Below are 57671 nucleotides of genomic sequence, written 5' to 3'. Positions count from 1 at the left end.
CACCTGACGGAAGTGGCGGTGCTGTTTTCGCTGTTCGTCTGCGGGCTCAAGCTGCGACTGCCGCTCAAGGACAGGAAGTGGCGGGTGGCGTTCGGCCTGGCGGGGCCGGTGATGCTGCTGAGCATTACCGGTGTCTGCCTGTTACTGCACTTTGCCTTCGGCCTGGCGTGGGGGCCGTCATTACTGATCGGCGCGATTCTGGCGCCCACCGATCCGGTACTCGCGTCCCTGGTGCAGGTCAACGATGCCAAGGATGACGACCCGGTACGTTTCGGGCTCTCCGGCGAAGCCGGTCTCAATGACGGCATCGCTTTTCCGTTTGTGATCCTCGGTTTGCTGTTCTTGCAACAAAGCGAGGGTTCGTCCGGTGCCTGGCTGGATGATTGGGCGCTCAAACGTCTGTTATGGGCTGTGCCCGCCGGTTTGCTGATCGGCTACTGCATGGGACGCGGCATCGGACGCCTGACCCTGTCGATGCGCATCCGCAATGCCGACAGCACCCTCTCCCCCAACGATTACCTGACGTTCGCCCTGATTGCGTTGGCCTATGTCGCGGCCGAGGCGGTTCATGGCTACGGCTTTCTCTCGGTGTTCGCCGCCGGTCTGGGCTTGCGTCGGGCCGAGGTCAAGTCAACGGGGCACGCCCAACCGCCGGCCGAACACTTGGTGCAAGCGGTGGTCGGTCATCAGAATGTCGAGCCCGATGCCGCCGTGCATGGCGATGTGGCGAATCTTGAGGAGGGCCAGGTCGCCGCCGGCATCATGATCGGTGACATGCTGTCTTTCGGCGGCCTGGTCGAACGGGCCATGGAAGTGTTTCTGGTGACCCTGCTCGGGGTGGTACTGATCGGGCACTGGGACTGGCGTGCACTGGCGATTTCTTTGGTGCTGTTCTGCGTAATTCGGCCCCTGAGCGTCGCGCTCGTGCCTTGGGGCAGTTTGCTGAACGGCCGGCAACGTCTTTTGATCGGCTGGTTCGGGATTCGCGGTATCGGTAGCTTTTATTATCTGTTCTACGCCTTGAACCACGATCTCCCGCCAGCGGTGGCCGGCCTGTGTACCGACCTGACGCTGTCGGTGGTGGCCTTGAGCATTTTGTTGCACGGCATCAGCACCCAGCCGTTGCTGGCGCGATATGAGCAACACAACCGACGACTCACTTCATCGCCGCAGCGATGATGTCCACCAGGTTTATCTGGGTAAAGGGCTTGGACAGGCGTGGGAGTCTGGCCGCGAAGCCATCCAGGCGTTCGGCATACCCCGTGGCGAGGATGATCGGCAGGTTCGGCATCATGATCTGGATGGCCTGCGCCAACTGCGCGCCATTCATTTGCGGCATGGCCATATCAGTGATGACCAGATCGAAGTGCTGCTCGCTTTCCAGTAACTGCAGCGCCTGGGCAGCCGATTCGGCGATGCTGACATTATGTCCCAGGTCTTCCAGCAACAGGCAGGTGCTGGTCAACACCAGGCTGTCGTCATCGACCACCAGTACATTCAGTCGCTGAACCTGCGGTGCGTCCGGCTCCGTGACCTGTGGCCCGGTCACCGAACCGGCCTTGGCGACCGGCAGCCAGAGTTCGGCGGTGGTGCCTTTGTCCTTCTCGCTTTTGAGCAGGAAGCGCCCGCCCATCTGTTCGATAAAGCCATGCACCATCGACAGACCCAGCCCCGTCCCCTTGCCGACACCTTTGGTGGTGAAAAACGGGTCCATTGCCGAAGACAGGGTAGCGTCATCCATGCCTTCCCCTGTGTCGGTGATGGAGAAGCACACGTAGCGCCCCGCTACCAGGGATGAATGGGGATGGTCCAGGACCACTTCCGTGCGCGTGCCAAGCACGATGGTTCCGCCATTGGGCATCGCATCGCGCGCATTGGTCGCCAGGTTTAGAACCGCCAGCTCAAGCTGATTGACGTCGGCCAGCACCGGCTCGGGTTCTGGCGTAAAGCGGGTTTCGATTTTCACCGTAGGCCCCAGAGAGCTGCGCAGGAGACCGGTGATGCCCTCCACCAGCTTCGGTATTTCGACGGCTTCGGCCTTGAGTTCCTGGCGCCGGGCAAACGCCAGCATGCGCTGGGTCAGGGAGACGCCACGCAAGGCGCCCTGGACGGCGTTGTCCAGCAGACGGGTCATTCTCGGATCGTCTGGCATGCGCTTACGGACGATTTCCAGATTGCCGAGAATCACGGTCAGCAAATTATTGAAGTCGTGGGCAATCCCGCCACTGAGCTGGCCGATGGCCTGCATTTTCTGCGCCTGGAACAGCGCCTCGCGGGTTTGCTCGAGGGCTTGCTGCGCTTGTGCCGCCTCGGTGATATCACGGGTGATCTTGGCGAACCCGAGCAATGTGCCCGTGTCCCCCCAGATCGGGTCCACCACTACATGGGCGAAAAACCGCGTGCCATCCTTGCGCAGGCGCCAGCCCTTGTTTTCGAACCGCCCTTCGCGCACCGCAACGTCCAGGGTGCGCAGCGGCTCGCCGGCTTCGCGATCCTCGGGGGTGTAAAACATGGAAAAGTGCTGGCCAATGACCTCTTCGGGCGTATAACCCTTGATGCGCTGGGCGCCAGGATTCCAGTTGGTCACGCGGCCATCCGGGGCGAGCATGTAGATGGCGTAATCGGTGACGCTTTGCACCAGCAAGCGAAATTGCTGTTCGCTTTGCTTGAGGGTTTCCTCGGCCATTTTGCGGTCGGTCAGGTCGCGGGTGATCTTGGCAAACCCCAGCAACCGGCCCGAGGGATCGCGGATCGGATCGATCACCACATGGGACCAGAAGTGGGTGCCGTCCTTGCGCACACGCCAGCCCTCGCCTTCGAAACGCCCTTCGCGAATCGCCGTGTCCAGCGCCCGTTGCGGCAAACCGGCCTGGCGATCCTCGTCGGTGTAGAACCGCGAGAAATGCTGACCGAGAATCTCGGCCTCCTCATACCCCTTGAACCGCCTGGCACCCGCATTCCAGCTGGTAATGATGCCGTCGGGATCAATCATGTAGATCGCGTAGTCGACCACTGCATCGATCAGCAGACGGAAGCGAGTCTCATCGCTTACGTCCACTTTGGCTCGATCCTCGCTCATTGAATTCTCGCGTCATGCTTGTTTTTCTGGAGTATGCGACAAACTGTCGATTTGAAAAGCCGAAACTTCGGCGCTCACCCGAGCAACCCCGATGCCTCAAGCAAGCGATTTGCCAATCGACCACCAGCGCGGCAGCAATTGCCTGACCTTGCTCTCGCCAAAACGATCATCGATCAGCATCACCACGCCCTGGTCCTGCTGCGTACGGATCACTCGCCCGGCAGCCTGCACCACTTTCTGCACGCCGGGATACAGGTAGGTGTAGTCGTAGCCGGTACCGAAAATCGCGGCCATGCGCCGTTTCAGCTGTTCGTTGACCGGATTGAATTGCGCCAGTCCCAGGGTGGCGATGAACGCGCCGATCAGCCGTGCACCGGGCAAGTCGATGCCTTCGCCGAATGCCCCGCCCAGCACCGCAAAACCGATGCCTTCGCTACCTTCGGTGAACTGATCGAGAAATTGCTGGCGTTGCGCTTCTGCCATGCCCCGGGACTGCGACCACTGCCTGATCCCCGGATGTCGTTCGGCCAGCAACTGCGACACTTGCTGCAAATAATCAAAGCTGCTGAAAAACGCCAGGTAGTTGCCCGGGCGCTGGCTGAACTGGTTGGCGATCAACTCGACAATCGGCGCCACGGACGCCTGGCGATGGACGAACCGGGTGGAAATCCGGCTGACGATGTGAACCTGCAACTGGTCGGCGTCAAATGGCGATTCGACGTCGATGCACACTGTGTTCGCCGGCGTGCCCAGCAGATCGGCGTAATAGTGGCGCGGGCTGAGCGTCGCCGAGAACAGCACGGTGCTGCGTGCAGCCGTCAGGCGCGGCCCGATGAAGCTGGCAGGCACCACGTTGCGCAGGCACAGCTGCGAGCGTTGTCGTTTGCGCTCAAGGTCGCGTTTGCTGATATCGAACAGGAAATGTTCGTCGAAGAGCTCAGCCACACGGCTGAACTGCAACAAGTCGAAGTAAAAACCCTGGAGGGTGCTGTCCAGCCCTTGCGGGTGATCGTTGAGGTAGTCGCCGATGCTGGCACTGCAGGATGACATCGCCTGGAGCAGTTTTTCCGGGGTCTTGTCATAAGCCTGATAGGCGCCCTGCTGCTGATTATGCAGGGCGTTCCATTCGCGATTGACCCGCTGGAGCGGCTTTTTCAACGGCTCGGGAGCGGTTTTTCGTACCGTGTCGAGGGTCGCCTGATCGAGGCTGGCGCTGTACATCTGCCGTGCGCGCTCCACCAGATTGTGGGCCTCGTCCACCAGTACCGCGACGTTCCACTGATTGGCCTGGGCCAACCCGAACAGCAACGCGCTGAAGTCGAAGTAATAGTTGTAATCGGCAATCACCACGTCGACCCAACGGGCCATTTCCTGACTCAGGTAATACGGACATACCCCATGCGCCAGGGCGATCGTGCGCAATGCACTTTGATCCAACAGGTTCAGTTCACTGGCGGCCTGGCGCGCGGCCGGCAAGCGGTCATAGAAACCCTGGGCCAACGGGCAGGATTCGCCATGGCACGCCTTGTCCGGGTACTCGCAGGCCTTGTCCCGGGCAATCATCTCCAGAACGCGCAAGGGCGGAGCATCGGCACTGTCAATGATGACCTGCGCCGCATCCAGAGCCAGTTTGCGCCCCGGGGTCTTCGCCGTGAGAAAGAACACCTTGTCCAGCTGCTGTGGCGCCAGGGCCTTGAACATCGGGAACAGCGTGCCGACGGTCTTGCCGATCCCCGTCGGCGCCTGGGCCATCAGGCAACGGCCGGTGCTGACGGCCTTGAACACCGATTCAGCGAGATGACGCTGCCCGGGTCGAAAATCGACATGGGGAAACGTCAGCGCCTGCGCCGCCCGGTTGCGCCCCTCGCGATGGGCCATTTCCCGCTCGGCCCAGTGCAGGAACCGAGCGCAATGGTCTTCGAAGAATTGCTGCAGCTGCGGGGCGCTGAAAGTCTCGACCAGACAGGTTTCCTTTTCGCTGACGATGTCGAAATACACCAGCGCCAGATTGATCTGCCCAAGCTCAAGTTTGCGGCACATCAGCCACCCGTAGATTTTCGCTTGAGCCCAGTGCAGTTGACGGTGATTGACCGGCTGTTTGCTCAAGTCGCCGCGGTAGGTCTTGACCTCTTCCAGGCAGTTTTGCGCGGGATCGTAGCCATCCGCCCGACCTTTGACCTTCAGATTCTGATAGAAGCCTTCGAGCGCGACCTCGCTCTGATAGCCCTCGCTGCGCCGGGACGCCACCGTGCGATGGCCGACGATGCCTTCCAGCGCGGTCGGAGACGGCGTGAAGCGCAGGTCGAGGTCGCCGACCTTGGCAGTGAACTCACACAGCGCCCGCACCGCGATGCTGTAGCTCAAGCGCCCTGCTCCGCCCATTGCACGTAGCACACGGCAATCGGCATGCAGTGTTCATGGCAGAACTCCAGCCAGCGCAGTTGGTTGTCCTGCAGACGATCCCCCGGGCCTTTGACTTCGATCATGCGGTAGGTTTTTTGCTCAGGCCAGAACTGGATCAGGTCCGGCATGCCGGCGCGGTTGGCCTTGATGTCGAGCAACAGCCGGTTGAACCAGTGCTTGAGGTGCTCGGCCGGCAAGCAGTCCAGGGCTAGCTCCAGCAATTCGTCGCTCAGTACGTTCCAAAAGACGAAGGGCGATTGCACGCCCCATTTTTCGCTATAGCGCCTGCGAATGGTCGACAGATAACGACCGTCGTCCAGTTCCGCCAGGCAGGCTTTGAACAGTTCGGCCCGTCGCTCATGGAAGTCCTCGTTGAGCAAATCCACCGGACCGCGCTGGAACGGGTGGAAAAAGGCTCCCGGCAGCGGCGCGAAAATGGCTGGCCAGCACAACAGGCCGAACAGTGAGTTGATCAGGCTGTTTTCGACGTAATGCACCGGCGCCGACGCTTGCGCCAGGTGCGCCTGAACGTAAAACTCCACCGACATCTCCGGGTCGGTCCGGGGCAATTGCAGCTCCAGGCGCAACATTTCCCGCGCAGACGGACGCTTCACGGGTGGCCCGCCCAGCTTGCGCCGCAGCCGGGGCACCATGCGCAGCAATTGCTGTTGTTCGGCGGCGCTTTGTGGCGATTGTTCGGCCTGGGTGGCGAGGTCCAGGGCCAGTTCATATTTTCCGCAGCGCTCCAGCACGCGGATCAGCCGCTGACGTGAGCCCGGATAGGCGCATTGGCGGTACAACGCCAGCGCCATGGAAAAGTCCGCCATGCGTTCGCAGTGTTGGGCGATCTGGAACAGCAGCTTGTCACGACGTCTTTGCAGCCAGGGATTGGTCAGCGTCAGCCCGTTGATCTGCTCGACCACATCGACCACTGCCTCTCCAGCCTCGAAGTGCTGCTGGCATTGATGAAGGAACATGCAGGCATCCACGTCCTCACGGCTGCGAAGACCCCGGGAATCCGCACAGAACTCGACTTTTTCGTAGGTAAAGATGCCCAGGTCGGCCAACACGAATTCCGACCAGTCCTGATAAAGATTGCCGAAAAACATCAAGCGCAAGCGATCGCACAGGCCCATGATGGTCAAACTGAACAGGCGGTCGTTCAGCGACGGGCACCATTGAGCGAAGCTGCGCGACTCGGGAAATTGCTCGATCAGTGCCGGCAACCAATCGACCTTTTTGCCCTTGGGCTGCTCAATGGCGCTGCCCAGCCAATCAACGATTTCTGCCTTGAGCAGCAGGTCGAACAGCTCCTCGACCGACAACGGCAGCTGTTCATCGACCCAACCCAGTACCACAAGCGGTTCGGCTGCGCTGGCGATGTCACCGATTTCAACGTAATGCAGTTTGCTGCACCTGAAATGAATGCCCTTGCGCATCACCATCCTGACCAGCAACGCCCGGGATTCACGGGGCAAGCCATTGAACGCGTCGATGAACCGTTGCTCCTCGACGCTCAACACATCGGCATAGCGATGCTCAAGCCAATCAAGCACTTGCATGAAGTTGTTCAAGTAATAGAACGGATCGTCGAGGGGGTTTGCGGTCACGGGAAAATGGGCCATGGCGAGCGAGTACTGGTTATGCGTACAGATACCAGCAACGCCCCGCCCGGTGCAATCGGAAAAGGATGGGCGGAGGCGTTGTCAGGAAATTTTTTCCGCAGCGTCGAACTTTCTCCCGATCCGTTGCACCAACCGCGATAGAGGTGCTGTCGAACGCGACAGTCGCTGCGTTCTTTTTGAAGTGTTAGAGGTGGATATGAACATCAAGACTCTGGGTTTTCCCTTGGCAGCAGCGGCTTTTATGATGCTGACCGGGTGCTCCACGCCAACGGTGGTCACCCTGCAGAATGGCACCCAGTATTTGACCAAGGACATGCCGAAAACCAAGACCAAGGACGGCTTCTTCGAGTTCGAGGATATTTCCGGGGCGAAGGTCAAGGTCAAGGCTGATGAAGTGACCACGATTCGCCAGGAAGACTAGAGTCCGCGTTATCGCTCTTCGCGACCAGGCTCGCTCCCACAGGATATGCGCCAACCTTGTCCAGCTCTGGCCAACCGGCGCTATCGCTCCCGCGAACCCTCTCCGATGTGGCAGGTTTCGCACACTGCCTTAAACTGCGATACAGCCCTGTGAACTAAAGACGGGCCTCACGAAATGATCCGGTTGAAACCGATATGAAAATGGTCACGCCCTTTTTGGCCGCTCTCATCGCCGCCAGCGCGTGTGCGACAACGAGCCTTTGTGCGAATGCCGGGACTTATACGGTCATCACAACCAGCTTCGACTGCGCCAGGGCCAGCGCACCTGCCGAGAAGCTCATCTGTCGCGACCCGCAACTCAAGCAGATGGAGATCGAGCTGACGCGCCTTTATCGCCTGGCGCTCACGGACGATCATTCGGTCCCGCGTCCGGACAAGGTCGAGATCGAACAGCGGTTCTGGGTCGACGCCCGCAACCAGTGTGGCGCCGGGGCAGACGCCAAGGCATGCCTGATCCAAAGCTATGCCGAGCGGGCGCACCAGCTTCGCCAGGGTTCGGCCATCGTGCGAACCAAAGACCCAAGCAGACTCACCGATGGCCCGGTCGCCTTTCGTTGCGCCGGGCTCAACGCGTTGGTTGCCGCCACATTCTTTAATGTGCAGCCGCGTGTCGTGTACCTGAAATGGGCAAACGCCTCTGCCACCCTTCTCCAGGTGCCGAATGATTACGCTACCCAATACAACGGCAAGGATTACCGGGGTAACTACAGTTTCTGGCAAACCGGCAACGAGGCTTTGTTACAGATACCGGGCTCGAAGCAAATGAGTTGTACGCTCGAGCCCGTCGGATGATCGCGCAACAGGGCGTCCTGTCCCGATGGCCAGGACGAGCCTGTCAGCTGCCGGTGCGGACTTTGTTCCACACCCGGGTACGGATCCGGTCGATGTTCAATGGCATCGCTTCCAGCGCGAACAATTTCCCCATCATTTCCGGGCTCGGGTAGACCTTGGTGTCATTCTTGATGGCCGGGTCGATCAGGCTGTCTGCCTGTTCGTTGCCATTGGCGTAGTGCACATAGTTACTGATGCCGGCCATCACATCCGGGCGCAGCAGGTAGTTCATGAAGGCGTAACCGGCCTTTTCGTCCGGGGCGTCGGCGGGCATGGCGACCATGTCGAACCAGATCGCGGCGCCTTCCTTGGGAATCGAATAACCAATGTCGATACCATTTTTGGCTTCTTTGGCGCGATTCTCCGCTTGCAGGATGTCGCCAGAGAATCCGACCGCCACGCAGATATCGCCGTTGGCCAGGTCGCTGGTGTACTTGGATGAGTGGAAATAGCTGACATACGGCCGGACTTTCATCAGCAGCGCTTCGGCTTTTTTGTAGTCTTCCGGATTTTTACTGTGGTGCGACAGGCCCAGGTAGTTCAGCGCGGCGGGCAGCAGCTCCGGGCCGTTATCGAGGATGGCCACACCGCACTTCTGCAGTTTTTGCATGTTTTCCGGCTTGAAGATCAGATCCCAGGAATCCACAGGCGCGTTATCCCCCAGCACCGCTTTGACCTTGGCGATGTTGTAGCCGATGCCGGTACTGCCCCACAGGTACGGGAAGCCATGCTCGTTACCCGGATCGTTGGTCTGCAAGGCATTGAGCAGCACCGGATTAAGGTTCTTCCAGTTAGGCAATTGACTCTTGTCGAGTGTCTTCAGTGCCCCGCCTTCGATCTGTCGCGCCATGAAGTGGTTGGACGGGAACACCACGTCGTAACCGGATTTGCCGGTCATCAATTTGCCGTCGAGGGTTTCGTTGCTGTCGTACACGTCGTAGGTGAAGGCGATGCCGGTTTCTTTCTGGAAGTTCTTCGTGGTGTCCGGCGCGATGTAGTCGGACCAGTTGTAGATCTTGACGGTTTCCGCTGCCTGACTGATTGCAGCGGCGAGCATCAGTGGTGCCAGGGTCAGTGTCTTTCGGAACATGGGTCGATTCCTGTGTAGGTCTTTTTTTATTGGAAGGGTTGGCAGGTAATCAAAGATTCAAAAAATCAAAACGTAGCTCTTGCGCACGGTCTCCTGGATATCCCAGATACCGAGGGTGTTGGCCGGCAACATCAGTGCGTCACCGGCTTCTATGTGCAGGGTTTCGCCGTCGTCCGGGGTGAAGGTGCAGCGGCCCTGGATGAAGTGACAGAACTCCTGGGCGACGATCTGCCGCCGCCAGCGACCGGGCGTGCATTCCCAGACGCCGGTTTCGACGCCGTCGTCGCGTTCCACGCTGGAGGTCGACGCCACCGCCACGGGCGTGCCCAATGGCACGGCGACCGGGTTCGACTCTTCCAGCTTCAGGGTTGCGGTGTTCTTGAATTGCGTGATGCTCATGGGAGTACCTGTCGATGAAGCCTATGGATGAAGCGCGCGCCGTTTACTGCATGAAACCTTCCATGAACCCCGCGACCCCGCTGGCGAGTCTGCGCCGCCAGGGTGCGGTGGCCGGGTTGGCCAAGGTCTGGTCTTCGTGAACGAAACTGCGGATGATCGCGTTGTAACCGAGCCAGCGGCACGGCTCGGGCTCCCAGGCCTTCAGCGCGGTAAGCCCGCCCCGGGGAATGACCCACGGCTGGCGAACCAGCTCGGTGTCGCGCTCCAGAATCAGGTCTGCCAGGGTTCGCCCACCCAGGTTGCTCGCACCGACGCCCTCGCCGCCGTAACCGCCGGACAAGGCTATGCCGCTGGCGCGATCACACAGCATGTGCGGCTTGAAACGCCGGGACATGCCCAGATTGCCGCCCCAGCCATGGGTGATCCGCACGTTCTTGAGTTGCGGAAACAGTTCGCCGAACAGATAGCGCCGCAGTTCGATCTCGCTGCGGGTCAAGTCGAAGTCATGGCGCAGCCGGCCGGCAAACTGGTATCCGCCCCGAGCGCCAAAGATCAGCCGATTGTCGGCCGTGCGCTGACCGTAGGTGACCTGACGGCTGCTTTCACCGAAGGCCTGACCGTAACTGAGACCGATCACGTCCCACGTAGCGGCAGACAGCGGTTCGGTGGCGACGATCAGGCTTTGTACCGGCAACTGATAGCGCCCCAACGGCGGCAGCGTAACGGCATAGCCTTCCACCGCCGGCACCACCCAGCGGCTGCGTACTGAGGCTTGCGCCGTGCGCAGGCTGCCAGACTGCCACTGCGTGACCGGGCTGTTTTCGTAGATCCTGACCCCCATGCGCTCGACCGTGCGTGCCAGGCCGCGCGCCAGTTTCGCCGGGTGCAGGGTCGCGACGTGGGGCGCATGGATGCCGCCGTAGGGTTTGGCGATCCGGACCTGCTGTGCAAGCTGTTCCGGGCTGAGCCAGCGGTAATCGTTTTCGTTGAGGCCCTGGCGATAGAGCTTGTCCAGGTACTGGCGCAGACTGGCTTCCTGCTCCGGGTAGCGGGCGGCACAATACAGCGCCCCGCCCTGGCGCATATCACAGTCGATGCCTTCACGTTTCAGGACAATCCGTACTTCTTCGGGGATGTTGTGCAGCAAGTCGTAGGACGCCCGGCGCCGTTCCGGTGAGAGGCCCGCCAGCAGCCGGCCTTCACCCAGCAGATTGCCCATCAGCCAGCCGCCATTACGGCCCGAGGCGCCAAAACCGGCGGTTTGCGCCTCGATGATGGCAATGCTCAGGTCCGGTGCCTGACGCTTGAGGTAGTACGCGGTCCACAGCCCGGTGTACCCGGCACCGATGATCGCCACGTCGATGTCCAGGTCCTGCTCCAGCGCCGGACGTGCCAGCAGCGGCTCGTCGAGTTGGTCCATCCACAAACTGATACTGCGCCATGCCGGCATGCAAGACTCCGCCACTCAAACTTCGATGGCGTTGATCCTAGTGCGCGGGTTCAGTGGCTGTCTTGCGCGCGTGCACGCAAAGAAATTTGCTTGGCGTAGGCCTTGGGCGATTGACCGGTGTGCTGGCGAAAACAGCTGTAGAACGCCGACAGTGAATTGAAGCCGGCGGCGAATGCCAATTCGTCGATGCGTAACGGCGACGCCGCGCTTTCCAGCGCCGCCAGCAGGTGCTGCAGGCGGGCCTGGTTGACGTAGCGATAGAAGCTCTGGCCGAGCACCTGGTTGAGCAGATAGGAAATCTGGTTGCGACTGTACCCGCACTCCTTCGCCACCCGTTGCAGATCGAGCTCAGGATCGAGATAAGGTTGCTGGCGCTGGAAGTACTGTTGCAGGTCGTCAGCCATGAAACTCAATTGGCGTGGCGACAAGCCGAGGCGACTGACCGCCGGGCGTTGCTTACCGTCGGTTTTGCTGGTGGTTTGCTCGTGAACCAGCGAGGCGTACTCGTTGACGCGCCAGATCAGTCCATCGCGCACGGTGATGGCCTCGCTGGCGCGAAACGATACCAGGCCTTCGCCGCCGCGCAGGGTGATGCGGTACTGAATGAATGCCGTGTTGCCATCCAGGCGAATGCGGTCCGAATGCTCCAGCGCTTCATCCGGATCGCGGGGCATGCTGCTGCGTACGTACTCGCGCAGCTCGTCCAGGCCCATGACGCGGTTCTGGAAAAAGTCGCTGTACTGAATCTCGGGGTGATACAACGCCATGACCCCGTCCAAATCCCGGTGTTTCCAGCGCAAGTGATAGCGCATGACCGTCTCGCCCGTGGCCTGGGTTTGCAGCGGACCATCATCCTCGACGTGCATAAAGGTCTCGACGAAAAAAACCGAGCTTGCCCAAGTTTCCCGCCCGCTTCAATGGCTGTCCGGCAGGGGGAACCGCGCTCGAACAGTGACCTGAATCAAAAAAAATGCAGCAATCGCCAAACGGACTGAAAAAAACACATTTTTTTCACATGCGGATGCTACTTTTAAAGTCTGTCACTGGTTGAGCCAATGAAGGCTCTTCCCTCCTAACATGAGCTAAAGGAAGCGCTCGATGAAGAAGGCGGGCAACACATGAATAAAGGGTTCAGCAAGGTCACTTTTCCAAATGCCTGCCAGCTGATGCGCTGGCATTTTCATCCCATGGGTTTCGAGGCGAGCATGGATGCCCCGGGCAGCATGATTGCCCGTCTGTTTGATCGGGCCAGTGGCGAGACCATGATCGCCATTGCCGGCATTCCTTGTGCGACGGTCATGAATGCCGCCGATGTCGAGCGAATAATCGAAGCGGTAGAAGATGAACTTGAAGCGTTCATTCCACCGATGGCGCTCAGAAGTTATGCCTGAGGTCTCTTGATAGTTGAAAGCCCACTTTATGTGGGCTTTTTCATGCCTGACACAAAACCCTGTAGGCGCGAGCTTGCTCGCGATGGACGTCAACGATAACGCGCACTGTCTGGAATAACGCGTTGTCTGGACATTTTTCGCGAGCTAGCTCGCTCCTACAAGTGACTTACGCCGAGGTTTTGGCCTGCCGATGATCAGCAAAGAACGCCTTGCCCTTGCCGATTCGGTCGGACGCCTTGGGCATGTTGGCAGCCTGGGTATCCTGCCCATCGACATACCAGTAGCAATGACTCACCGCCCGGGTGATGCCGACGTAAGCCAGGCGCAGAATTTCGTCCTTTTGCGCGTTATCGTACGGTTCACTGTCACCGGCCTTGCCCAGACCCGCCATGCGGTACACCTGGTTCTTGTAAGGCGAACTGGTCAGGTGCTGACAATCACCGAGCAGGAACACCGCATCAGCCTGCAAGCCCTTGGCACTGTGGTAAGTCAGTTGCTTCAAGCGCCGCGCCTCGTAGGGCAAGCTAGAATCCACATTAACTACAGACTGAATATTCTCTTCTATCAATAACTTATCGCTACTTTTTCGATAAAGCATCAAGATTGAATCGCCCTTTCGGTAGTGCTCAATCAAACGCTTGGCCATGCCCTGGTCGTCACGATCCAGCACGTTGACCGGCAGCAAATCCCTGGGTTCGCCACTGGCCTTGGCCTTTTTGCCGGCAATCGCCGGCGCAGCCCGCACGATGTGCTCGGCGGCGTCGATGATGTGCTGGTGGCTGCGGTAGTTGTCGCTGAGCATGACTTTGGTGGTGCTCGGCGAAGAGAATTCCTTGCTGAACTCCATGAAAAAGCTCGGCGAACTGCCGCGCCACCCGTAAATCGATTGCCAGTCGTCGCCGACGCAAAGCAATGACGAACGCTGGGCTCCGCGTCCCACGTGCATGGCCGGCCCGCGACTGCGGATCTCGGCCAGGCTGGCGCGGATCCAGGAGACGATTTGCGGGGAGACGTCCTGGAATTCGTCGATCATCAGGTGCGATAACGGTCGCAGCAGCTCATCGCTGAGCAGCTTGAGGTTTTCCGGGGAGTGCTCGCTGAACAGGGCAAACATCCGGTTGTAGGTCATGATCGGCGGCTTCTGGTCCAGTAAATGGTCTTCCAGAGCGCGCCAGTACAGGCTCAGGGCCTCGAAGAAAAACCGGTCCGGGTCGTCCTTGGCGAAGCTCATCTGGCTGACGGCGTTCGGTACATCCAGGCCGAGGTTCTCGATAAACCCGGCGGCGGCGACAAAACAATCCAACAGCGGCGCAGACGCAAGTTCGCCCTTGACCTTGTAATCGAAGCCCGGCCCGGCACTGGCATCGCCGGCCAGTGACGCCAAGACACGCTTTGATGACTCGTAACTATCCAGCCATATCAATGGCTTACGACAGAAAGCTTGAAACAGGGTGCGCTTCACTGCCCACTCTGCGCGTACCGTCAGCTTGGCGTTCGGGCGGGTGACCTGCGGGTTTTCCCGTGGATCGAACCCCAGCACCACCCACGCGTCCAGGGACGGAATGTAGCCGTGACTATGGAATGTCGAGCCGTTGATATCGAAGGTCTGGCGGTTCGGCTCAATGCCCTTGATCGGCCAAGCCTTGGCGCGAAACCACAAATCTTCGATCGTGTCGCACAGTTCTTCATCGCGCTTGGCCGCCAGTTCGGTTACGGCCATGCGTTTCTGCACATCCGGGTGATCGCGCTCCAGTTCCTTGAGCTGCAAGGCGTGGCGCGACAATGGCTGGATCAATTCGCGGAAGCGTTCATCGCGGGTGTACAGGGCGTGGTAACAGGCATTGAGCTGCTGGCGCTGGGCGTCGTTGATGCGCAGCTCGAACGGGTTGCTGTCCACCTGTTCATCATCGCCTTGCGCACGAAGGCTGAGGTTTTCGAAAGCTTGCAGACGCTCGAAACCCGGCAGGCTGCGCACCATCGGCAGAATCCGCGAGTGAAAGGTACGCACCAGATCCCGCGCTTCCTTGAAGCTGAGCGCCCGCCCCCAGAGCGCGAAGATCTCGATCAGCTTATTGATGAAATCCTTGCGTGACTCGCGGGTGAAGGTCACCACGGTCATGGAGCTGAGCTCGAATCCCAGATAATGCGTCAACAGCACAATGCGCAGGACCAGCGTCGTCGATTTACCGGCCCCGGCACCGGCGATCACCGAGGTTGAAGGCGTATCGCTGAAAATCATCTTCCACTGGGCGGCGCTGGGTTGCGCATGGGCCGGCAACAGTCGGGCGACATCGGCCTTCATGCGTTTTTTCAACTCGGCGGTCAGCGGCAGGCGCCAGTCGTCGAACAGGTGATCATCGATGTTCGGCGGCCGATGCTCGGTAGAGCGCGAATCGCGAATCAGCAGCACCTGTCGGCCTTCTTCCAACCCTTCGAGCTTGCCTTCCTTGTAGCCGTACTCCACCCCGGCAATGTGCCCGCTGCGGAAACCATCCGCCTGGCCATGCAACCAGGACGCGCGGTGTTGTGCACGCAGGCGCGTCAGGCCGTGGCCGAAAAAACGGGCAGCCAGGCGCTTGAGCAGCGGCATCTCGGCCAGTGGACGAAGTTCAGGCGGAAGATCGGGGGTGTGTTGCGACACGCGGACGGACTCCAGGGTGTGAGGCTGTTGAAGGCTATGGTGTCTGCATTTGCCTTTGAGTTCTAGTGAAATGCTTATGACTCATTGGCTTATACGTTGAAGTGAAAGCTGGATGAGAGTGTTTCGAGATGACTTCACATCAAACAATCCGATAGTTATGAGGCATTTTTTACGCTTTTTATCGATTGTTGGCTGAAGGATGATGCCCGTCATCAACCACCGGTCTCGCTTCATGGCCCAGGCGCCTTGCCCCATGACGAACCTTTCCAGGAGACGATCATGCTTGAACTCAGACCTTTCAACTCGCTCGGTGGCGCACACCACGGCTGGTTGGATGCCCATCACCACTTTTCGTTCGCCGAGTACTACGACCCCCAGCGTATGAACTGGGGCAACCTGCGGGTGTGGAACGACGACGTGATCGCCCCTGGTACCGGTTTCCCGCAACACCCGCATCGGGACATGGAAATCATTACCTATGTGCGTGAAGGCGCCATCAGCCATCAGGACAACCTTGGAAACAAGGGCCGCACCGAAGCGGGTGACGTTCAGGTCATGAGTGCCGGCACCGGCATCGCCCACAGCGAATACAACCTGGAAGCGACGCCGACCAAGATTTTCCAGATCTGGATCATTCCCAACGAATCCGGCCTGGCACCGTCCTGGGGCGCCAAACCCTTCCCCAAAGGCCAGCGCGAAGGTTTTGTGACCCTGGCCAGCGGCAAGTCGGGCGACGATCAAAGCCTGCGCATTCGTGCCGACGCGCGACTGGTGGCGGCGAACCTGAAGGCTGGGGAAACCGCCGAATATCATCTGGACGCTGGCCGTCGTGCGTACCTGGTACCCGCGACCGGTATCATTGAAGTCAATGGCTTGCGTGCACAAGCTCGAGACGGTGTTGCGGTGGCCCAGGAGCAGGTGCTGCGGGTAACGGCGATCGAGGACAGTGAAATCGTGTTGGTGGATCTGGCTTGATCCGGTAAAAGCCGGGCAAAAAAAGGGGCGACCGTGAATGGTCGCCCCTTTTTGTTTGAAATTTTTTCCGCCTGGACTGCCGTCATCGCGGGCAAGCCCGCTCCCACAGGATTGCGCAAAACCTGTGGGAGCGAGGCTTGCCCGCGAAGAGGCCGTCACTTATTTCGCGGAAATCGCGCCATCCACAAGGGTTTGGGCTTCCGCCACCAACTGCTTCAGATGCGCATCACTGACAAAGCTTTCCGCATAGATCTTGTAGATATCCTCGGTACCCGATGGACGCGCCGCGAACCAGCCGTTCTCGGTCATGACCTTCAGGCCGCCAATCGCCTGGTCGTTACCCGGCGCGTGACTGAGGATGCTCTGGATCGCCTCACCCGCCAGTTCGGTCGAGGTGACCTGTGCCGGCGACAGCTTGCTCAGCAGGGCTTTCTGCTCTGGATTGGCCTTGGCGTCGACGCGCACCGAGAACGGTTCGCCCAGCTCATCGGTCAAGGCACGATAGGCCTGGCTTGGGTCACGACCGGTGCGGGCGGTCATTTCGGCTGCCAGCAACGCCGGGATCAGGCCGTCCTTGTCGGTACTCCAGACACCACCGTCCTTGCGCAGGAACGATGCACCGGCGCTTTCCTCGCCACCAAAGCCCAGGGAGCCGTCGAACAGGCCATCGGCAAACCACTTGAAGCCGACAGGCACTTCGTACAGGCGACGACCCAGGCGCTTGGCCACGCGATCGATCAGGCCGCTGCTGACCACGGTTTTGCCCACGGCCGCATCGGCGCGCCAGTGCGGACGGTTCTGGAACAGGTAATCGATAGAGACCGCGAGGTAGTTGTTCGGCGCCAGCAAGCCGCCGGATGGGGTGACAATACCGTGACGGTCGTGATCCGGATCGCAGGCAAACGCCACGTCGAAGCGCTCTTTGAGGCCGATCAGACCTTGCATGGCGTGAGTGGACGACGGGTCCATGCGAATCTGGCCATCCCAGTCGACGGTCATGAAGCGGAAGGTCGAATCAACCTGCTTGTTCACCACGTCCAGATCCAGGCGGTAATGCTCGGCAATCGCCGACCAGTAGCGCACCCCTGCTCCACCCAGTGGATCGACACCCAGACGCAGCTTGGCATCGCGGATCGCATCGAAATCGATCACGTTGATCAGGTCGGCGACGTAGGTGTTCACGTAGTCGTGACGATGGGTGGTGCTGGTCTTCAGCGCCTGCTCGTAGCTGATGCGCTTGACGCCCGCGAGCTTGTTGGCCAGCAGTTCGTTGGCCTTGGCTTCGATCCACTTGGTGATGTGGGTATCGGCCGGGCCACCGTTGGTAGGGTTGTACTTATAGCCACCACTTTGCGGCGGGTTGTGGGACGGCGTAATGACGATGCCGTCGGCCAGGCCCGAAGTGCGCCCGCGGTTATAGCAAAGAATCGCGTGGGAAATGGCCGGCGTTGGCGTGTATTCATCGCCTTCGGCGATCATCACCGTCACGCCGTTGGCGGCCAGCACCTCCAGGGCGCTGGCGCCCGCCGGCGTGGACAGCGCATGAGTGTCGATGCCGACGAACAGCGGACCATCAATGCCCTGGGCTTCGCGATACAGGCAGATCGCCTGACTGATCGCCAGCACATGCCATTCGTTGAAACTCAGGTCGAAGGAGCTGCCTCGGTGCCCGGACGTGCCGAACGCCACGCGCTGGGTCGAGATGGCGGCATCAGGCTGGCCGGTGTAATACGCCGTTACCAGTCGCGGGATGTCGACCAACAATTCTGCCGGTGCCGGTTTACCCGCAAAATGACTGAGTGTCATGCAAAACCTCTGGAATAGAGTGGTTCAGGAATTGGAACGCAGTTTACTGGCAGTTTGACCGCGGCGCGACGTTATCGATCCCGGCTCTGTCCACGCGCAATGTTATAAATCCCGAACAACCCTGCTCAGTCGATCGACTCCCGACGCAACGCATCCCCCAACAAACCCAGTGCGGTAGCCAGGTCGTGATCGCTGCCCACGCCGTGGCTCAAGCGCAGGTGCTGTGTGTGCAGGCCCTGGAGGCTGAACAGCTCTCCCGGCGCGATCACCACCTGATGCTTGAGCAGGCGCTGGAACACCTGGCGTACATCGACCCGTCGTATCGAACGCACCCAGACTGTGGCGCCACCTTCGGGCTCGACGAATTGCAGGGCATCACCCAGTCGCTCGCATAGCAGCTGGATCATCTGCACCTTGCTGTCCTTGAGCCGGCGCCGCAGCATTTGCAAGTGCTGATCGATGCGCCCGTTGCTGTACAGGCGGGCAATGGCTTTCTGGCGAATCGGAGACAGGCGGAAGGCGCGCAGCAGAAACTGCCTTTGCAATGCGGCGCCCAAATGGCGTGAGAGCAGATAGCCGTAGGGGGCCTCCGGGCCGATGATTTTCTCAAACGTGGAAAACACCATCAGCCGTTCCGGGGCCAGCAGATCGCGAAACCGCAGTCCGTCGGGCTCGAAATCAAGCTCACCGTAGCAATCGTTTTCCAGTACCCAACAGTCATGACGCTCCAGCAATTGCGCGACGGCTTGTCGGTTGTCGTCCGGTGCACGGCTGCCACGGGGCATGTTCAACCCGGATGAAACCATCACCAGGCGCACCGACTTGTATTCCAGCAACTCCTTGAGACGCTCATGGTGCAGGCTTCCATTGGCCAGCAAGGGCCACTCGATCACCCGCACACCCGCCGTCTGAAACAGGCGCAGTATCCCCCAATCGCAAGGCGACTCCACCACCACAGCGGCGTCCTTGAGGCACAGCACGGCGATCAGAATTTCCAGCACACCGCGAAGATCCGCCCCGATGTAAACGTCATCGGCATGCCAGCAGCGTATGGGTGAGGTGGTGTAGCGTGCGGCCAGCGCCATGCGTAACTCCAGTTCGCCGCAGGGCTGCGAATTCGGTTGCGGCTGACGCGGATACTGACGCAACAGCTCTCTTTCCAGTAGCAACAACGGACTGTCGATTGGCTGCAACAATGCCGGCTCATCACTGCTCAGCACCAGCATCCCAGGGCGACGAGCGTTGATATAGACGCTTTCGAGCAAATCGTTGCCGCTGTAGAGCGTGCCGATGGACGGTGTCGGCAGCGCGTAATAGCCGGACTTTGCCACCGAATACACCCGCCCTTCTTTCTCCAGCAGCGAGTACGCGTACTGGATGGTCGAGATCGACACATTCAGGCGCTCGGCCAATTGCCGTAAGGAAGGCAGGCGCACATGCTCATCGCTGGCGGTTTCGCCGATCAGGCTGATCAGATAGCGGTACACCGCCTGGTAGGCGAAGTCGGTTTCACGGGGGCCTTTCATGGCAAAGGACCATGGGCGAGACGGGCCGTGTCACGCGGGGCTGTCAATCCTTGCACTTTCAACGACCTGCCAACCCTTCATCCGTCATCGAGGGACTGACCTTGCCCTCGCCGGCTTCGACTTCAATGTCCGGATCATCGGTCGCCGATTCAACGGTCCCGCTTTCATTTACGGGCACGGGTCCCATGCGATAGAGCTTGCCGATAAGACTGACCGGCAAGCCGCTGACGTCAACCATCCATTGCATCACCTGATCCGCAACCGGTTGCCCCTGCATGGCACGGTGCAATTCCGGCATAGCCACCAGCATGCCAGGGTGACATTGGCGCAGAAAACGCTCGAGTGTCGCGGCATTGTCACCAAAAGGCGCAAACAACAGACACACCATTTGCGCCTCGCTTAGCCCTAGACTGCGTTGCACCTCAGCCGCTGCCCGTGTGCGCAGATCCGCCAGCGTCGCTGGATTGCCGAATACCCCCTCCGCCAATTCGCACAAGCGCTCCGGCAGTTGTTTGCGGCGCATCATCACCAGGGTTCGTTGCAGGTATTCGGCGACGCCTGCCTCGTAGCTGCCACCGTGCACGAAGCAGGTCTGCAGCCCTCGCAGGTGTGTCGAAACCGCAAGACTGACGTATTCGTTGTCACTGAGCATTGCCGCCAGTTCGTCTGACTGGAATCCGAGAAACTCGGTGAGCAATGGCCAACGCTCTTCCAGATTACTCACCAGCATGTCGTGGATATCGATAAACGTTGCGCGGCGGCAAGTTTCGAACTGTTCGGCCGGACGCCAGGTTTCCTGGCCATCCTCGGTGTAAAATCGCCGGTAGTCTGCGCTGCCCAGTTCATCGAGCAGCGCGAACAAACCTGCGTAACCCGGCTCATGATGCTCCGAGACCTCAAGTCCAGCCTTGACGGCTGCGCGCTTCAAACCCTCCATGTACTGCTTCTGCCGACGAGGTGTATCGCTGCTCACCAAGGCATCGACGCCATGGTTCCAGCGGGAGATTTGCCCGTAGAACTCACCGGTGGCCAGATAACCGTCGTCCCACACATCAAGCGGTCCGTCCCACACCCGGCGATGTCCCAGCATCAGCAGATTGGTCCGAGTGATTTCGCGCCCGGCCGGGGAAACCGGCACCGTATGGTCAAACGGCAAAACTTCCCGGTTATCAGCCATCAGCACTTCAACCCGTGGATCGTCATAAACGAATAACGCGTTGCAGGTGCGGTGGATGTTTTCAAGGGCCGTCGGGTTACTGCCGTTCAAGCGCAAGGTCGCGACCCGTAATTGAAACGTCGCCGGCGCCCGGCTGGCGATTGTCAGTTGTGCGGCACGCAGCAACGCCAGGGTGTAGCAACAGTCACGGGAGCCGGACTGGATTGCCAGCACCTTGAAGTCGCCTATCTGCTCCATGCCCCCGGCGGCTACGCTCAGGCGTTGAATCAACAACTGCAGTGCCGTACGTTCGGCGCGGGATAAGAAACCCAGCAATCGTTGCAGTACCTGCTGATAGACATAGTTCATCGCTTGGTCATGGATATTGGTCATCTTTATGTACCTGATGCTCTTAAGTTCGATATTGCGTTGCGCGCAAACAACTGCACGCACAGCGCAGTGAATGGCCTGAAATAATGTGATGAGTGGATATATTGCCGAATGCTAACACTGAAATTTTCAGCTCGGCATTTCAGGTTTTGAAAGGGTGCGGACACCCTTGAACACAGGCCAGGAGCTCAAAAGCCCGGCCTGAAGGGCTTGTTGCGTCCACACACGGCGTCCTAGGAAATGCCCTACAGAGTCCCACAGATGTTTAATACAGAAAATAAAGAAAGAAGTTGCCGGCAATAGTTCTGCAACTACAAAAGAGTGCGCTTTATTCTGAACAGACAGCCGTACAGCGCATTGAAAAGTATCGGTTCGATACCCGCCCATGACTCATTCCTTGAGATGAAAGTAATCATTCAATTATCAGGGCTTAGTTGCTGAATAGAAGCTACAGATCGAGCGCAAAAACCAGTTCAGTTGCTCAATGGCCCCTTTGACGGGGCAATGGCCAAACCGACAGGTCAATGAGAAGTCGCGTGCAGGAAAGTGCAAAAAAAAGAGTCCGTGGGGTGCGGACTCTTTTTTTGGGGGATCAGGCCGTTTCGACCTGCAGGGCGACCCGTTCGCGGCAAGGGCATTCGCCCATGTAGCGATGCGCTTCGACAAACTCGGCAAACGGGAAGACCCGAGTCTTGAGCGGCAGCAGAACGCGGTCGGCTGTCAGCTGGTTGATGTCACGCAAGGCACGTTGCAGCGCGACCTGATCCTGGATGATGCCCAGTTCCGGCTTGCCGGTGAAGTTGCCGATGCAGTGCACAAAGAACTGAATGTTCTTCTGGAACGCCGCGCAGGCCGGGAATGGCGTCTGGTTGCCGCCTTGCAGGCCGTACAGGACCAGACTGCCGCGCGGTGCCAGCACATCGCCGAGCAGCGACATCTGCGGTCCGCCCAGACCATCGAACACCACGTCCACGCCGCGATTGTCGGTGATCTTGTTGATCCGCATCAGCAGATCTTCTTCTTCGGTAACGATGACCTTCTCCGCACCCAGCGACAGCAGGTATTCACGCTCCTCCGCCGTCTTGGTCGCGGCAATGACCCGTACACCCAAGGCTTTACCCAGCTGTACGAACGATGGACCGGCGCAGTGGCTGGCGTCGGTGACCAGGGCAAATTGCCCGGGTTTGACCCGTGCCAGATCGACGTAGGCGAAATAGGCGATCAACAGCGGCGTGTAATGCACGCTGGCTTCGATCGGGCTGAGCACGTCCGGGTAGCGAGTCAGCGACGAGCGTGGCAGAACGATCTGCTCGCCGTAGACCGGATAATCGTTCGGACTCTCGGCCGGGAAGCTGGCGACCTTGTCACCGACTGCCAGATCGTCGACACCCTCACCGACGGCGGTGACGATACCGGCCATTTCCTGGCCCAGACCAGAAGGCAGGCGAGCGTGGGAGGAAGCCAGGTTCTGGCGCCAGAGAATGTCGTACCAGCTGATGCCAATGGCTTCGACGCGCACCTGCACTTCACCCGGTGCAGGCATAGCTGCCGCATGCTCTTCGCATTTGAGCACCTCGGCTGGACCAAACTTGTGAAAACGGATCGTGCGGGACATCGCAAACCTCGCCAAATAAACCTCTAATGCCATGAACTCTAGCTGGGCTTTCAACCCAACACTATCAGTGGCTATTAATAGTCGACATGCCTGTCATTGATTCCGCAGCAGCGGCAACATCGTCAAATGTCGTAAGAAACCGAAGCAGCATTTGTAGGAAAACTGAATTACTCGGTGCAGAGTACCAGCCTTTCCCCGTAATATTCCTGCTGGCCATTGTTCTCATATGGCCGCTCACGTCAAGTTTGCTGACTCTGCCAGGACTCCAGATGAATCGTAATGACCTGCGTCGTGTCGACCTGAACCTGTTGATCGTATTCGAAACCCTAATGCACGAACGCAGTGTGACCCGCGCTGCGGAGAAGCTGTTCCTCGGTCAGCCGGCCATCAGTGCGGCGCTCTCGCGCCTGCGTGGCCTGTTCGATGATCCGTTGTTTGTGCGCACCGGCCGCAGCATGGAGCCGTCCGCACGCGCCGTGGAGATCTTCGCCCTGCTCTCTCCGGCACTGGATTCGATCTCCACCGCCGTCAGCCGTGCGGCGGAATTCGACCCGGCCACCAGCACTGCGGTGTTTCGCATCGGGCTGTCGGACGACGTCGAATTCGCCCTGCTGCCGATGCTGCTCAAGCGCCTGCGCGCCGAGTCCCCAGGAATCGTGCTGGTGGTGCGACGGGTCAACTACATCCTGATGCCGGGCTTGCTGGCGTCGGGGGAGATCTCCATCGGCGTCAGCTACACCACCGACCTGCCGGCGAACGCCAAGCGCAAGGTACTGCGCCGCAGCTCGCCCAAACTGCTGCGCGCCGACACCGTGCCGGGGCCGTTGAGCCTGGACGACTTCTGCGCGCGCCCCCATGCGCTGGTGTCATTCGCCGGTGACCTGAGCGGCTTTATAGATGAAGAGTTGGAAAAACTGGGGCGCAAACGTCATGTGGTGCTGGCCGTGCCGCAGTTCAACGGGTTGAGTACGTTGTTGAGCGGAACCGATATCGTTGCCACCGTGCCTGATTACACGGCCGATGCGCTGACGGCGGCAGGTGGTGTGCGGGCGGAGGATCCACCGATGCCGGTGCAAAGCTTTGAGTTGCACATGGCCTGGCGTGGGTCGCAGGATAATGATCCGGGGGAACGTTGGCTCAGGTCGCGCATACAAATGTTCTTCGGGGATCCGGATAGTCTGGCCTGATCCTGATCATGTATCGAGACTGATGGCCTCTTCGCGGGCAAGCCCGCGATAAGAGCCACTCGGTCCCATGCCCGACCTTTACCGCCATGGAAAGACTGAATTTCCATTAACCCCATTGATCAAGTTCCAGCCAAAGGCGCAGGCTAGAGCGCTAACTCGGCTCTCATATCATTCCGAATGATAGTTACCTTCGCCCCATTCGATTCGTGCGATACCAACCCGCCGAGCATCATTCGCCAATCTCAATACATTGGCGGATGCATCCATGGAACAGTCACTCAAACATTTGCGCTTCCCGTTGGCCCTGTTGGCCGTAGTGGTGCTCAGCGCATGCGGCAAGGCGCCGGAAACGGCCGCCACCCTGCCCGCTGCCAAAGTCAGCGTGGCCAAGGTGCTGGAGCAACCGGTGAACGAGTGGGACGAGTTCACCGGGCGCCTTGAAGCACCGGAAACCGTAGAGATCCGTCCACGGGTGTCCGGGCAGATCGATGAAGTGGCTTTCACTGAAGGCGCATTGGTCAAGAAAGGCGACCTGCTGTTCCAGATCGACCCGCGTCCGTTCCAGGCCGAGGTCCGCCGCCTTGAAGCCCTGGTTGCCCAGGCCCGCGCCAATGCCACCCGCAGCGAAAACGAAGCCCAGCGCGGTGAGCGCCTGCGCACCAGCAACGCGATCTCCGCCGAGCTGGCCGATTCGCGTACCAGCGCTGCCCAAGAGGCTCGCGCCGCGGTCGGCGCCCTGCAAGCGCAGCTTGACCTGGCGAAGTTGAACCTGAGCTTTACCCGCGTCACCGCACCAATCAGCGGCCGCGTCAGCCGTGCGGAAATCACCGCCGGCAACCTGGTAACCGCCGACACAACCCCGCTGACCAGCGTGGTGTCCACCGACAAGGTCTACGCCTACTTCGATGCCGACGAGCGTGTGTTCCTCAAGTACACCCAGCTCGCCCGCCAGGGCAAACGCGGCGCCACCACCCCGGTGTACATGGGCCTGTCCAACGAAGACGGCAACCCACACTTGGGCCAGATGAACTTCGTCGACAACCAGGTCAACCCGAAGACCGGCACCATCCGCGGTCGGGCCGTGTTCGACAACAGCGACGGCAGCTACACCCCGGGCCTTTATGCACGCCTGAAGCTGGTGGGCAGCGGCACCTACAACGCCATGCTGATCAACGATGAAGCGGTCGGTACCGACCTGGGCAAGAAATTCGTGCTAGTGATGGATGCCGACAACAAGACCGCCTACCGCGCAGTCGAACTGGGTCCGAAAATCGAAGGCTTGCGTATCGTGCGCAACGGCCTGAACAAGGACGACACCATTATCGTCAAGGGCCTGCAACGGGTACGTCCAGGTTCGCCAGTCACCCCTGAAGTGATCCCGATGGCCAGCGAGCAAACCCTCGCGGCCCTGGCACAACAACGACAAGCGCTGGAAGCCAGCAACCTGCCCCAAGTCGCACCTGCCAAGGTCGCGCCGGGCACGGCTGTGAAACTGGCTGCTGCGAACCCACGCGGTTAAGGGATAACGACTCCGATGAATTTTTCCCAATTCTTCATTACACGGCCGATCTTTGCAGCGGTGCTATCGCTGCTGATCCTGATCGCCGGTTCTATCTCGCTGTTCCAGTTGCCGATCAGCGAATACCCGGAAGTGGTGCCGCCGACCGTGGTGGTGCGCGCCAACTTCCCGGGCGCCAACCCCAAAGTCATCGGTGAAACCGTGGCCGCTCCCCTGGAGCAAGCCATCACCGGCGTCGAGAACATGCTGTACATGTCCTCGCAGTCCACCGCCGACGGCAAGATCACCCTGACCATCACCTTCGCGCTGGGCACTGACCTGGATAACGCACAGGTGCAGGTGCAGAACCGCGTGACCCGGACCGAGCCGAAGCTTCCCGAGGAGGTGACGCGCATCGGTATCACCGTGGACAAGGCTTCTCCCGACCTGACCATGGTCGTGCACTTGACCTCGCCGGACAAACGCTACGACATGCTGTACCTGTCCAACTACGCGATCCTGAACATCAAGGATGAGCTGGCGCGGCTGGGTGGTGTCGGTGATGTACAACTGTTCGGCATGGGCGATTACTCGCTGCGGGTCTGGCTCGATCCGAACAAGACCGCTTCGCGCAACCTGACCGCGACCGATGTGGTCAGTGCGATTCGTGAGCAGAACCGTCAGGTGGCCGCCGGCCAACTGGGTGCGCCCCCGGCCCCGAATGCCCAGAGTTTCCAGCTGTCGATCAACACCCAAGGCCGTCTGGTTTCCGAGGAAGAGTTCGAGAACATCATCATTCGTGCAGGCGACAACGGTGAAATCACTCGCCTGAAAGACATCGCCCGCGTCGAACTGGGCTCCAGCCAATACGCCCTGCGTTCATTGCTGAACAACCAGCCGGCCGTGGCGATCCCGATTTTCCAGCGCCCGGGTTCCAACGCCATCGAAATCTCGAACGAAGTTCGCGGCAAGATGGAAGAGCTGAAGAAGAGCTTCCCCCAAGGCATGGACTACAGCATCGTCTATGACCCGACGATCTTCGTGCGCGGCTCCATCGAAGCGGTGGTTCACACCCTCTTCGAAGCGCTGATCCTCGTGGTGCTAGTGGTGATCCTGTTCCTGCAAACCTGGCGCGCCTCGATCATTCCGTTAGTGGCGGTGCCGGTGTCGCTTATCGGTACGTTTGCCGTGATGCACCTGTTCGGATTTTCGCTCAATGCCCTGTCGTTGTTCGGGCTGGTACTGGCCATTGGTATCGTGGTCGACGATGCGATCGTAGTGGTAGAGAACGTCGAGCGAAACATCGAGCTGGGCCTCGAGCCGATGGACGCCACCAAAAAAGCCATGGGCGAAGTGACAGGTCCCATCATCGCCACAGCGCTGGTGCTCTGCGCGGTGTTCGTGCCGGCGGCATTCATCTCCGGCCTGACTGGACAGTTCTATAAGCAGTTCGCCCTGACCATCGCCATTTCGACGGTGATCTCGGCCTTCAACTCGCTGACCCTGTCGCCTGCACTGGCCGCGGTATTGCTCAAGGGTCATGACAAGCCCAAAGACCGTTTCTCCAGGGTACTCGACAAGATTTTCGGTGGTTGGTTGTTCCGCCCGTTCAACCGCTTCTTTGAAAAAGCCAGCCATGGTTATGTCGGCACCGTGGCGCGCGTGATCCGCAGCAGCGGTATCGCCCTGCTGCTGTACGCAGGCCTGATGGTCCTGACATTCTTTGGTTTCTCCAGCACCCCGACCGGTTTCGTACCCGGCCAGGACAAGCAATACCTGGTGGCGTTCGCACAACTGCCGGATGCGGCGAGCCTGGACCGCACCGAAGACGTGATCAAGCGCATGTCCGACCTGGCCCTGAAACAGCCAGGCGTGGAAAGCGCGGTGGCCTTCCCTGGCCTGTCGATCAACGGTTTCACCAACAGCCCGAACGCCGGCATCGTGTTCGTGACCCTCAAGCCGTTCGACGAGCGCAAGGACCCGAGCATGTCCGCTGGCGCCATCGCCGGTGCCTTGAACGGCCAATACGCCGGGATCCAGGAAGCCTACATGGCGATCTTCCCGCCGCCGCCGGTACAGGGCCTGGGCACCATCGGTGGTTTCCGCCTGCAGATCGAAGACCGGGGCAACCTGGGCTACGACGAGCTGTACAAGCAAACCATGAACGTCATTGCCAAGAGCCATAATGTGCCGGAACTGGCCAACCTGTTCACCAGCTACACGGTGAACGTACCGCAGGTCGATGCCGCCATCGACCGCGAGAAAGCCAAGACCCACGGCGTAGCCGTCAGCGACATCTTCGACACCCTGCAGATCTACCTGGGTTCGCTGTATGCCAACGACTTCAACCGCTTCGGTCGCACCTATCAGGTCAACGTTCAGGCCGAACAGCAGTTCCGCCTCGAATCCGACCAGATCGGCCAGCTCAAAGTGCGTAACAACAAGGGCGAGATGATCCCGCTGGCGACCTTCATCAAGGTCAGCGACACCTCGGGGCCGGACCGCGTGATGCACTACAACGGCTTCATCACTGCTGAAATCAACGGTGCGGCGGCCCCCGGCTACAGCTCCGGCCAGGCCGAAAAAGCCATCGAGAAACTGCTCAAGGAAGAACTGCCCAACGGCATGACTTACGAGTGGACCGACCTGACGTACCAGCAGATCCTGTCCGGCAACACGGCGCTGTTCGTGTTCCCGCTCTGCGTATTGCTGGCGTTCCTGGTACTCGCGGCGCAGTACGAAAGCTGGAGCCTGCCACTGGCGGTGATCCTGATTGTCCCTATGACCCTGCTGTCGGCCATCACCGGTGTGATCGCGTCTGGAGGCGACAACAACATCTTTACCCAGATCGGCTTGATCGTACTGGTGGGGCTTGCGTGCAAGAACGCGATTCTGATCGTCGAGTTTGCCAAGGATAAACAGGAAGAAGGCCTGAACCCGCTGGCAGCGGTGCTGGAAGCTTGCCGCTTGCGTCTGCGGCCGATCCTGATGACCTCCTTCGCGTTCATCATGGGTGTGGTGCCCCTGGTGTTCTCCAGCGGTGCCGGTGCCGAGATGCGTCATGCCATGGGTGTGGCGGTGTTCTCCGGCATGCTCGGGGTGACCTTCTTCGGTCTGCTGCTGACGCCGGTGTTCTATGTACTGATTCGTAACTTTGTCGAGCGCGGTGAAGCGCGTAAAGCCGCCAAAGCGCTGAAACTGCAACCGCAGCCGGAGTCGCACTGATGAGTCTGAAAGCCTTTCTGCCGAGCCTGCTGGTACTGGCGCTGAGCGCCTGTGCCGTCGGCCCGGACTACAAGACCCCAGCCACTGAGCCTGCCAACATCACCACGGCCACCGATGGCGCGGCCGGCCAGAAGAATTTCGACCGCTCGCGTTTCGAAGGCATCTGGTGGCAGCAGTTCGAAGACCCGACCCTCAACCAGTTGGTGACCGAATCGCTCAAGGGCAACCGCGACTTGCGCGTCGCCTTTGCCCGCTGGAAAGCGGCCCGGGCGATTCGCGATGACGTCAGCAATGACGCCATGCCGACCATCACCAGCCGTGCCAGCAGTGATTTGGGCAAGGGGCAGATTCCCGGCCAGACCACGAATCGGGTCAACAGTGAGCGTTACGACCTGGGCCTGGACATGGCGTGGGAGATCGACTTGTTTGGCCGCATCCAGCGCAACCTGGAATCGGCCAACGCGGAACAGCAGGCGTTTGAGGCCGATCTGTACCAACTGCAAGTGACCATGATTGCCGAACTGGTGGATGCCTACGGTCAACTGCGCGGCGCGCAGCTGCGGGAAAAAATCGCCCTGGCCAACCTGAACAACCAGCAGGAGTCGCGCAAGATCACCATCAGCCTGCGCGATGCCGGCGTTGGCGATCAGCTCGATGTCGAGCGTGCCGATGCCCGTCTGGCTTCGGTCGAGGCCAGCGTGCCGCAATTGCAGGCCGAACAGGTTCGACAGAAAAACCGTATCGCCACGCTGTTGGGCCAGCGCCCGGACAAGTTGACCGTGGACCTGAGCCCGAAAGACTTGCCGGCGATTGCCAAGGCCCTGCCGATCGGCGATCCGGGTGAGCTGCTGCAACGCCGTCCGGACATTCTCAGCGCCGAACGCCAACTGGCCTCGGCCACGGCGCGCATCGGCGTGGCCAAGGCCGATCTGTTCCCGCGTGTCAGCCTCAGCGGCTTCCTCGGCTTCACCGCCGGGCGCGGTTCGCAGATCGGCTCTTCGGCGGCCAACGCCTGGGCGCTCGGTCCGAGCATCACTTGGGCGGCCTTCGATCTGGGCAGTGTGCGTGCCCGCCTGCGTGGTGCCGATGCCGATGCCGAAGGCGCCCTGGCGAGTTACGAGCAGCAGGTGTTGCTGGCTCTGGAAGAATCGGAAAACGCCTTCAGCGACTACGGTAAACGCCAACAGCGCCTGATCTCGCTGATTCGTCAGAGTGAATCGAGCCGTTCCGCTGCCGACCTCGCCGAGGTCCGCTACCGCGAAGGCTCCGCCGACTTCCTCGTGCTGCTCGATGCCCAGCGAGAACGCCTGGCGGCCGAAGACACCCAGGCCCAGGCCGAAGTCGATCTGTATCGCGGCATCGTCGCGATCTACAAGGCCCTCGGTGGCGGCTGGCAGCCGGAAACGGTGGCCAGCAAGTAAACCTTTTTTCAACGAGCTCCTTTGGTTGGCCGCAACCAACCAATTCTTTGCCCCGCGCCCCATTCGGTCGCGGGGCTTTTTTTGTGATTTCAGAAAACACCGTGATCCCCTGTGGGAGCGGGCTCGCCCGATGACGGCTTCACATTCAACATTGATATCGGCTGACCCACCGCTGTCGCGGGCAAGCCCGCTCCCACAGGGATCATTGGCGATCTTGGGTATTACGGTTTTCCTGGACGGTCACCGTGGCGGTTGTACCGGCACGCAGTTTATCTTTGCCGGCATAGTCCGCATCGATCTTGATCCGCACCGGCACACGCTGTGCCAGTTTCACCCAGGTGTAACTGGGGTTGATGTTGGCCAGTAAACGCCCGCCCGGCAGGTTTTCCCGGTCGGCGATGGCGAAGGCGATGCTTTGCACGGTGCCGCCGAAACGTTCGCCACTCATCAATTCGATATCGACCCGGTCACCCTCTACGATTCGCGGCAGTTTGGTTTCTTCGAAATAGCCGCTGACATAAAACGAGTCGCTGTCCACCAGCGCCACCAATGGACCGCCCGCCGTCGCGTAGTCGCCCTGGCGGGTCAGCAGATTGGTCACATACCCGCTGACTGGCGATTCGACCCGGGTGCGCTCCAGGTCATGCTCAGCCTCGGCCAAAGCGGCAATGGCCAGTTGCACGTTGGCCTGGGCAAACCCCAGGTTGGCCTGGTTGCGCAGCAAGTCGGCCTGGGCCACCGACACCTCGGTGCTGGATTTCTCCCACTCCTCGCCAGAAATCGCCGAGCGTTCCTTGAGGGTGCGCCGGCGTCGCTCTTCGCTTTGACGCTGCCGCAGCAGCGCCTGGCTGGCGACAATGGCCGCTTCGGATTGTCCCAGCGAAGCTTTGGCCACTTCCACCGAACGCTTGGCATGGTCCACCGCCAGGGCGTAACGCGAGGGATCGATTTCCAGCAGCAACTGGCCCTTCTCCACATGCTGGTTGTCGTGCACACCGAGTTTGACGATGCGTCCGGCGACATCGGCAGACAAAGTCACCACATCGGCTCGCACCCGTGCGTCCCGGGTCCAGGGGGCACGGGTGTAGTGCTCCCAGGCGAACCATCCGAGCACAAAAGCCAGCACCACCACTGCCAGGGTCGTGAGTTGAGCAAGGATCTTCTTCAAGGCATCAGGCTCCCATCACCAGAATCAACGTCGCGCACACGCAGGCGTACAACGCGCCTTCGAACAAGGCTTCATGCCAGACGAATTGCAGCACACCGAGGCGCCGCAGGATCCAGTCCAGCACCAGGAAAATCGGCAAGCCCAGCAGCAACGCCTGGGCAATCGGCGGCAGGTAGACACCGCCTATTTCGAGATCAATGGGCAAGCACCGGTACTCCTTGCGATTGGACGGGTTCAAAGTGACTACGATGGCGTTCCAGGAACGACACCACGATCAACAACGCCACGCGCATGCGAAACACCGACCATAAGTGTTCATGGACGCTGGAGTGCAGTGCATCCAGCTCATCGCCCAAGGCGTGCAGGCTGTCGAGTACGTGATCCACTTCAATGCCAGGTCGACCGGCAATCAGCCGTCCGGTATCCCGAACGGTGTCGAACAACCGGGTTTGGGTTTGCGGACTCAGCAGCACATTGTTCTGCCCCTGCTGTCGGAGCTGGTTCAGGGCGATGCCCAGGACCAGGCAGCCGAGACTGACCTCGAACAGGTCGCGCGATGGCTTGTCCTGAATGGCGGGCAACAATCCCAGCATCATGGTCAGGCGGTCGACCATGCGACTCTCGAAGGCAAACTGGTTTTCATCGGTGGCCGGTACTTTCAGCAAGGCATGGACCTGCTCGCAATTTTCCTGATGTAACCGGCGAATGCGCAGTACAGGCCTGAAAGGGAAGATCAAGGCATACACGCTTAACGCCAACGCAGTCGCGCAGGTGTAGGCGCCGGCGAACTCGAACCACTGAATCGCGGTGTTCTGCCCCAACCCGATGTTTTGCGGCCCCAGCAACAGAAACGTCGACAACCCCAGGCCAATCCCCGTGCCGGTGGTGGGCGGACTGGACAACCCCACCGCGACGCAATACAGCAAGGGCGCCAGTAACAACGCCAACAGCTCGAAACTGCTGATCATCGGCACTAGCGCGAACTGCAGCACCGCCGACACCACCAACGCCAGCCCCAAGCCCCGGGCATAGCTCTGGGCAGCCAGCAGCGGTCGGGGAAACGTCGCCATCAGCGAGCAGAGAATCCCCGCCACGACCATTCCGCTTCGGGCGCCGTCCCAACCGGTTTCGATCCAGATCAGGCCCGCGACCATCAGTGCGCAGTACGCGCGAATGGCGTTCATCGCCGCCAGGGTGAAATCCAGGTGCAACGGGGTGGCTTTACCGCGATACATGCTGCTGGCCTTGCGTCCGCTCTGGATCGCATCGCTCAATTCCAGGATCGTTTCCAGTTGCTGCAGCATTCGCGCCTGTTCCCAGCGCAAAGACCATGACAAGGAGCGCAAGGTGGCTTTCAAGGGCTCGGTCAGTTGCTCCGAGCGATAGGCCAGGGCATCGAAACGCTGCTGCAACGCGGCAAACTGGCGCCGCTGCTCGGCGGACAATGCGCGCCCCTGCCGGGCCAGTTCATCGAGAAAAACCAGCTCCTCGGTCAGCAACTGCTGAATTTCCGCCGGAATCTCGCCTTCCCAGCGTTCGAGCAACAATTCGCGCTGATGACGCAAAGCGGTCAGCCGTGCCGTCAGTAACAACAGTTGATTACCCAGCAATTGCACCAGGTCGTCGGCACTGCGCAAGCGCGGCGCGTCGTAATACAAATGCCGGCGTACCCCCTCCAACGCGCTTATTTGACCCAACAGCTGCATTTGTCGACGGTGGAAGTCCGCTTCGTTTTCCTCGGTGCGAATGACAGCGCTGGCGTGGGTTGCCAGCAGCTTGATCACCTGATCGATTCGGGCGAAGTAATCCTTGGCCACGGCTTCCGGGCGTGCGGTCAGCAGGCTGACGACACAGACACAGGCAACCGCCAGCAGCGTCTCGGTCACGCGGGTCACGGCCAGCAGGAAGGTGCCGTCCTGATCGGGCACCGCCAGCAGCCCCACCACCACCGCCGTATAGCCGCTGAGCACAAACGCCTGGGAACTGGTGTAGCGCAACAAGGTGCCACCGGCGGTACACAGCGCCAGCCACAGGGACAAGGTAATAAGGAAAGGTACCGGTGCCTGGGGGAAAATCGCCATGATCACCACGGCCACGACCGCACCCACCGTGGTGCCGATGACCTGACCAAAACTGCGGGCCAGCGTCATGCCAGCCAGCGGCTGGCTGACGATGACCACGGCCATGATCGACCACTTGGGTTGTTCAAGGTCGAAAATGAAGGCCAGGTACAGCGTCAACAGCCCGGCCGTGATGGTTCTCAAGGCGAACAGCAACACCCCGGGGCCTGGGTGCAGGATTGCCTTGAAATACTGAAGCAACGGTTGCATGGGAAGGCTCGTGGACGGCTATCCAGCAAGCGTAGTCACTACCTGGATGCCTCGACAGGTTTTGGCGTTGACGAAATCGGCGGGCAAACTCAGTGAATCACCGGCAGGTTCACCCGTCGTCAGATCAGGGGCAGCGGCGTCAACGTTTGACTCACAGCCCCTCCTGACCGAAGCTGCTCACTTTGCAAAAGCTTGCCAGCTCCCGGATTCCTGCATGCCCCAGTCCCGCCGCTACCTGCTCATCAGCCTCTGCGCCCTGCTCATCGTCGGCCTTGCGTGGTTTTCCCTGCGCAGTACAACCCCCGTGGTGCCTGAGGCGATCAAGCGCGGCTACAGCGAAGCACTGGCCCAGGCCCGCGCCGGTCAACCCGGCGCTGCGCGGGTGCTTTACCAGCAATTGGCCCGCCCGGACCTTTCGCCCAAGCGGCGCGTCTGGCTGCATGCCGAACTGCCCAACTACCCCAGTTCCGTGGCCTTGAAGCTGGCGGATGCGGACTTGCAACACGAAGCGCCAGAGGTTCGCATTGCAGCGATCAAGAGCATCAGCGGGTTGGTGCCCAGCGGCCAGCGCAGCCTGTTGCTCGGGCCGTTGCTCGATGACAGCGAGCAAAGCGTGCGGCTGGCTGCTGTCAACGCACTGCTGGGGTTGTCGCCGGATGACCTTGGCTTGTACTTCGGCCCGCTGGAACAGGCCATCGATGCCTGGCAACAGGTGCTCAAAAGCGCACCGGAGAGCGCCGACACCCACTACCAGTTGGCTCGCCTGTATTTACACAATGCCGAATTGAAAGAGGCACAACAGGAACTCGACCATACCTTGCGCCTTGCCCCCGACAATCTGCCGGCGCTGGTGATGCAGATCGAAGTACTCGATAGACAGGGGCAAAGTGACGCGGCCCGCCAGCTATTGGCCAAACAGCTGAAGGCGCAGCCTGAATCGGCCTATCTGCAACACGCCTTGGGCCTGTGGTTGCTGCATCACGGTCAAAGCGAATTCGCCCTGCTCGGTCTGTCCAAGGCCGTTGAGCTTGAGCCGGACAACAAGGATTACCGTTATGACCTGGCGACCACGCTGCACGGTGAGCAGGAGCTGGAGGCCGCACAAAAGCAGTTGCAGGAAATCGTCCAGCGCCACCCCAACGATCGCAAGGCCCGGGTATTGTTGATCAATTACTGGAAGGAAAGCGGACAGTTGCAGAACGTGCAGATACTGCTGGCGCAACTGGAACAGCTCAACCCGGACGATCCGGCGCTCCAGCAGGGTCTCTGAATCACAGCTTACTGTGGCGAGGGGATTGATCCCCTCGCCACAGTAAGCTGCGACATTTGGCTTTCACATCTGCACACAAAAGGTTGAACGCTCGTCACGACCAAAGGTCAAGTGAACAGGCTGCACGTTCAGGCACCTGACGCCTGCTGCCTCGCTTCCCCTAGTCATGAGAGGGCATTCTTTGTCTACTGCCAACGAAATGATCAGCGTAAAAGCCGCCACCGGGATCGAAGGTCTGGATGACATACTCGATGGTGGACTGTCCCGTGGCCACGTGTTCCTGCTGGAAGGCGAACCCGGAACCGGCAAGACCACTGTCGCCCTGCACTTTCTGTTGGCCGGAGCCCAGGCTGGCGAGCGCTCGCTTTACATCACCCTGTCCGAAACCGAGCGCGAATTGCGTCAGGGCGCCCGCTCCCATGGTTGGGAGCTGGACCAGAACGTGTCCATTTTCGAACTGACGCCGCCGGAAAGCCTGCTCAATGCCGAACATCAGCAGACGTTGCTGTACTCCTCCGACCTTGAGTTGGGTGAGGCCACCAAACAGATCTTCGAGGTGGTCGAACGGGTCAAACCGACACGGGTGGTCCTCGATAGCCTGTCCGAAATTCGTTTGCTGGCGCAGAGTTCCCTGCGCTATCGCCGGCAGATCCTCGCGATCAAGCACTACTTCGTGCGCTACGACGCCACGGTCCTGCTGCTGGACGACCTGACCACCGAATCCCTCGACAAAACCGTGCACAGCGTGGCCCATGGGGTGATTCGCCTGGAGGAGCTGACTCCCAATTACGGCGCCGAACGCCGACGCATCCGGGTGGTGAAGTATCGGGGCCAGAAGTACCGCGGCGGTTTTCATGACTTCACCATCATGGGCGATGGCGTGCATGTGTTCCCGCGGCTGGTGGCGGCCGAACACCGAGGCGCCTACCTGCGCCAGCAATTGACCAGCGGCATCCGGGAAATGGACACCTTGCTCGGCGGCGGCATCGAGACCGGGTCCAGCACCCTGATCCTCGGCCCGGCCGGTACCGGCAAATCCCTGATTTCGATGATCTTCGCCGCCGCTGCCGTGGCCCGGGGCGAAAAAGCCGCGCTGTTCATTTTCGATGAAGAACTGGGCTTGCTGTTCGAGCGCATGAAGCAATTGGGCATCGACCTGCAGGCGCTGCAAGACACGGGCAATCTGCTAATCGAACAAGTGGACGCCGCCGAACTGTCCCCCGGCGAGTTTTCCCATCGGGTGCGGCGTTGCGTCGACGAGCGCGACATCAAAACCGTGGTGATCGACAGCATTAACGGCTATCAGGCCGCGATGCCGGAAGAAAACGCCCTGGTGCTGCACATGCACGAGTTGCTGCTGTACCTCAACCGCAAGGGCGCCGCGACGTTCATGACCGTCGCCCAGCACGGTCTGGTCGGCGACATGCAGGCACCGGTGGACATTACCTACCTGGCCGACACGGTCATCCTGCTGCGTTACTTCGAAGCGCTGGGCAAGGTGCGCCGGGCCATCTCAATCATCAAAAAGCGCACCGGCAGCCATGAATCGACCATCCGTGAATACCGGATCAGCGCCAAGGGCATGACCATCGGTGAACCGCTGGAAGCTTTCCAAGGCGTACTGCGCGGGGTGCCGACTTACCATGGCGCAAGCATGCCCTTGCTCGGGGATGAGCAGCCGTGATGCTCCAGGAAGCGACGTCCGAGCGCGCGATCATCCTCGCGCCCTTGGGTCGCGACGGCCAGATTGCGCTGATGATGCTCAATGAAGCGGGCTTCGACGGGGTCATCAGCCGGGATCTGCGCGGGCTCTGCAACGAACTGGAGCAAGGCGCAGGCTTGCTGCTGGTGTCTTCGGAAGCTTTGCTGGGTCAGAATCTTGAACCGCTGCTCGGACTGATCGAGCAACAGCCTGCCTGGTCCGACCTGCCGATCGTCTTGCTGACTCACCATGGTGGCCCGGAACAGAACCCGGCCTCGCGTTTCGGCCCGCAACTGGGCAACGTCACGTTCCTTGAGCGCCCTTTTCATCCGGTAACCTTGATCAGCCTGGTGACCACCGCCTTGCGTGGCCGCCGACGACAGTACGAAGCCAGGGATCGGCTGATCGATTTGAGCCAGAGTGAGATGCGCCTGCAAATCACCCTGGAAACCCTGGAGCAGCAGGTCGAGGAACGCACCGCACAGTTGCGTCATAACGAAGAAGTGCTGCGCCAGTCGCAGAAAATGGAAGCGGTCGGGCAACTCACCGGCGGTATCGCCCACGACTTCAACAACATGCTGACCGGTATCATCGGCAGCCTGGAGTTACTGCGTCGGCGTCTGGCCCGGGGGCGCCTTGAAGATCTGGACAACCTGATCGACCTCGGCGTGACCTCCGCCAACCGCGCGGCGGGCCTGACTCATCGCCTGCTGGCGTTTTCTCGCAGACAGTCGCTGGATTCCAAACCCGTGCAGATGAACACCTTGGTGGTGTCCATGGGCGAGCTGTTGCAACGCAGCATCAACGAAAGCATTCGCCTGGACATGCAGCTGAGCGAGCAACTATGGGTGGCCGAGGCCGACCCGAATCAACTGGAAAGCGCCCTGCTCAATCTGGTGATCAACGCCCGGGACGCCATGCCCGATGGTGGCAACCTGGTGGTAAAGACCTCGAACCATTATCTGGATACAGATTTCACCCACCCCCACAGCAATCTTGACCCGGGCGATTACGTGGTACTCAGCGTGACCGACACCGGTTGTGGAATGCCGCAAAGCACCATCAACCGCGCCTTCGACCCTTTTTTCACCACCAAGCCCATCGGCCAGGGCACCGGCTTGGGGTTATCGATGATCTACGGCTTCAGTAAACAGTCGCACGGACACGTGGCCATTCAAAGTGAAGTGGGCAAAGGCACCACGGTGAGCCTGTATCTGCCGCGTTTCGGGGGTGAAGTGCCGCGGGACCTTCCGGTTGAAAGCCCGCATCCTCTGTTTGCCGGCAACGGTGAAACGGTATTGATCGTCGAGGACGATCCCGCGGTGCGGGTATTGGTCAGCACGGTGTTGAGCGAACTGGGCTATGCCTTTGTCGAGGCCGGCGATGCGGACAGCGCGATGCCGATCCTTGATTCCGGGCAACGTATCGATCTGATGATCAGCGATGTCGGGCTGCCTGGAATGAATGGCCGGCAACTGGCGGAAATCGGCCGGCAGTACCGCCCTGAACTCAAGGTGTTGTTTATCACCGGTTACGCCGAACACGCGGCCGTGCGCGGTGGTTTCCTCGATTCAGGCATGCAGATGATCACCAAGCCGTTCACCTTCGACCTGTTGACGGCGAAGGTACGGGAGATGATAAGAATCTGAAACACTCAATCCCTGTAGGAGCGAGCTTGCTCGCGAAAATCGTCTGGAAGACGCGTTCATCCAGACAGGGCGCGTTATCGTTGTCGTCCATCGCGAGCGAACTCGCTCCTGAAGGGTTCAGCGTTCCAGCTACGACAACATGTCCTGCATGATTTCCTGCAGCACATCCAGGTCGAACGGCTTGGCCAGGATGGGTGCTGTACGGGTGATCGGGCTGTCGGTTTCGCGGATTTCCTGCGGGTAGCCGCTGATGAAGATCACCTTGAGTTCCGGTCGCAGCCTCACGGCGGGTTCGGCGATCTGTACGCCGGAGATACCGCCCGGCAGGCGAAAGTCCGTGATCATCATGTCCAGGTGCGGCTTGCTGGCGAGGATTTCAAAAGCCTGCTCGCCGTTTTCCGCCTGCAATACCCGGTAACCCTCTCCCGACAGATAGGCCGACAGTACCATCAGAATTGAGGGGTCATCTTCGACGATCAGTACGACATCTTGTGCATCTTCACTCATGGGAAGCCTTTGTTCGGTCAATAGCTGCTGATACGACCGTGGGGTCGATCAGAGGTTGCGTTTATCGGGCTGTTTTCCTACAGCGGTAGACAAACGCGAAACAGGGCGCCTTCGCCAATCCGGCTTTCGACGGTAATGGTACCGCCATGGGCGGTGACAATTTGTTCGGAAATAAACAATCCCAGGCCCAGTCCGGCGACGGCATGTTTGGCCGACACCCGCTCGAACTGCTGGAAAATCCGTTGCTGGTTTTCTTCACTGATACCGATCCCGAAATCACGGACTTCTACCCGGGCCTCACCGCTGTCACTGTACACCTTCACGGTAATCGGGCTCTTGGCGCCGTAACGCAAGGCGTTGGTCAGCAGATTGGAAATCACCTGTTCAATGCGGAACTCGTCCCACTTGCCGATCACCGGTTGTTCGGCTTGGAGGGTCACGGAAGCCTCGGCGGCCTCGATCTGCTGGGCAAAATTCTGTAACAAACTGCGAACCAATACCGACAGGTCGAAGCAAGTCGGCCGGATCGACAGCTTGCCGGTGCGAATGCGCGACACATCGAGCATGTCTTCGATCAAGCGGATCAGGCTTTTGATCTGCCGTTCGTCGCGGTCGACCATGGCGTGCATTTTATCGAGGGTAAACGCGGCGGCGTTGTCCCGGGCCAGGTGCATCTTGCGCAACTGGGTTTCCAGGATCAGGCCATTGAGCGGCGTGCGCACTTCGTGGGCGACGATGGACATGAAGTCATCGCGCATGCGCACCGCCTGCTCCAGCTCCCGTTGCGTACTCTGCAACTGCGCCAGTAAAGCCTCTTGCTCGCGGCGACTCTGTTCCAGCGCTTCGACCTGCTGTTTCATGGCCTTGCTCTGGCGAAACAACTCGACAAACACATTGACCTTGCTCTTGACCGCATGGATATCCAGCGGTTTGTGCAGGAAATCCACGGCACCGCTTTCATAGCCCTTGAACGCGTAGTTCAGCTCACGACCGGCGGCGCTGACGAACACGATCGGTATGTTTTTGGTCTTTTCCGTGCCACGCATCAATTCGGCCAATTCAAAGCCGTTCATGCCCGGCATCTGCACATCGAGAATGGCCATGGCGAATTCGTGTTGCAGCAGTAGCGACAGGGCCTCGTCGGCTGACTGTGCTTTGAAAACGATACGATCTTCGCGCTTGATCAGCGCTTCAAGTGCCAACAGATTCTCCGGCAGATCGTCAACGATCAGCAGTTTGGCCGGGATATGACTTAGCATGCGATTCGTTCCAGCTCGACAAGCAGACGGCCGATGCCGCGGATAGGAAGAATATGGTCGGGCTGATGAATGTCCAGAGCGGCCTGGGGCATGGTCGCGACCTGGGCCTCGTCCGGGTCTTGAACGATTGTCAGGCCACCATGGCGCTTGACCTGCGCCATGCCATAGGCGCCATCGCGGTTGGCGCCGGTCAGCAATACAGCGGCCAGGGCCGGGCCGTAAGCGTCGGCGGCCGATTCGAACAGATAGTCGATGGAAGGCCGTGAATAATGCACGCGGTCCTCCAGGCTCAAGGAGAAACTGCGGTCCCGCTCCACCGACAAGTGATAACCGGGCGTTGCGAAATACAGTGTTCCGGCTTCGATCGGTGTTTTGTCGCTGGCTTCCTTAACCGGCAGCGCAACCCGCCGGGCGAAGACTTCCGCCAGTTGACTGCGGCGTTCGTTCGGCAGATGCAGGACCACGATGATGGGCAGCACGAAACCTTCCCGCAGCGGCCCGAGAATGCTCAGAAGCGCCTCAACTCCACCGGCTGAGGCGCCGATTACAATCGCTTCTATGGAAGGCAAACCCGTTGCACCGTTCATGATTTCCGGTAGATCCGTTCTTGTTTGACCAGCGGCTCGAACTGATTGCCGAAGGCCGAAAAATCCGGGGTTTCCTTGCTGCCCAGCACCAGGAAACCCCGGTGGCACAGGGATTCGTGAAACAGTCCGAAAGCACGATCCTGAAGATTTTTATTAAAATAAATCAATACGTTACGACACGAAATTAATTGAGCTTCTGAAAATACACTGTCGGTTGCCAGGCTGTGATCGGCGAACGTTACGTTCTCACACAATGATTTGTCGAAAATCGCATAACCATAGGCCGCCGTGTAGTAGTCGGCGAACGAACGCTGGCCACCCGCCTGTTGGTAATTAGCAGTGTAGGCGCGGACATTCTCCATCGAGAAAATCCCTTGCTTGGCTTTTTCCAGCGAGCGCGGATTGATGTCGGTAGCGTAGATGATGGTGCGATCGAGCAGGCCTTCTTCGCGTAGCAGGATGGCCATCGAATAGACCTCTTCGCCGGTGCTGCAACCGGCGATCCAGACCTTGATCGATGGATAGGTCTTGAGCAATGGCACCACCTCCCGGCGAATCGCCAGGAAGTGCGAAGGGTCACGGAACATTTCGCTGACCGGAATCGTCAGCAACTGCAGCAACTGCATGAAGGCGGCGGGATCGTGCAGGACCTTTTCCTGCAAGGCCGAAATGGTACTGCACTCGAACTGGCTCAGCGCGTGGGTCACCCGGCGCTTGATTGACGCGCCGGAGTAATCGCGAAAATCGTAGCTGTACTTGAGGTAGATCGCCTCGATCAGCAGCCGCAATTCGATCTCGCTGTTTCGCTCCACTGAAAAATTGCCCTCCACTAGATACGTTCCATTTTCGGTAACCACACACGAATCAGCGAAAACAGCCGATCCAGGTCGATGGGCTTGGCCAGGTAATCGTTGGCACCCGCTTGCAGGCAGCGCTCCTGATCGTCCTTCATGGCCTTGGCCGTCACCGCAATGATCGGCAGCTTGCGCCAGCGCGGATCCTTGCGGATCTCGATAGTGGCTTCGAAACCATCCATCTCCGGCATCATCACGTCCATCAACACCAGATCGATGTCTTCGACTTCACTCAATCGAGCAATCGCTTCACGTCCGTTCCGGCCGATGATCACCACGGCCCCCTTTTGCTCCAGCGCACTGGTGAGGGCAAAGATGTTGCGTACATCGTCGTCCACCAGCAGCACTTTGCGACCTTCGAAGACCTTGTCGCGACTGCGGGCGGTCTTGAGCATGGTCTGGCGCTCATGGGACAGCCGGGATTCGACTTTGTGCAGAAAGAGTGTCACCTCATCGAGCAAGCGCTCGGGTGAGCGTGCGCCCTTGATGATGATCGAGCGTGAGTACTTGCGCAGTTCGGCCTCTTCGTCCCGGGTCAGGTTGCGCCCGGTATAAACGATGACTGGCGGAAACGAGCAGATGTCCTCGGTGGACATCCGCTTGAGCAGATCGCCGCCGAGCATGTCCGGCAACTTGAGGTCGATGATCATGCAGTCGAAGATCGTCGTGCGCAGCAGGTCCAGCGCCTCCTGGGCGTAACCGACAGCGGTGATTTCGATGTCGTCGTCGCCGATCAATCGCGAAATACTGTCGCGCTGCAAATCATCGTCTTCCACCAGCAGCACGCGCTTGACCTTCTGGGTCAGTTTCGCTTCCAGACGCGCAAACACGTCCTTGAGCTCTTCACGGGTGGTCGGCTTGACCGCATAACCGACGGCGCCCATGTGCATCGCCGCTTCCACCCGGTCTTCGACCGAAATCACATGCACCGGAATGTGCCGGGTGTCGGCGTGTTCCTTCAGGCGTTGCAGCACGGTCAGGCCGGAATGGTCCGGCAGGCGCATGTCCAGCAGGATTGCATCGGGAACAAATTCCCGGGCCAGGTCGTAGCCTTCGTCCGCACCGTGGGCCACCAGGCACTGATAACCCAGTTCATGGGCAAGGTCGTAGAGGATGTGCGCAAAGTTCAGCTCGTCTTCCACTACCAGGATGCAGCGGGTAGTGAACGGCGCCTTACCGCGGTCATCGTTGAAACGCGGGATATCGACTTCGGCGATCAATGGCTTGAGCGGTTCCGGCGCCGGGTTCGGAACGTGCGCCACCGGCCTGGCTCGCATCGGTTCAACGGGTTCTTCCCCCGGCTCAACGTATTGTTGGGGCAAAATCAGGGTAAAGGTGCTGCCCTGTCCAGGCGTGCTGGACACACTGATGGAACCGCCCAGCAATGCTGCCAGGTCGCGGGAAATCGACAGGCCCAGGCCGGTGCCGCCGTAACGGCGGTTGGTGGTGCCGTCGGCCTGGCGGAAGGCTTCGAAAATGCTGTCCTGCTGATCCTCGGCGATGCCGATCCCGGAATCGCGGATGATGAACGCGATACCGTCGTTCACTGCCGAGGCCACATTCAAGCTGACGCTGCCCTTTTCGGTGAATTTCACCGCGTTGGACAGCAGGTTCTTGATCACCTGCTCCAGACGCTGGCGATCGGTGAACATCATGGCCGGCGCCCCGTCCTGCAACTCGACATTGAACTGCAGTTGTTTGTCCGCCGCCAGTGGTTCGAACATTGCACGCAAGCCATCCACCAGACGTGCCACGCTGGTGTTCTCCGGGCGGATTTCCAGCTTGCCGGCCTCGACCTTGGAAATATCGAGGATGTCGTTGATCAGGTTGAGCAGATCGTTGCCGGCAGAGTAGATCGACTCGGCAAACTTGACCTGTTCGGCGCTGAGGTTTTCCTGGGGGTTTTCCGCCAGCAGCTTGGCGAGGATCAGCGAACTGTTCAGCGGCGTGCGCAGTTCGTGGGACATATTGGCGAGAAATTCCGACTTGTATTTGCTCGAGCGCTGCAACTCCTCGGCGCGTTCTTCGAGCTGGGCCTGGGCCTGATTCAGTTCGGTATTCTTCAGGTCCATGGCGTCGCGTTGCTCGGCCAGAACTTCGGCCTGTTCGGCCAATTGTTCGTTGGTCTGCTCCAGCTCGACCTGCTGGGTTTCCAGATGCGCCTGGGACTCCTTGAGAATCCGCGACTGCTCTTCGAGTTCTTCGTTGGCGGTCTTGAGTTCTTCCTGCTGAACTTGCAGCTCTTCATTGAGTTGCTGGGTTTCAGCCAGTACTTCCTGCAAGCGCTGGCGATAGCGCGCGGCTTCGATGGAGGTGCCGATGTTGCCGGCAATCAGTTCGAGCAATTCGATGTCACGCTCGTCCGGCAGGCGCAGGAAACCCAACTCGATGACACCGTTGACCCGATCATCGTCGCTGGTCGGCACCACCAGCACGCTGCGCGGCAGGCCTTCGCCGAGGCCGGAACTGACCTTGAAGTAGTTGCCCGGCACGTCATCCAGGCGAATCAGCCGCGCCTGTTGCGCCGCCTGGCCGACAATCCCTTCATCGCCGTAAATCTGTTGGTCCCGCTCCTCTTGCTCGCGGGACATGCCGTACGACGCCACACGCGTGAGACCGCCGTGTTCCTCACGCACGTAGAGTGCCGCTACCGCGGTGCCCAGGTACTGCGCGCAAAACTGCAGAATGTTGCGTCCCAGCAAATTAAGGGACAGTTGCCCCAGCACTTGTTCGGCCAGTTCGGTCTGACCATTGCGCAGCCAGGCCTGGCGCTCCAGGCGCTCGGCGCTGCCCTGTTGCCTGGCAAGGTTGGCGCCGTACTGCTCTGAAAGACTCATCAGATCGCGACGGCCGATATAAGCCAGCAACCCGCTGATGGCAGCGATGAACAATAGATAAAGGACAATGCTCCAGATCGTGGTGCGGCGTACTTCCTCGTTACGGGTAGCACGCAGCTGTTGCTCCATGTTGATGACGTCTTCGAACTGCTTGCGCACCTCGTCGGTCAGGCGTTTACCCTTTCCGGCCCGGACCGCGCTGCGGTAGTCACCGCTACTGCGCTGCAAATCGATCATGGATTGCGCATAGTCCGCCCATTCCACCTGCAAGGCTTGCAGGCGGTGCAGGCGGTCGGTCTGCACCGGATTATCGGCGGTCAATTCCAGCAAGGTATTGAGTACGACCTCGATTCGCGGCTTGGCCATTTCATAGGGTTCGAGAAATTTGTCGTCACCACTGAGCAGGAAACCGCGCATGCCGGTTTCCAGGTCGACCGTCAGCTTGACCGCTTCATTGGCGTTATTGATCACCCGATCCGTGTGTTCGACCCACTGAATCGTCGACAGCAGGTACGTAATCAGCGACACGAAAAAAACCGCACTGATAGCGCCGACGCCCAGTGGCAGGCTGATATTGCGGCTCAGGAGTTTACGAAATCGTTGCTCATCAACCGAAGACACGGAGGTCATAGTCAAGCCTTGTTGAACGGGTGAAAAACAAGGAGTTTGCCCCAAAACCGACGTATCGATCCAACTTTCTCACGGGCTTTGGCGCAAAGTCCTACATTCAGCTGCTACCGCACCAGAGGAGCGGTTATCCTTTCCACTATTCTTTTTATAGCGCGTTGGGAACTTGTCGGGATCCGCCACTTACTCATGCAGTAGGGTCGGCGATTTCGATTGACCGGCAAACACCCAACACTCTCGAGACTTTCACTATGCCTGCCAACGCCTCCACCATTCTGGTTGTCGAAGACGACTCCATCGTGCGCATGCTGATTGTCGATGTGCTTGAGGAGCTGGAGTTCAATGTGCTGGAAGCCGACGGCAGCGAAGAGGCTCTGAAGCTCCTCAAGGACCGGAACCGCCACATCGACCTGATGATGACTGATATCGGGCTGCCGATAATGGACGGTCGGGAACTGGCCAACGAGGCGCGTTCGTTACGCCCTGCTCTGCCGATCTTGTTTGCCAGCGGTTATGCCGAAAACATTGAGGTGCCTGCGGACATGCACGTGATCGGTAAACCGTTCTCCATTGATCAGTTGCGGGACAAGGTCAAAAGTATCCTCGAGAACTCCTGATACCCGCCGTGGTTTAATCCCCCCTTTTTTCCGCCCTTTGCCCGCTTCAAGGAATCCCCGTTCATGAGTCAGCCCCGCGCAACCAAAGTCCTGGTCATTGGTTACGTCTGGCCCGAGCCCCGCTCTTCCGCAGCAGGCGGGCATATGATGCAAATCCTCGAGAGCTTCCGGCAGCAAGGTTGGGACATCACCTTCAGCAGTCCCGCACGTTCCGGCGAACACCGGGCAGACCTGACAGTACTGGGCATCGACGAAGTACCGATCGAGTTGAACGACAGCAGTTTCGACACTTTCATCAGCGAACTGGCCCCGGATGTGGTGTTGTTCGATCGCTTCATGATGGAAGAGCAGTTCGGCTGGCGCGTTGAAAAATGCTGCCCCGATGCGCTGCGGGTGCTTGAGACCTCGGACCTGCAAAGCCTGCGCGACGCCCGGCATCAGCGGCTCAAGCAGCGTTTGAAGGCCAGCGATGATGCCAATGATTTCAGCGAACTGTTCGCACCGGCGTTGCGCGAAGAGTTCGAGTTCATGGCCGATACCGATCTGGCCCAACGGGAAATCGCGGCAATTTATCGTTGCGACTTGAACCTGATGATTTCTGAAGTGGAAATCGAATTGCTGGTCGAGCAGTTCAAGGTACCGCGCAACCTGTTGCATTGGTGTCCGTTAATGGTTGATCTGCCGAGTACCGCACCCGTCTCATTCGAAGACCGTGCGCACTTTCTGCATATCGGCAACTTCCGCCACGCGCCCAACTGGGATGCGGTACTCTGGCTGAAAACCACTATCTGGCCGCTGATCCGCGCGCAACTGCCCGGCGCTCAATTGCACATCTATGGCGCCTACACACCACCCAAGGCGACTGCCCTGCACAACCCGGCCCAGGGTTTCCATGTGATGAACTGGGCGCAAGATGCGCTGCAAGTCATGTCGGCGGCACGGGTGTGTCTGGCACCGTTGCGTTTCGGCGCGGGGGTCAAGGGCAAGATTGTCGATGCGATGCTCACTGGCACGCCCAATGTCACGACGCCGGTGGGTGCAGAAGCGATGCATGGCGAGGAGCCATGGCCGGGTGCGGTGACACACACAGCCCGGGCATTCGCCGACAGTGCCGTGCAACTCCATCAAGACAAGGGCCGATGGCTGGAAGCGCAAGTGCAAGGACTGCAGCTGCTGGCCAATCGTTACCAGCAAAATGTTCATGGTCCTGCCTTGATCGCCCGGATTGAGTATTGTCTGGAGCATCTGCCCTCTATCAGACGGAATAACTTCACCGGCAGCATGCTGCGTCATCATCAGCACAAAAGTACGCAATACATGTCGCAATGGATTGAAGCGAAAAACCGCTTGTAGGAGCGAGCTCTGCTCGCGAAAAACGTCTGGATACCACGATCATTCAGGCAGGGCGCGTTATCGTTGACGACCATCGCAAGCTCGCTCCTACAGGGGGCGATCCGTCGATTGGCATGGCTGCCCCGAACGAGGCATGATCAGCGGGCGATAACAACAAAAGCGTTCCGATATGAACCGCACTGCCAGAGTGACCGACCCTTCCTATGAGCTGATGGATGACCACAACGGGTTGTCCATCATCTATCGCCAGCATGGCTTCCCCTGCCCCCTGGTGCGCTGGCATTTCCACAAGGAATACGAACTGCACCTGATCGTCGCCAGCTCCGGCAAGGTGTTCATCGGCGACTACATCGGTAATTTCTACCCCGAAACCCTGTTTCTCACCGGCCCCAACCTGCCCCACAACTGGATCAGCCAGGTCGCCGAAGACGAAGTGGTGCCCAAACGAGACATGTTGGTCAATTTCACCGACGAGTTGTTCGACAGCGGCTATCAGGTGTTTGCCGAACTCAAGACCCTCGCGCCGTTGCTGGAGCGTGCGCAGTACGGCATCGAATTTCGCTGCAAGCAGACAATTCGCAAAGCAATGGAGCTGATGCAGCGCATTGCCGATACCACGGGAATGACCCGCCTCGGGCACTTTTTCATACTGCTGGAATTGCTCGCGGCCTGCGATGATTACCAGTTGCTGTCCGGCGCGACCACGCCGCAACTGGCGGACGAACACAACATAGACCGCACCAACCGGGCGGTGGATTACATTTTCGCTCACTACGCCAGGGACTTGACGCTGGAGGAAGTCGCCGAGCATCTGGGCATGAAGCCCACCTATTTCAGCCGGGTGTTCAAACAGGCCACCGGACGCTGCTTCATCGAGTTCGTCAATCGCCTGCGCATCAGCAAGTCCTGCGAGTTGCTGGCCGATGGTGACAAACCGGTGACCGATGTGTGCTTCGAATCAGGCTTCAACAACATTTCCAATTTCAACCGACGCTTCCAGCAGCTCAAGGGCATGACCCCGTCGCACTATCGGCGGCTGGTGGTGCAGCGGCTGACCGAGCAGAACCTCACCTGAGTACACCACCTGTGGGAGCGAGCCTGCTCGCTCCCACAGGTTATGGCCTGTTTTCACAGCTGAAACCTGTACGTATCCGATACCGCCCCCTCGCTGAAAAGCCCTTCTCTACGTTAACCACCCCCAACCCCAGTGCAAAAAAGTATCAATCCAAGTGCGACGGATGATTTGTCTCGCCCTCAATTGAAGGCTGTAATCAGCGCACATTCTTCCTGCCGTCGGAAGACACAAAAACAATAACTGTCCTTCTGTATCCCGCCGGGTGCAGAAAAGGAGTGCATGATGCAACCTTCTATAAAAGCTCTGTTAGCCCTCACCTGCATGACCCTCAGCAGCGTCAGCTTCGGCGCCCAGACCCTGACCATCGCCACCGTCAACAACAGCGACATGATCCGCATGCAAAAGCTCTCGAAAACCTTCGAGGCCGAGCATCCGCAGATCAAGCTCAATTGGGTGGTACTCGAAGAAAACGTCTTGCGTCAGCGCCTGACCACCGACATCGCCACTCAGGGCGGGCAGTTCGACGTGCTGACCATCGGCATGTACGAAGCGGCACTCTGGGGCGCCAAGGGTTGGCTGGAGCCAATGAAGGATCTGCCCGCCAGCTATGCCCTCGACGATGTGTTCCCGTCGGTGCGTGAAGGCTTGTCGGTGAAGGGTTCGCTGTATGCCTTGCCGTTCTATGCCGAAAGCTCGATCACCTATTACCGCACCGACCTGTTCAAGGACGCCGGCCTGACCATGCCCGAGCGCCCGACCTGGACCCAGATCGGCGAATTCGCCAGCAAGCTCACCCACAAGGATAAAGAACAGTACGGCATCTGCCTGCGCGGCAAGGCCGGCTGGGGCGAGAACATGGCATTGATCACCACCGTCGCCAATGCTTACGGCGCACGCTGGTTCGACGAGCAGTGGAAACCGGAATTCAGCGGCCCCGAGTGGAAAAACGCGCTGAACTTCTACGTCGACACCATGAAACAATCCGGTCCTCCGGGTGCTTCGAGCAACGGTTTCAACGAAAACCTCGCGCTGTTCAACAGCGGCAAATGTGCGATATGGGTCGATGCCAGCGTCGCCGGCTCGTTCGTCACCGACAAGACCCAGAGCAAGGTCAGCGACCACGTCGGCTTCACCTTCGCACCCCATGAAACCACCGACAAAGGCTCGGCCTGGTTGTACTCCTGGGCACTGGCGATCCCGACCAGTTCCAAGGCCAAGGACGCCGCGAAAACCTTCAGCGCCTGGGCCACGTCCAAGGAGTACGGCGAACTGGTCGCCAAGACAGACGGCATCGCCAACGTACCACCCGGCACCCGGGCCTCGACTTACAGCGAGGCCTACATGAATGCCGCGCCGTTCGCCAAAGTCACCCTGGAATCGCTCAAGGCGGCGGACCCGGGCAAGCCGAGCGCCAAACCCGTGCCGTACATCGGCATCCAGCTGGTGACCATCCCCGAGTTCCAGGCTGTCGGCACCCAGGTCGGCAAACTGTTCTCGGCGGCCTTGATCGGCCAGACCACGGTCGACCAGGCCCTGGCCGCCGGCCAGCAAACCACCGAACGCGAGATGAAGCGCGCGGGTTATCCGAAATAACCACCGCTCCCACAAGGTTCGCGTCGATGTCAGGAAGCCCTGTCGGTCCTGACCATTCTTCTGCACCCAAACGGTTTTAAAGCCATGAATACTTCAACTGCCAAAGCTCACATGGAACTCTCCCAACCGCTGCGCAAAAGCCGGTTGGCCAACCCCGGCTGGTTTCTGGTCAGCCCTTCTGTGGCGTTGCTGCTGTTGTGGATGATCGTGCCGCTGGGCATGACCGTTTACTTCTCGATGATCCGCTACAACCTGCTCTACCCCGGCGAAAACGAATTCGTGGGGCTGGAGAACTTCACTTACTTCCTCACGGATTCAGGGTTCATGCCCGGTGCCACCAACACCTTGCTACTGGTGGGCAGCGTGCTGTTGATCAGTGTGGTGCTGGGGGTGTTGATCAGCGCGCTGCTGGAGGCCAGTGAGTTTCTCGGTCGCGGCATTGTGCGGGTCTTGCTGATCTCGCCGTTCTTCATCATGCCCACCGTCGGTGCGCTGATCTGGAAGAACCTGATTTTCCATCCGGTGTCGGGAATTCTCGCCTACGTCTGGAAACTGTTCGGCGCGCAACCGGTGGACTGGCTGGCGCACTACCCGCTGCTGTCGATCATCATCATTGTCTCGTGGCAATGGCTGCCCTTCGCGATCCTGATCCTGATGACTGCCATGCAGTCCCTCGACCAGGAACAGAAAGAAGCCGCGCGCCTGGACGGTGCCGGGCCGATCGCGATTTTCTGGCACCTGACCTTGCCACATCTGGCGCGACCGATTGCGGTGGTGGTGATGATCGAAACCATCTTTCTGCTCTCGGTGTTCGCCGAAATCTTCACCACCACCAACGGCGGCCCCGGCTACGCCTCGACCAACCTCGCCTACCTGATCTACAACCAGGCGCTGGTGCAGTTCGACGTCGGCACGGCGTCTGCCGGCGGCTTGATTGCGGTGGTGATTGCCAACATCGCGGCCATCGTCCTGGTGCGGATGATCGGCAAAAACCTGACAGACAAAGCCTGAGGCCCGCGCCATGACCCTACAACAATCCCGCCGCCTGCAAAGCCTGCTGCTCGGCACCCTGGCTTGGGCCATCGCCATCCTGATCTTCTTCCCGATCTTCTGGATGGTGCTGACCAGCTTCAAAACCGAAATCGACGCCTTCGCCACGCCACCGCAGTTCATCTTCACGCCAACGCTGGAGAACTACCTGCACATCAACGAGCGCAGCGACTACTTCAGCTTCGCCTGGAATTCGGTGGTGATTTCCTTCAGCGCCACGGCCCTGTGCCTGCTGATTGCAGTGCCGGCGGCCTACTCCATGGCGTTCTACGAAACCCAGCGCACCAAAGGCACGCTGCTGTGGATGCTCTCCACCAAGATGCTGCCGCCGGTGGGCGTGCTGATGCCGATCTACCTGCTGGCCAAGAGCTTCGGCCTGCTCGACACGCGCATTGCGCTGATCGTGATCTACACCCTGATCAACCTGCCGATCGTGGTCTGGATGATTTACACCTACTTCAAGGACATTCCCAAGGACATCCTCGAAGCCGCCCGCCTGGATGGCGCCACCCTGTGGCAGGAAATGCTTCGGGTACTGCTGCCGATCGCCAAGGGCGGCCTGGCGTCCACCGTGCTGCTGTCGCTGATTCTGTGCTGGAACGAAGCATTCTGGTCGCTGAACCTGACCTCGTCGAAAGCCGCTCCACTGACCGCGTTGATCGCCTCGTATTCGAGCCCCGAAGGGTTGTTCTGGGCCAAGTTGTCGGCGGTCTCGACCCTGGCCTGCGCACCGATCCTGATCTTCGGCTGGATCAGCCAGAAACAACTGGTGCGCGGCCTTTCGTTCGGTGCCGTGAAATGACTAACCCAATCCCTGTAGGAGCGAGCTTGCTCGCGATGGACGTGAACGATAACGCGGGCCGCCTGAATGAACGCGTCGCCTGTGAATCCATCGCGAGCAAGCTCGCTCCTACAGGTTTTACCAAATAACGAAAAGTGGAGGCCCATCACCATGGCCAACCTGAAAATCAAGAATCTGCAAAAAGGCTTCGAAGGCTTTTCCATCATCAAGGGCATCGACCTGGAAGTGAACGACAAGGAATTCGTGGTGTTCGTCGGCCCGTCTGGCTGCGGCAAATCCACCCTGCTGCGCCTGATCGCCGGCCTTGAGGAAGTCAGCGGCGGCACCATTGAACTCGACGGCCGCGACATCACTGAAGTCAGCCCGGCCAAACGCGATCTGGCGATGGTGTTCCAGACCTACGCCCTGTACCCGCACATGAGCGTGCGCAAAAACATGTCGTTCGCCCTCGATCTTGCCGGCGTACCGAAAGCCGAAGTCGAGAAGAAAGTGGGCGAAGCCGCACGCATCCTCGAACTGGGTCCGATGCTGGAGCGCAAGCCCAAGCAACTGTCCGGCGGTCAGCGCCAGCGCGTTGCGATTGGCCGGGCCATCGTGCGCAACCCGAAAATCTTCCTGTTCGACGAACCGCTGTCCAACCTCGACGCCGCCCTGCGGGTGCAGATGCGCCTGGAGTTGCTGCGCCTGCACAAAGAGCTGCAAGCCACCATGATCTACGTGACCCACGACCAGGTCGAAGCCATGACCATGGCCGACAAGGTCGTGGTGCTCAATGGCGGCAAGATCGAGCAGGTCGGCTCGCCCCTGGACCTTTATCACCAGCCGGCCAACCTGTTTGTCGCAGGCTTTCTCGGCACGCCGAAGATGGGCTTCCTCAAGGGCCAGGTCACCCGGGTCGACAGCCAGGGCTGTGAAGTACAGCTGGAGGCCGGCACCCGTATCAGCCTGCCGCTGAGCGGCGCCAACCTGAGCGTCGGCGGCGCCGTCACCCTGGGCATCCGCCCGGAACATCTGGAGTTGGCCAAGCCGGGCGACTGCACCTTGCAAGTCACCGCCGATGTCAGCGAACGCCTGGGCAGCGACACCTTCTGCCACGTGCGGACCGCTTCCGGCGAAGCCCTGACCCTGCGCGTTCGCGGTGACCTGGCCAGCCGCTACGGCGAAACCCTGAGCCTGCATCTGGATGCCGGCCACTGTCATTTATTCGATGCCAACGGCGTGGCGCTGACCCGCCCGTTGCGCGCTGCTGCCTGACTTATCGAGTGCTTGTAATGAAACTGAACAAACAAAACCTCAACCGTCTCGCCCCCGAGGTAGTGCTGCCCGCCTATTCCCTGAGCGACACTCGCCAAGGCATCGCGCATATCGGCGTCGGCGGTTTCCACCGTGCCCATCAGGCGTATTACACCGACGCGTTGATGAACCTGGGCGAAGGCCTGGACTGGGCCATCTGCGGCGTCGGCCTGCGTGCCGAGGATCGTCGCGCCCGGGACGATCTCAAGGAGCAGGACTGCCTGTTCACCCTGTTCGAACTGGGTGATACCGACGACACCGAAGTCCGGGTGATCGGGGCGATCCGTGACATGCTGCTGGCCGAAGACAGTGCCCGGGCGCTGATCGACAAACTCGCCGATCCGCAGATCCGCATTGTTTCGCTGACCATCACCGAAGGCGGCTACTGCATTGACGACAGCAGCGGCGAGTTCATGGCCCATCTGCCGCAGATCCAGCACGACCTGGCGCACCCGGATGCACCGAAAACCGTGTTCGGTTTCCTTTGCGCCGCACTGGCCAAACGTCGAGCGGCGGGTACGCCGGCGTTCACCTTGATGTCCTGCGATAACCTGCCGCACAACGGCGTGGTGACCCGCAAGGCATTGCTGACCTTCGCCGCGCTGCGGGATGCCGATCTGCGGGACTGGATCGAGCGCAACGTGAGCTTCCCCAATGCCATGGTCGACCGCATCACACCGATGACCAGCACCGAACATCGCCTGCAACTGGCGGACAAACACGGCGTGGACGATGCCTGGCCGGTGGTCTGCGAGCCGTTTGTGCAATGGGTGCTGGAGGACAAATTCGTCAACGGCCGCCCGGCCTGGGAAAAGGTCGGCGTGCAGTTCACCGACGACGTCACGCCTTACGAAGAGATGAAGATCAAGCTGCTCAACGGCAGTCATCTGGCGCTGACGTATCTGGGCTTTTTGAAGGGCTATCGTTTTGTTCACGAGACCATGAACGACCCATTGTTCGTGCGTTACATGCGCGCCTACATGGACCTCGACGTCACACCGCAACTGTCGCCGGTGCCTGGGATCGACCTGACCGAGTACAAGAACACTCTGGTGGCGCGCTTTTCCAATCAGGCCATTGCCGATCAACTGGAGCGCGTGTGTTCGGATGGTTCGTCGAAGTTTCCCAAGTTCACCGTTCCCACGATCAACCGGTTGATCGCCGATGGCCGGGAAACCAAGCGTGCGGCGCTGGTGGTGGCGGCCTGGGCGTTGTATTTGAAGGGTGTGGATGAGATGGGTGACACCTACGCGATTCCTGATCCGCGGGCGGCGTTCTGTCAGGCATTGGTGGCCGACGATGCATTGATCACCCAGCGGTTGTTGGGGGTTGAGGAGATTTTTGGTTCGGCGATACCGCGTTCGGCGGAGTTTGTCGCGGCGTTTGAGTGGTGTTGCAACAGTTTGCGGGAAGTGGGGGTGACGCGGACCCTGGAGCGGATTTTGGCCTGAGCCCTGCGGTGAAGCAGCCGCAGTCATCGCGGGCAAGCCCGCTCCCACAGTTTCCATGGTGGAACACAGTTTTGCGAACGACATTGATCCCTGTGGGAGCGGGCTTGCCCGCGATGGCGGACTGACAGATCACCGAGATCGACCTGACACACCAAGGACTTTTCCATGGCAACCCGACAACTATTCCTGGGCATCGACTGCGGTACTCAAGGCACCAAAGCCCTTGTCCTCGATGCCCTCAGCGGCCAGGTCCTGGGCCAGGGCTCGGCGGCGCACACGCTGATCAGCGGCGCCAACGGCCGTCGCGAGCAAGACACCGCGCAATGGCTGGAAGCGTTCACCGTCGCCACCCGCCGCGCGCTGTTGGCGGCCGATGTCGACGGCATGGACATCCTCGGCATCGGCGTTTCCGGCCAGCAACATGGCCTGGTGCTGCTTGACGATCAGGGCCAGGTCCTGCGCCCGGCCAAGCTCTGGTGCGACACCGAAACCATCGCGGAAAACGATCGATTGCTGGCTCATCTGGGCGGCGAAAAAGGCTCGCTGGAGCGCCTTGGCGTGGTCATCGCACCGGGGTACACCCTGTCCAAGCTGCTGTGGACCAAAGAGCAACATCCCGAAATTTTTTCCCGGATTGCTCGCATTCTGCTGCCCCACGACTACCTCAATTTCTGGCTCACCGGCCGCGGTTGCAGCGAGTACGGTGATGCCTCCGGCACCGGCTACTTCAACGTGCGCAGCCGTCAGTGGGATTTGCAGTTGCTGCGCGACATCGACCCCACCGGGCGCCTGCAAGCCGCGCTGCCGGAACTGATCGACGCCCACGCGGCCGTCGGCACCGTGCTGCCGGCCATCGCCGAACACCTGGGCATCAACCCGCAAGCGCTGGTGTCCAGCGGCGGCGGCGACAATATGATGGGCGCCATCGGCACCGGCAACATCCAGCCCGGCGCGATCACCATGAGCCTCGGTTCGTCCGGCACGGTTTACGCCTATGCCGACCAACCGAAAATCAGCGCGGATGCGTCGGTCGCGACCTTCTGTTCTTCCAGTGGCGGCTGGCTGCCGCTGATCTGCACCATGAACCTGACCAATGCCACCGGCGTCATTCGTGAACTGTTGGAACTGGACATCGAACCCTTCAACGACCTGGTGGCCATGGCCCCCATCGGTGCCGAAGGGGTGTGCATGCTGCCGTTCCTCAACGGTGAACGGGTTCCCGCCCTGCCCCACGCCACCGGTAGCGTGCTGGGCTTGACCCTGACCAATCTGACCCGGGCCAACCTGTGCCGTGCCGTGGTCGAAGGCACCACTTTCGGATTGCGTTACGGGCTGGACCTGATGCGCCACAATGGCTTACAAAGCCGCAGCATCTGCCTGATCGGCGGTGGCTCGAAAAGTCAGGTATGGCGGCAGATCGTCGCCGATACCATGAACACCCCCGTGATCTGCACCGAGCAAAGTGAAGCCGCCGCCCTTGGCGCGGCGATTCAGGCGGCGTGGTGCAAGTCCTGGGCAAACGGGCAAGAGGACAGTCTGGCCGATCTGTGCGCGCGTTGCGTGAAACTCGACCAGGCCAGCGAAACCCTGCCGATTGCCGAAAACGTGACGGCCTCGCAAAAGGCCTATGAACGCTATCAACAGCATGTCGCAACCCTTTAAAGAGTGAACAACTATGTATCTGGTGTGTGGCGAAGCGCTGTTCGATTTCTTCAGTGAAAACGATGCCAGCGGTCTGGCTTCAAAAGTGAATTTCAAGGCCATTGCCGGCGGTTCGCCGTTCAACGTCGCCGTGGGTTTGCGTCGTTTGGGCGTGGACGCGGCCCTGTTGGCCGGGTTGTCCACCGACTACCTGGGTCGGCGTTTGCTGCAAGTGCTGCAGGATGAAGGCGTGCGCACGGACTATCTGCTGGATTTCGCCGCGCCCACGACCCTGGCAATGGTCGCGGTCGGCGCCAATGGCTCGCCGCACTACAGCTTCCGGGGCGAAGGCTGCGCCGACAGGCAGCTGAGACCCGAACATCTGCCGACGCTCGGGCCTGAGGTGCGCGGACTGCATATCGGTTCGTTCTCGCTGGTGGTGCAACCGATCGCCGATACCTTGCTGGCGCTGGTGCAACGGGAAAGCGGTAAGCGCCTGATCAGCCTCGATCCGAACGTGCGGCTCAATCCGCAACCGAACATCGAACTGTGGCGTTCGCGGATTGCCACCCTGGTCGAGCATGCCGACCTGATCAAGGTCAGTGATGAGGACTTGAGCCTGCTGTATCCCGAGCAGGATCCAGCGCGGGTCATCGACGGCTGGCTGCAGCATCGCTGCCAGTTGGTGTTCCTGACCCGTGGCGGTGAAGGTGCGACGGTGTTCAGTCGTGCGTTTGGCTCGTGGTCGGTGCCGGCCTGTTCGGTGCAGATCGCCGATACCGTGGGGGCTGGCGATACCTTTCAGGCGGCGTTGATTGCCTGGTTGACCGAGCAGCAGATGGATTCGGTCGAGGGTTTGCAGCGGCTCAGTCGTGAGCAGATCGAAGAGATGGTGAGCTTTGCTGTACAGGCTGCGGCGCTGACCTGTAGCAAAACCGGGCCGGATTTGCCGTATCGGCATCAGTTAGATCTTCGTTGATTTCGTGGGCCTCTTCGCGCGCAAGCCTCGTTCCTTGTATGTTGACCGAACACCCGAGGCCCGGCACCTTGATGTGGGTGCCATTCACGTAGCGGGTCAGGAACGTCAGGCCGTTGAGGCCGATAGCCTTGAAATCATAGTCGTAACGCAGCTGCCATGAGCGCTCTTGCGCGGCGGCTAAGTCGTTGACCTGCACGTAGTTGACCAGATACGGATTGGTGCCATCCAGGTACGGCATCGAGTTGTCACCGTTCATGCGCTGCCAACCAGCTCTGAACAAAGGATGGCAGAAGACTTTTTATTGCTGCAGACGACTTTAGTCTGAACAACAACAGGTTTTTGTCTGCCAAACGGTAGTGGCAAAGCGACAGGTGGCGTTCAGGTGGGTTAACCAATGCTTAATCGTGCGGTCCAACACTTACTGGACCGCACGCCCTCAGAGTCCTCTGACGCCCAGTGCGGCAGGTTCGACGACACGTCGAGCAACCTTGCGACTGCACTGGAGATTGCCTCATGAACTCGCGCGCCCTGCTCGTTTCCGCTGCCTTTGTGTGTGTCTCGCTTACCGGTCTGGCCCAGGCCAACGACACATCCTCCTCACAAGCCGTACCCTCTTACCACTACGGCATGCCTCTGCATGTAGGCAAGGTCATTGCACTGACCGAACCCGATACACTCGACTGCGAAGTAGTCACTGCGAGGATGACCTACATCGATGAACAGTCGGGCAAACCTGCGGAGCTCGCCTACCGGAAACTTTCTGACGCCTGCAGTTATCAGAACTGACGGAAAAGTCTGAAATAACGCCTTGCGGTATTCGCGTGAGGGATCTGACGCTA

At 59.8% G+C, this 57671-nt stretch carries 43 protein-coding genes and 1 pseudogene (1 of these 44 only partly in view); 23 read left to right on the top strand and 21 right to left on the bottom strand.

The window, feature by feature from the left end; translation table 11 throughout:
- Positions 1–1179, top strand: the 3' portion of a protein-coding gene (locus FFS64_RS15875; RefSeq protein ID WP_137806166.1) for a sodium:proton antiporter. The gene continues 186 nt to the left of window position 1, outside the view; only the last 1179 of its 1365 coding nucleotides appear in the window; the start codon falls outside the window, past its left edge; it ends in the stop codon at positions 1177–1179.
- Here the strand turns inward: FFS64_RS15875 and FFS64_RS15870 are convergent.
- From FFS64_RS15870 to FFS64_RS15860, 3 genes are all read right to left on the bottom strand, one after another.
- Positions 1157–3079, bottom strand: a complete 1923-nt coding sequence (locus FFS64_RS15870; protein WP_137806165.1) for a PAS domain-containing sensor histidine kinase — start codon at positions 3077–3079, stop codon at positions 1157–1159. The two genes, FFS64_RS15875 and FFS64_RS15870, sit on opposite strands and share 23 nt — an antisense overlap.
- Positions 3080–3175: 96 nt before the next feature.
- Positions 3176–5443, bottom strand: a complete 2268-nt coding sequence (locus tag FFS64_RS15865; RefSeq protein WP_137806164.1) for an ATP-dependent DNA helicase — start codon at positions 5441–5443, stop codon at positions 3176–3178.
- The gene (locus FFS64_RS15860) at positions 5440–7107 is read right to left on the bottom strand and encodes a VRR-NUC domain-containing protein (RefSeq protein ID WP_137806163.1); all 1668 of its coding nucleotides are present in this window, start codon (positions 7105–7107) and stop codon (positions 5440–5442) included. The genes FFS64_RS15865 and FFS64_RS15860 overlap by 4 nt, the downstream gene beginning before the upstream one ends.
- Before the next feature lie 196 nt (positions 7108–7303).
- Between FFS64_RS15860 and FFS64_RS15855 the strand changes: the two genes are divergently transcribed.
- Both FFS64_RS15855 and FFS64_RS15850 read left to right on the top strand, forming a co-directional pair.
- Positions 7304–7528: a YgdI/YgdR family lipoprotein gene (locus FFS64_RS15855; RefSeq protein WP_095194243.1), complete on the top strand. Its 225-nt coding sequence runs from the start codon at positions 7304–7306 to the stop codon at positions 7526–7528.
- 194 nt (positions 7529–7722) lie between these two features.
- Positions 7723–8379: an MliC family protein gene (locus tag FFS64_RS15850; RefSeq protein WP_137806162.1), complete on the top strand. Its 657-nt coding sequence runs from the start codon at positions 7723–7725 to the stop codon at positions 8377–8379.
- 43 nt (positions 8380–8422) lie between these two features.
- Here FFS64_RS15850 and FFS64_RS15845 read toward each other — a convergent pair whose 3' ends face one another.
- From FFS64_RS15845 to FFS64_RS15830, 4 genes are read right to left on the bottom strand one after another with little or no spacing between them, the layout of a single operon-like run.
- Positions 8423–9508 (bottom strand): polyamine ABC transporter substrate-binding protein, encoded by a 1086-nt coding sequence (locus FFS64_RS15845; protein WP_137806161.1) that lies wholly within the window; start codon positions 9506–9508, stop codon positions 8423–8425.
- Positions 9509–9565: 57 nt separating this feature from the next.
- Complete coding sequence (locus FFS64_RS15840) at positions 9566–9907, bottom strand: cupin domain-containing protein (RefSeq protein WP_137806160.1); 342 nt, start codon at positions 9905–9907, stop codon at positions 9566–9568.
- Between the two features lie 43 nt (positions 9908–9950).
- Positions 9951–11357: an FAD-binding oxidoreductase gene (locus FFS64_RS15835; protein ID WP_137806159.1), complete on the bottom strand. Its 1407-nt coding sequence runs from the start codon at positions 11355–11357 to the stop codon at positions 9951–9953.
- Between the two features lie 50 nt (positions 11358–11407).
- The gene (locus FFS64_RS15830; protein WP_137806158.1) at positions 11408–12223 is read right to left on the bottom strand and encodes an AraC family transcriptional regulator; all 816 of its coding nucleotides are present in this window, start codon (positions 12221–12223) and stop codon (positions 11408–11410) included.
- Positions 12224–12475: 252 nt separating this feature from the next.
- On the opposite strand from FFS64_RS15830, the gene FFS64_RS15825 reads away from it, so the two are divergent.
- Positions 12476–12748, top strand: coding sequence for a DUF1652 domain-containing protein (locus tag FFS64_RS15825; protein ID WP_095194230.1), 273 nt, complete (start codon positions 12476–12478; stop codon positions 12746–12748).
- A gap of 166 nt (positions 12749–12914) precedes the next feature.
- Here FFS64_RS15825 and FFS64_RS15820 read toward each other — a convergent pair whose 3' ends face one another.
- On the bottom strand, positions 12915–15389 hold the full coding sequence (locus tag FFS64_RS15820; RefSeq protein ID WP_137806157.1) for a UvrD-helicase domain-containing protein: 2475 nt from the start codon (positions 15387–15389) through the stop codon (positions 12915–12917).
- Between the two features lie 279 nt (positions 15390–15668).
- On the opposite strand from FFS64_RS15820, the gene FFS64_RS15815 reads away from it, so the two are divergent.
- Positions 15669–16364, top strand: a complete 696-nt coding sequence (locus FFS64_RS15815) for a pirin family protein (protein WP_095194228.1) — start codon at positions 15669–15671, stop codon at positions 16362–16364.
- A gap of 159 nt (positions 16365–16523) precedes the next feature.
- Here the strand turns inward: FFS64_RS15815 and pgm are convergent, their stop codons facing one another.
- From pgm to FFS64_RS15795, 4 genes are all read right to left on the bottom strand, one after another.
- Entirely contained in the window at positions 16524–18170 is a 1647-nt protein-coding gene (gene pgm, locus FFS64_RS15810) for a phosphoglucomutase (alpha-D-glucose-1,6-bisphosphate-dependent) (protein ID WP_137806156.1), read from the bottom strand.
- A gap of 125 nt (positions 18171–18295) precedes the next feature.
- Positions 18296–19696 carry a PLP-dependent aminotransferase family protein gene (locus FFS64_RS15805; protein WP_137806155.1) on the bottom strand — a complete coding sequence of 467 codons (1401 nt, stop codon included), beginning with the start codon at positions 19694–19696 and terminating at the stop codon, positions 18296–18298.
- A 58-nt stretch (positions 19697–19754) separates the two neighbouring features.
- Positions 19755–21245, bottom strand: coding sequence for a hypothetical protein (locus FFS64_RS15800; protein ID WP_256660465.1), 1491 nt, complete (start codon positions 21243–21245; stop codon positions 19755–19757).
- A gap of 589 nt (positions 21246–21834) precedes the next feature.
- The gene (locus FFS64_RS15795; RefSeq protein ID WP_137806154.1) at positions 21835–22857 is read right to left on the bottom strand and encodes a zinc-dependent alcohol dehydrogenase family protein; all 1023 of its coding nucleotides are present in this window, start codon (positions 22855–22857) and stop codon (positions 21835–21837) included.
- Positions 22858–23126: 269 nt separating this feature from the next.
- Here FFS64_RS15795 and FFS64_RS15790 point away from each other — a divergent pair, with 269 nt between their 5' ends.
- The 4 genes from FFS64_RS15790 to FFS64_RS15775 all read left to right on the top strand — a co-directional run bounded on the left by FFS64_RS15790 (position 23127) and on the right by FFS64_RS15775 (position 30188).
- Positions 23127–24044 (top strand): LysR family transcriptional regulator, encoded by a 918-nt coding sequence (locus FFS64_RS15790; RefSeq protein WP_095194224.1) that lies wholly within the window; start codon positions 23127–23129, stop codon positions 24042–24044.
- Positions 24045–24309: 265 nt separating this feature from the next.
- On the top strand, positions 24310–25563 hold the full coding sequence (gene mexE, locus FFS64_RS15785; RefSeq protein ID WP_095194221.1) for a multidrug efflux RND transporter periplasmic adaptor subunit MexE: 1254 nt from the start codon (positions 24310–24312) through the stop codon (positions 25561–25563).
- Positions 25564–25578: 15 nt separating this feature from the next.
- Positions 25579–28767, top strand: coding sequence for an efflux RND transporter permease subunit (locus FFS64_RS15780; protein ID WP_137806153.1), 3189 nt, complete (start codon positions 25579–25581; stop codon positions 28765–28767).
- Positions 28767–30188 carry an efflux transporter outer membrane subunit gene (locus tag FFS64_RS15775; protein ID WP_137806152.1) on the top strand — a complete coding sequence of 474 codons (1422 nt, stop codon included), beginning with the start codon at positions 28767–28769 and terminating at the stop codon, positions 30186–30188. The genes FFS64_RS15780 and FFS64_RS15775 overlap by 1 nt, the downstream gene beginning before the upstream one ends.
- 202 nt (positions 30189–30390) lie before the next feature.
- Here FFS64_RS15775 and FFS64_RS15770 read toward each other — a convergent pair whose 3' ends face one another.
- From FFS64_RS15770 to FFS64_RS15760, 3 genes are read right to left on the bottom strand one after another with little or no spacing between them, the layout of a single operon-like run.
- Complete coding sequence (locus FFS64_RS15770; protein ID WP_137806151.1) at positions 30391–31356, bottom strand: HlyD family secretion protein; 966 nt, start codon at positions 31354–31356, stop codon at positions 30391–30393.
- A 4-nt stretch (positions 31357–31360) separates the two neighbouring features.
- Positions 31361–31561, bottom strand: coding sequence for a DUF1656 domain-containing protein (locus FFS64_RS15765; RefSeq protein ID WP_137806150.1), 201 nt, complete (start codon positions 31559–31561; stop codon positions 31361–31363).
- Entirely contained in the window at positions 31551–33686 is a 2136-nt protein-coding gene (locus FFS64_RS15760; protein ID WP_137806149.1) for an FUSC family protein, read from the bottom strand. The genes FFS64_RS15765 and FFS64_RS15760 overlap by 11 nt, the downstream gene beginning before the upstream one ends.
- Positions 33687–33900: 214 nt before the next feature.
- Here FFS64_RS15760 and FFS64_RS15755 point away from each other — a divergent pair, with 214 nt between their 5' ends.
- From FFS64_RS15755 to FFS64_RS15745, 3 genes are all read left to right on the top strand, one after another.
- Entirely contained in the window at positions 33901–34956 is a 1056-nt protein-coding gene (locus FFS64_RS15755) for a lipopolysaccharide assembly protein LapB (protein WP_137806148.1), read from the top strand.
- Positions 34957–35137: 181 nt separating this feature from the next.
- Entirely contained in the window at positions 35138–36640 is a 1503-nt protein-coding gene (locus FFS64_RS15750; protein WP_137806147.1) for an ATPase domain-containing protein, read from the top strand.
- Positions 36640–38307, top strand: a complete 1668-nt coding sequence (locus FFS64_RS15745) for an ATP-binding protein (protein ID WP_372242175.1) — start codon at positions 36640–36642, stop codon at positions 38305–38307. The genes FFS64_RS15750 and FFS64_RS15745 overlap by 1 nt, the downstream gene beginning before the upstream one ends.
- A 129-nt stretch (positions 38308–38436) precedes the next feature.
- Here the strand turns inward: FFS64_RS15745 and FFS64_RS15740 are convergent, their stop codons facing one another.
- The 5 genes from FFS64_RS15740 to FFS64_RS15720 form a co-directional block, all read right to left on the bottom strand.
- The gene (locus FFS64_RS15740) at positions 38437–38814 is read right to left on the bottom strand and encodes a response regulator (RefSeq protein ID WP_137806145.1); all 378 of its coding nucleotides are present in this window, start codon (positions 38812–38814) and stop codon (positions 38437–38439) included.
- 77 nt (positions 38815–38891) lie between these two features.
- A complete protein-coding gene (locus tag FFS64_RS15735) occupies positions 38892–40073 on the bottom strand; it encodes a hybrid sensor histidine kinase/response regulator (RefSeq protein ID WP_137806144.1) in 1182 nt (393 codons plus the stop codon).
- On the bottom strand, positions 40067–40660 hold the full coding sequence (locus FFS64_RS15730) for a chemotaxis protein CheB (RefSeq protein WP_137806143.1): 594 nt from the start codon (positions 40658–40660) through the stop codon (positions 40067–40069). The genes FFS64_RS15735 and FFS64_RS15730 overlap by 7 nt, the downstream gene beginning before the upstream one ends.
- Positions 40657–41490, bottom strand: a complete 834-nt coding sequence (locus FFS64_RS15725) for a protein-glutamate O-methyltransferase CheR (RefSeq protein ID WP_137806142.1) — start codon at positions 41488–41490, stop codon at positions 40657–40659. Before FFS64_RS15725 ends, FFS64_RS15730 begins: the two co-directional genes overlap by 4 nt.
- The gene (locus FFS64_RS15720; RefSeq protein ID WP_137806141.1) at positions 41490–44981 is read right to left on the bottom strand and encodes a response regulator; all 3492 of its coding nucleotides are present in this window, start codon (positions 44979–44981) and stop codon (positions 41490–41492) included. The genes FFS64_RS15725 and FFS64_RS15720 overlap by 1 nt, the downstream gene beginning before the upstream one ends.
- A 248-nt stretch (positions 44982–45229) precedes the next feature.
- Here FFS64_RS15720 and FFS64_RS15715 point away from each other — a divergent pair, with 248 nt between their 5' ends.
- From FFS64_RS15715 to FFS64_RS15670, 10 genes are all read left to right on the top strand, one after another.
- Positions 45230–45595 carry a response regulator gene (locus FFS64_RS15715; RefSeq protein WP_137806140.1) on the top strand — a complete coding sequence of 122 codons (366 nt, stop codon included), beginning with the start codon at positions 45230–45232 and terminating at the stop codon, positions 45593–45595.
- 63 nt (positions 45596–45658) lie between these two features.
- On the top strand, positions 45659–46948 hold the full coding sequence (locus FFS64_RS15710; RefSeq protein WP_137806139.1) for a glycosyltransferase: 1290 nt from the start codon (positions 45659–45661) through the stop codon (positions 46946–46948).
- A 169-nt stretch (positions 46949–47117) separates the two neighbouring features.
- Complete coding sequence (locus FFS64_RS15705) at positions 47118–48023, top strand: AraC family transcriptional regulator (RefSeq protein ID WP_137806138.1); 906 nt, start codon at positions 47118–47120, stop codon at positions 48021–48023.
- 282 nt (positions 48024–48305) lie between these two features.
- Positions 48306–49616 (top strand): sugar ABC transporter substrate-binding protein, encoded by a 1311-nt coding sequence (locus FFS64_RS15700; RefSeq protein WP_137806137.1) that lies wholly within the window; start codon positions 48306–48308, stop codon positions 49614–49616.
- Positions 49617–49700: 84 nt separating this feature from the next.
- Positions 49701–50627, top strand: a complete 927-nt coding sequence (locus FFS64_RS15695; protein ID WP_137806136.1) for a carbohydrate ABC transporter permease — start codon at positions 49701–49703, stop codon at positions 50625–50627.
- 10 nt (positions 50628–50637) lie between these two features.
- The gene (locus FFS64_RS15690; protein WP_095194202.1) at positions 50638–51468 is read left to right on the top strand and encodes a carbohydrate ABC transporter permease; all 831 of its coding nucleotides are present in this window, start codon (positions 50638–50640) and stop codon (positions 51466–51468) included.
- Positions 51469–51618: 150 nt separating this feature from the next.
- Positions 51619–52722 carry an ABC transporter ATP-binding protein gene (locus FFS64_RS15685; protein ID WP_095194201.1) on the top strand — a complete coding sequence of 368 codons (1104 nt, stop codon included), beginning with the start codon at positions 51619–51621 and terminating at the stop codon, positions 52720–52722.
- Positions 52723–52739: 17 nt separating this feature from the next.
- Entirely contained in the window at positions 52740–54212 is a 1473-nt protein-coding gene (locus FFS64_RS15680) for a mannitol dehydrogenase family protein (RefSeq protein ID WP_137806135.1), read from the top strand.
- 165 nt (positions 54213–54377) lie between these two features.
- Complete coding sequence (gene xylB, locus FFS64_RS15675) at positions 54378–55874, top strand: xylulokinase (RefSeq protein WP_137806134.1); 1497 nt, start codon at positions 54378–54380, stop codon at positions 55872–55874.
- A 13-nt stretch (positions 55875–55887) separates the two neighbouring features.
- A complete protein-coding gene (locus FFS64_RS15670) occupies positions 55888–56832 on the top strand; it encodes a carbohydrate kinase (RefSeq protein ID WP_137806133.1) in 945 nt (314 codons plus the stop codon).
- Between the two features lie 13 nt (positions 56833–56845).
- Here the strand turns inward: FFS64_RS15670 and FFS64_RS31720 are convergent.
- Positions 56846–57109 (bottom strand): annotated as a pseudogene (locus FFS64_RS31720) (OprD family outer membrane porin); the annotation flags it as partial.
- Between the two features lie 236 nt (positions 57110–57345).
- Here FFS64_RS31720 and FFS64_RS15660 point away from each other — a divergent pair.
- Positions 57346–57618 carry a DUF2790 domain-containing protein gene (locus FFS64_RS15660; protein WP_137806132.1) on the top strand — a complete coding sequence of 91 codons (273 nt, stop codon included), beginning with the start codon at positions 57346–57348 and terminating at the stop codon, positions 57616–57618.
- Positions 57619–57671 lie beyond the last annotated feature (53 nt).

Source organism: Pseudomonas sp. G(2018) (assembly GCF_005502415.1).
Taxonomy (GTDB): Bacteria; Pseudomonadota; Gammaproteobacteria; order Pseudomonadales; family Pseudomonadaceae; genus Aquipseudomonas.
Note: the sequence above shows the minus strand (reverse complement) of the source record. Positions and strands in the feature narration are given on the sequence as shown.

Bases quoted from the DNA above. Each gene is read 5' to 3' on its own strand.
- FFS64_RS15720 (WP_137806141.1), bottom strand. From the start codon at position 44,981: ATGACCTCCGTGTCTTCGGTTGATGAGCAACGATTTCGTAAACTCCTG.
- FFS64_RS15775 (WP_137806152.1), top strand. From the start codon at position 28,767: ATGAGTCTGAAAGCCTTTCTGCCGAGCCTGCTGGTACTGGCGCTGAGC.
- FFS64_RS15695 (WP_137806136.1), top strand. From the start codon at position 49,701: ATGAATACTTCAACTGCCAAAGCTCACATGGAACTCTCCCAACCGCTG.
- FFS64_RS15870 (WP_137806165.1), bottom strand. From the start codon at position 3,079: ATGAGCGAGGATCGAGCCAAAGTGGACGTAAGCGATGAGACTCGCTTC.
- FFS64_RS15845 (WP_137806161.1), bottom strand. From the start codon at position 9,508: ATGTTCCGAAAGACACTGACCCTGGCACCACTGATGCTCGCCGCTGCA.
- FFS64_RS15755 (WP_137806148.1), top strand. From the start codon at position 33,901: ATGCCCCAGTCCCGCCGCTACCTGCTCATCAGCCTCTGCGCCCTGCTC.
- FFS64_RS15760 (WP_137806149.1), bottom strand. From the start codon at position 33,686: ATGCAACCGTTGCTTCAGTATTTCAAGGCAATCCTGCACCCAGGCCCC.
- FFS64_RS15860 (WP_137806163.1), bottom strand. From the start codon at position 7,107: ATGGCCCATTTTCCCGTGACCGCAAACCCCCTCGACGATCCGTTCTAT.
- FFS64_RS15805 (WP_137806155.1), bottom strand. From the start codon at position 19,696: ATGAAAGGCCCCCGTGAAACCGACTTCGCCTACCAGGCGGTGTACCGC.
- FFS64_RS15660 (WP_137806132.1), top strand. From the start codon at position 57,346: ATGAACTCGCGCGCCCTGCTCGTTTCCGCTGCCTTTGTGTGTGTCTCG.
- FFS64_RS15730 (WP_137806143.1), bottom strand. From the start codon at position 40,660: ATGAACGGTGCAACGGGTTTGCCTTCCATAGAAGCGATTGTAATCGGC.
- FFS64_RS15835 (WP_137806159.1), bottom strand. From the start codon at position 11,357: ATGCCGGCATGGCGCAGTATCAGTTTGTGGATGGACCAACTCGACGAG.
- FFS64_RS15795 (WP_137806154.1), bottom strand. From the start codon at position 22,857: ATGTCCCGCACGATCCGTTTTCACAAGTTTGGTCCAGCCGAGGTGCTC.
- FFS64_RS15790 (WP_095194224.1), top strand. From the start codon at position 23,127: ATGAATCGTAATGACCTGCGTCGTGTCGACCTGAACCTGTTGATCGTA.
- FFS64_RS15815 (WP_095194228.1), top strand. From the start codon at position 15,669: ATGCTTGAACTCAGACCTTTCAACTCGCTCGGTGGCGCACACCACGGC.
- xylB (WP_137806134.1), top strand. From the start codon at position 54,378: ATGGCAACCCGACAACTATTCCTGGGCATCGACTGCGGTACTCAAGGC.
- FFS64_RS15830 (WP_137806158.1), bottom strand. From the start codon at position 12,223: ATGCACGTCGAGGATGATGGTCCGCTGCAAACCCAGGCCACGGGCGAG.
- mexE (WP_095194221.1), top strand. From the start codon at position 24,310: ATGGAACAGTCACTCAAACATTTGCGCTTCCCGTTGGCCCTGTTGGCC.
- FFS64_RS15800 (WP_256660465.1), bottom strand. From the start codon at position 21,245: ATGACCAATATCCATGACCAAGCGATGAACTATGTCTATCAGCAGGTA.
- FFS64_RS15825 (WP_095194230.1), top strand. From the start codon at position 12,476: ATGAATAAAGGGTTCAGCAAGGTCACTTTTCCAAATGCCTGCCAGCTG.
- pgm (WP_137806156.1), bottom strand. From the start codon at position 18,170: ATGACACTCAGTCATTTTGCGGGTAAACCGGCACCGGCAGAATTGTTG.
- FFS64_RS15705 (WP_137806138.1), top strand. From the start codon at position 47,118: ATGAACCGCACTGCCAGAGTGACCGACCCTTCCTATGAGCTGATGGAT.
- FFS64_RS15715 (WP_137806140.1), top strand. From the start codon at position 45,230: ATGCCTGCCAACGCCTCCACCATTCTGGTTGTCGAAGACGACTCCATC.
- FFS64_RS15855 (WP_095194243.1), top strand. From the start codon at position 7,304: ATGAACATCAAGACTCTGGGTTTTCCCTTGGCAGCAGCGGCTTTTATG.
- FFS64_RS15735 (WP_137806144.1), bottom strand. From the start codon at position 40,073: ATGCTAAGTCATATCCCGGCCAAACTGCTGATCGTTGACGATCTGCCG.
- FFS64_RS15745 (WP_372242175.1), top strand. From the start codon at position 36,640: ATGCTCCAGGAAGCGACGTCCGAGCGCGCGATCATCCTCGCGCCCTTG.
- FFS64_RS15685 (WP_095194201.1), top strand. From the start codon at position 51,619: ATGGCCAACCTGAAAATCAAGAATCTGCAAAAAGGCTTCGAAGGCTTT.
- FFS64_RS15680 (WP_137806135.1), top strand. From the start codon at position 52,740: ATGAAACTGAACAAACAAAACCTCAACCGTCTCGCCCCCGAGGTAGTG.
- FFS64_RS15740 (WP_137806145.1), bottom strand. From the start codon at position 38,814: ATGAGTGAAGATGCACAAGATGTCGTACTGATCGTCGAAGATGACCCC.
- FFS64_RS15840 (WP_137806160.1), bottom strand. From the start codon at position 9,907: ATGAGCATCACGCAATTCAAGAACACCGCAACCCTGAAGCTGGAAGAG.
- FFS64_RS15850 (WP_137806162.1), top strand. From the start codon at position 7,723: ATGAAAATGGTCACGCCCTTTTTGGCCGCTCTCATCGCCGCCAGCGCG.
- FFS64_RS15690 (WP_095194202.1), top strand. From the start codon at position 50,638: ATGACCCTACAACAATCCCGCCGCCTGCAAAGCCTGCTGCTCGGCACC.
- FFS64_RS15710 (WP_137806139.1), top strand. From the start codon at position 45,659: ATGAGTCAGCCCCGCGCAACCAAAGTCCTGGTCATTGGTTACGTCTGG.
- FFS64_RS15700 (WP_137806137.1), top strand. From the start codon at position 48,306: ATGCAACCTTCTATAAAAGCTCTGTTAGCCCTCACCTGCATGACCCTC.
- FFS64_RS15670 (WP_137806133.1), top strand. From the start codon at position 55,888: ATGTATCTGGTGTGTGGCGAAGCGCTGTTCGATTTCTTCAGTGAAAAC.
- FFS64_RS15780 (WP_137806153.1), top strand. From the start codon at position 25,579: ATGAATTTTTCCCAATTCTTCATTACACGGCCGATCTTTGCAGCGGTG.